This is a genomic window from Streptacidiphilus sp. BW17, assembly GCF_041262485.1.
Classification (GTDB): domain Bacteria; phylum Actinomycetota; class Actinomycetes; order Streptomycetales; family Streptomycetaceae; genus Streptacidiphilus.
In genome coordinates, this window is record NZ_JBGCCR010000044.1 from 1 (window position 1) to 49,866 (window position 49,866).

Annotated in this window: 46 protein-coding genes, 2 tRNA genes and 2 pseudogenes; 26 read left to right on the forward strand and 24 right to left on the reverse strand. The window is 71.9% G+C overall.

From position 1 onward, the window contains the following. The coding region (locus ABH940_RS33655) for a hypothetical protein (RefSeq protein WP_370107009.1) at positions 1–185 on the reverse strand (185 nt) is incomplete at its 3' end. Positions 186–516: 331 nt separating this feature from the next. On the opposite strand from ABH940_RS33655, the gene ABH940_RS33660 reads away from it, so the two are divergent. Further along, positions 517–1,830 (forward strand): tetratricopeptide repeat protein, encoded by a 1,314-nt coding sequence (locus tag ABH940_RS33660; RefSeq protein WP_370067636.1) that lies wholly within the window; start codon positions 517–519, stop codon positions 1,828–1,830. A gap of 125 nt (positions 1,831–1,955) precedes the next feature. Here ABH940_RS33660 and ABH940_RS33665 read toward each other — a convergent pair whose 3' ends face one another. Continuing rightward, positions 1,956–3,101, reverse strand: a complete 1,146-nt coding sequence (locus ABH940_RS33665) for an ROK family transcriptional regulator (RefSeq protein WP_370107010.1) — start codon at positions 3,099–3,101, stop codon at positions 1,956–1,958. A gap of 57 nt (positions 3,102–3,158) precedes the next feature. Here ABH940_RS33665 and ABH940_RS33670 point away from each other — a divergent pair, with 57 nt between their 5' ends. Both ABH940_RS33670 and ABH940_RS33675 read left to right on the forward strand, forming a co-directional pair. Beyond that, entirely contained in the window at positions 3,159–4,229 is a 1,071-nt protein-coding gene (locus ABH940_RS33670) for a Gfo/Idh/MocA family oxidoreductase (protein ID WP_370107011.1), read from the forward strand. Then, a complete protein-coding gene (locus ABH940_RS33675; RefSeq protein ID WP_370107012.1) occupies positions 4,226–4,684 on the forward strand; it encodes a heme-degrading domain-containing protein in 459 nt (152 codons plus the stop codon). The genes ABH940_RS33670 and ABH940_RS33675 overlap by 4 nt, the downstream gene beginning before the upstream one ends. A gap of 36 nt (positions 4,685–4,720) precedes the next feature. On the opposite strand, the gene ABH940_RS33680 is transcribed toward ABH940_RS33675, so the two are convergent. Both ABH940_RS33680 and ABH940_RS33685 read right to left on the reverse strand, forming a co-directional pair. Next, complete coding sequence (locus ABH940_RS33680) at positions 4,721–5,359, reverse strand: histidine phosphatase family protein (RefSeq protein WP_370067644.1); 639 nt, start codon at positions 5,357–5,359, stop codon at positions 4,721–4,723. Between the two features lie 193 nt (positions 5,360–5,552). Then, positions 5,553–6,284, reverse strand: a complete 732-nt coding sequence (locus ABH940_RS33685; RefSeq protein WP_370067646.1) for a TetR/AcrR family transcriptional regulator — start codon at positions 6,282–6,284, stop codon at positions 5,553–5,555. Positions 6,285–6,464: 180 nt separating this feature from the next. On the opposite strand from ABH940_RS33685, the gene ABH940_RS33690 reads away from it, so the two are divergent. The 6 genes from ABH940_RS33690 to ABH940_RS33715 all read left to right on the forward strand — a co-directional run bounded on the left by ABH940_RS33690 (position 6,465) and on the right by ABH940_RS33715 (position 12,682). Next, complete coding sequence (locus ABH940_RS33690; RefSeq protein ID WP_370067648.1) at positions 6,465–7,091, forward strand: phosphatase PAP2 family protein; 627 nt, start codon at positions 6,465–6,467, stop codon at positions 7,089–7,091. 70 nt (positions 7,092–7,161) lie between these two features. Further along, positions 7,162–8,388 carry a hypothetical protein gene (locus tag ABH940_RS33695; protein ID WP_370107013.1) on the forward strand — a complete coding sequence of 409 codons (1,227 nt, stop codon included), beginning with the start codon at positions 7,162–7,164 and terminating at the stop codon, positions 8,386–8,388. Next, the gene (locus ABH940_RS33700) at positions 8,385–9,974 is read left to right on the forward strand and encodes a hypothetical protein (protein WP_370107014.1); all 1,590 of its coding nucleotides are present in this window, start codon (positions 8,385–8,387) and stop codon (positions 9,972–9,974) included. Before ABH940_RS33695 ends, ABH940_RS33700 begins: the two co-directional genes overlap by 4 nt. Continuing rightward, positions 9,971–11,386, forward strand: a complete 1,416-nt coding sequence (locus ABH940_RS33705) for an AAA domain-containing protein (RefSeq protein WP_370107015.1) — start codon at positions 9,971–9,973, stop codon at positions 11,384–11,386. Before ABH940_RS33700 ends, ABH940_RS33705 begins: the two co-directional genes overlap by 4 nt. A gap of 199 nt (positions 11,387–11,585) precedes the next feature. Then, complete coding sequence (locus tag ABH940_RS33710) at positions 11,586–11,936, forward strand: hypothetical protein (protein ID WP_370067656.1); 351 nt, start codon at positions 11,586–11,588, stop codon at positions 11,934–11,936. A 143-nt stretch (positions 11,937–12,079) separates the two neighbouring features. Further along, on the forward strand, positions 12,080–12,682 hold the full coding sequence (locus ABH940_RS33715; protein WP_370067944.1) for a bifunctional DNA primase/polymerase: 603 nt from the start codon (positions 12,080–12,082) through the stop codon (positions 12,680–12,682). 89 nt (positions 12,683–12,771) lie between these two features. On the opposite strand, the pseudogene ABH940_RS33720 reads toward ABH940_RS33715, so the two are convergent. Continuing rightward, positions 12,772–13,633: pseudogene (locus ABH940_RS33720) on the reverse strand (PhzF family phenazine biosynthesis isomerase). 171 nt (positions 13,634–13,804) lie between these two features. Between ABH940_RS33720 and ABH940_RS33725 the strand changes: the two are divergent. The 4 genes from ABH940_RS33725 (at position 13,805) to ABH940_RS33740 (ending at position 17,210) form a co-directional block, all read left to right on the forward strand. Further along, positions 13,805–13,878: transfer RNA gene (locus ABH940_RS33725), tRNA-Lys, on the forward strand. A gap of 84 nt (positions 13,879–13,962) precedes the next feature. Beyond that, positions 13,963–14,610, forward strand: a complete 648-nt coding sequence (locus ABH940_RS33730) for a nucleoside/nucleotide kinase family protein (RefSeq protein WP_370067660.1) — start codon at positions 13,963–13,965, stop codon at positions 14,608–14,610. Between the two features lie 393 nt (positions 14,611–15,003). Continuing rightward, complete coding sequence (locus tag ABH940_RS33735) at positions 15,004–16,233, forward strand: phosphodiester glycosidase family protein (protein WP_370107016.1); 1,230 nt, start codon at positions 15,004–15,006, stop codon at positions 16,231–16,233. Further along, positions 16,230–17,210, forward strand: coding sequence for a decaprenyl-phosphate phosphoribosyltransferase (locus ABH940_RS33740; protein ID WP_370067664.1), 981 nt, complete (start codon positions 16,230–16,232; stop codon positions 17,208–17,210). The genes ABH940_RS33735 and ABH940_RS33740 overlap by 4 nt, the downstream gene beginning before the upstream one ends. A 90-nt stretch (positions 17,211–17,300) precedes the next feature. Here the strand turns inward: ABH940_RS33740 and ABH940_RS33745 are convergent, their stop codons facing one another. From ABH940_RS33745 to ABH940_RS33760, 4 genes are all read right to left on the reverse strand, one after another. Then, complete coding sequence (locus ABH940_RS33745; protein WP_370067666.1) at positions 17,301–18,260, reverse strand: cation diffusion facilitator family transporter; 960 nt, start codon at positions 18,258–18,260, stop codon at positions 17,301–17,303. Positions 18,261–18,339: 79 nt separating this feature from the next. Continuing rightward, the gene (locus ABH940_RS33750) at positions 18,340–18,891 is read right to left on the reverse strand and encodes a universal stress protein (protein WP_370067668.1); all 552 of its coding nucleotides are present in this window, start codon (positions 18,889–18,891) and stop codon (positions 18,340–18,342) included. A 92-nt stretch (positions 18,892–18,983) separates the two neighbouring features. After that, positions 18,984–19,793: an alpha/beta fold hydrolase gene (locus ABH940_RS33755; RefSeq protein ID WP_370107017.1), complete on the reverse strand. Its 810-nt coding sequence runs from the start codon at positions 19,791–19,793 to the stop codon at positions 18,984–18,986. Positions 19,794–19,851: 58 nt separating this feature from the next. Next, complete coding sequence (locus ABH940_RS33760; protein WP_370067672.1) at positions 19,852–20,163, reverse strand: chorismate mutase; 312 nt, start codon at positions 20,161–20,163, stop codon at positions 19,852–19,854. A gap of 132 nt (positions 20,164–20,295) precedes the next feature. Here ABH940_RS33760 and ABH940_RS33765 point away from each other — a divergent pair. Both ABH940_RS33765 and ABH940_RS33770 read left to right on the forward strand, forming a co-directional pair. After that, a tRNA-Lys gene (locus ABH940_RS33765) sits at positions 20,296–20,369 on the forward strand. Positions 20,370–20,615: 246 nt separating this feature from the next. Continuing rightward, complete coding sequence (locus ABH940_RS33770) at positions 20,616–21,488, forward strand: putative protein N(5)-glutamine methyltransferase (protein ID WP_370067674.1); 873 nt, start codon at positions 20,616–20,618, stop codon at positions 21,486–21,488. A 91-nt stretch (positions 21,489–21,579) separates the two neighbouring features. On the opposite strand, the gene ABH940_RS33775 is transcribed toward ABH940_RS33770, so the two are convergent. Then, entirely contained in the window at positions 21,580–22,827 is a 1,248-nt protein-coding gene (locus tag ABH940_RS33775) for an MFS transporter (protein WP_370067676.1), read from the reverse strand. 423 nt (positions 22,828–23,250) lie between these two features. Here ABH940_RS33775 and ABH940_RS33780 point away from each other — a divergent pair, with 423 nt between their 5' ends. The 6 genes from ABH940_RS33780 (at position 23,251) to ABH940_RS33805 (ending at position 31,223) form a co-directional block, all read left to right on the forward strand. After that, complete coding sequence (locus ABH940_RS33780; RefSeq protein ID WP_370067678.1) at positions 23,251–24,045, forward strand: VOC family protein; 795 nt, start codon at positions 23,251–23,253, stop codon at positions 24,043–24,045. Between the two features lie 95 nt (positions 24,046–24,140). Then, positions 24,141–24,566, forward strand: a complete 426-nt coding sequence (locus tag ABH940_RS33785) for an OsmC family protein (protein ID WP_370067680.1) — start codon at positions 24,141–24,143, stop codon at positions 24,564–24,566. 262 nt (positions 24,567–24,828) lie between these two features. Next, positions 24,829–26,682: a putative bifunctional diguanylate cyclase/phosphodiesterase gene (locus ABH940_RS33790; protein ID WP_370107022.1), complete on the forward strand. Its 1,854-nt coding sequence runs from the start codon at positions 24,829–24,831 to the stop codon at positions 26,680–26,682. A 95-nt stretch (positions 26,683–26,777) separates the two neighbouring features. Next, the gene (locus tag ABH940_RS33795) at positions 26,778–28,157 is read left to right on the forward strand and encodes a glycoside hydrolase family 26 protein (RefSeq protein ID WP_370107018.1); all 1,380 of its coding nucleotides are present in this window, start codon (positions 26,778–26,780) and stop codon (positions 28,155–28,157) included. Between the two features lie 507 nt (positions 28,158–28,664). Beyond that, the gene (locus ABH940_RS33800; RefSeq protein WP_370107019.1) at positions 28,665–30,401 is read left to right on the forward strand and encodes a cholesterol oxidase substrate-binding domain-containing protein; all 1,737 of its coding nucleotides are present in this window, start codon (positions 28,665–28,667) and stop codon (positions 30,399–30,401) included. Positions 30,402–30,449: 48 nt separating this feature from the next. Next, positions 30,450–31,223, forward strand: coding sequence for a crotonase/enoyl-CoA hydratase family protein (locus ABH940_RS33805; protein ID WP_370107020.1), 774 nt, complete (start codon positions 30,450–30,452; stop codon positions 31,221–31,223). Positions 31,224–31,283: 60 nt separating this feature from the next. Here the strand turns inward: ABH940_RS33805 and ABH940_RS33810 are convergent, their stop codons facing one another. The 3 genes from ABH940_RS33810 to ABH940_RS33820 all read right to left on the reverse strand — a co-directional run bounded on the left by ABH940_RS33810 (position 31,284) and on the right by ABH940_RS33820 (position 33,656). Continuing rightward, positions 31,284–31,778 carry an N-acetyltransferase family protein gene (locus tag ABH940_RS33810; RefSeq protein ID WP_370067689.1) on the reverse strand — a complete coding sequence of 165 codons (495 nt, stop codon included), beginning with the start codon at positions 31,776–31,778 and terminating at the stop codon, positions 31,284–31,286. A gap of 70 nt (positions 31,779–31,848) precedes the next feature. Then, positions 31,849–32,472: an FMN reductase gene (locus ABH940_RS33815; RefSeq protein WP_370067691.1), complete on the reverse strand. Its 624-nt coding sequence runs from the start codon at positions 32,470–32,472 to the stop codon at positions 31,849–31,851. Between the two features lie 65 nt (positions 32,473–32,537). Further along, positions 32,538–33,656 (reverse strand): LLM class flavin-dependent oxidoreductase, encoded by a 1,119-nt coding sequence (locus ABH940_RS33820; protein WP_370107023.1) that lies wholly within the window; start codon positions 33,654–33,656, stop codon positions 32,538–32,540. A 194-nt stretch (positions 33,657–33,850) separates the two neighbouring features. On the opposite strand from ABH940_RS33820, the gene ABH940_RS33825 reads away from it, so the two are divergent. Beyond that, positions 33,851–34,414 (forward strand): macro domain-containing protein, encoded by a 564-nt coding sequence (locus tag ABH940_RS33825; RefSeq protein WP_370107024.1) that lies wholly within the window; start codon positions 33,851–33,853, stop codon positions 34,412–34,414. 32 nt (positions 34,415–34,446) lie between these two features. Here ABH940_RS33825 and ABH940_RS33830 read toward each other — a convergent pair whose 3' ends face one another. Both ABH940_RS33830 and ABH940_RS33835 read right to left on the reverse strand, forming a co-directional pair. Next, complete coding sequence (locus tag ABH940_RS33830) at positions 34,447–34,953, reverse strand: DUF6508 domain-containing protein (RefSeq protein WP_370107025.1); 507 nt, start codon at positions 34,951–34,953, stop codon at positions 34,447–34,449. Beyond that, positions 34,936–35,424: pseudogene (locus ABH940_RS33835) on the reverse strand (HD domain-containing protein); the annotation flags it as partial. The gene ABH940_RS33830 and the pseudogene ABH940_RS33835, both read right to left, overlap by 18 nt. A gap of 193 nt (positions 35,425–35,617) precedes the next feature. On the opposite strand from ABH940_RS33835, the gene ABH940_RS33840 reads away from it, so the two are divergent. Next, on the forward strand, positions 35,618–36,718 hold the full coding sequence (locus ABH940_RS33840; protein ID WP_370067693.1) for an MBL fold metallo-hydrolase: 1,101 nt from the start codon (positions 35,618–35,620) through the stop codon (positions 36,716–36,718). 109 nt (positions 36,719–36,827) lie between these two features. On the opposite strand, the gene ABH940_RS33845 is transcribed toward ABH940_RS33840, so the two are convergent. Together ABH940_RS33845 and ABH940_RS33850 are read right to left on the reverse strand one after the other, a co-directional pair. Beyond that, the gene (locus tag ABH940_RS33845) at positions 36,828–37,889 is read right to left on the reverse strand and encodes an ADP-ribosylglycohydrolase family protein (RefSeq protein WP_370067695.1); all 1,062 of its coding nucleotides are present in this window, start codon (positions 37,887–37,889) and stop codon (positions 36,828–36,830) included. A 4-nt stretch (positions 37,890–37,893) separates the two neighbouring features. Further along, entirely contained in the window at positions 37,894–38,937 is a 1,044-nt protein-coding gene (locus ABH940_RS33850; protein WP_370067697.1) for a winged helix-turn-helix domain-containing protein, read from the reverse strand. Between the two features lie 144 nt (positions 38,938–39,081). Here ABH940_RS33850 and ABH940_RS33855 point away from each other — a divergent pair, with 144 nt between their 5' ends. Then, positions 39,082–40,359: an MFS transporter gene (locus ABH940_RS33855; protein ID WP_370067699.1), complete on the forward strand. Its 1,278-nt coding sequence runs from the start codon at positions 39,082–39,084 to the stop codon at positions 40,357–40,359. Here the strand turns inward: ABH940_RS33855 and ABH940_RS33860 are convergent. From ABH940_RS33860 to ABH940_RS33870, 3 genes are all read right to left on the reverse strand, one after another. Next, positions 40,317–42,032 (reverse strand): LCP family protein, encoded by a 1,716-nt coding sequence (locus ABH940_RS33860; RefSeq protein ID WP_370067701.1) that lies wholly within the window; start codon positions 42,030–42,032, stop codon positions 40,317–40,319. The genes ABH940_RS33855 and ABH940_RS33860 overlap by 43 nt on opposite strands. Positions 42,033–42,288: 256 nt before the next feature. Next, positions 42,289–43,056, reverse strand: coding sequence for a DUF2993 domain-containing protein (locus ABH940_RS33865; protein WP_370067703.1), 768 nt, complete (start codon positions 43,054–43,056; stop codon positions 42,289–42,291). 233 nt (positions 43,057–43,289) lie between these two features. Next, entirely contained in the window at positions 43,290–43,814 is a 525-nt protein-coding gene (locus tag ABH940_RS33870; protein ID WP_370067705.1) for a pyridoxamine 5'-phosphate oxidase family protein, read from the reverse strand. Positions 43,815–44,013: 199 nt separating this feature from the next. Here ABH940_RS33870 and ABH940_RS33875 point away from each other — a divergent pair, with 199 nt between their 5' ends. Together ABH940_RS33875 and ABH940_RS33880 are read left to right on the forward strand one after the other, a co-directional pair. Beyond that, positions 44,014–44,193, forward strand: a complete 180-nt coding sequence (locus ABH940_RS33875) for a hypothetical protein (protein ID WP_370067707.1) — start codon at positions 44,014–44,016, stop codon at positions 44,191–44,193. Further along, entirely contained in the window at positions 44,190–45,998 is a 1,809-nt protein-coding gene (locus ABH940_RS33880; protein ID WP_370107021.1) for a hypothetical protein, read from the forward strand. The genes ABH940_RS33875 and ABH940_RS33880 overlap by 4 nt, the downstream gene beginning before the upstream one ends. 145 nt (positions 45,999–46,143) lie before the next feature. Here the strand turns inward: ABH940_RS33880 and ABH940_RS33885 are convergent, their stop codons facing one another. The 4 genes from ABH940_RS33885 to ABH940_RS33900 are packed head-to-tail and all read right to left on the reverse strand — an operon-like array spanning position 46,144 to position 49,664. After that, positions 46,144–47,097: a hypothetical protein gene (locus ABH940_RS33885; RefSeq protein WP_370067710.1), complete on the reverse strand. Its 954-nt coding sequence runs from the start codon at positions 47,095–47,097 to the stop codon at positions 46,144–46,146. Then, the gene (locus ABH940_RS33890) at positions 47,094–47,528 is read right to left on the reverse strand and encodes a hypothetical protein (RefSeq protein WP_370067711.1); all 435 of its coding nucleotides are present in this window, start codon (positions 47,526–47,528) and stop codon (positions 47,094–47,096) included. Before ABH940_RS33890 ends, ABH940_RS33885 begins: the two co-directional genes overlap by 4 nt. Beyond that, complete coding sequence (locus ABH940_RS33895) at positions 47,521–49,005, reverse strand: hypothetical protein (RefSeq protein ID WP_370067713.1); 1,485 nt, start codon at positions 49,003–49,005, stop codon at positions 47,521–47,523. The genes ABH940_RS33890 and ABH940_RS33895 overlap by 8 nt, the downstream gene beginning before the upstream one ends. Then, positions 49,005–49,664, reverse strand: a complete 660-nt coding sequence (locus tag ABH940_RS33900) for a hypothetical protein (protein ID WP_370067716.1) — start codon at positions 49,662–49,664, stop codon at positions 49,005–49,007. The genes ABH940_RS33895 and ABH940_RS33900 overlap by 1 nt, the downstream gene beginning before the upstream one ends. Positions 49,665–49,866 lie beyond the last annotated feature (202 nt).

Sequence of the window (49,866 nt, forward strand, 5' to 3'; positions counted from 1 at the left end):
TCAGGGACCGTCACCAGGTCGACCATGCCACGCGCCCTGTCCTCCCATCCGTCGACCCGGTCAACCCGGTCGCACTGGTCGGCGGCCTCGACCAGTGCGACCCGGTCAACCCGGTCGCACTGGTCGGCGGCCTCGACCAGCCTGCGCGCACGGCACTCGGCCGCCGCCTGACGTCCCGTATCCACCTGCACAGGTGCCTCCTTGGCCGTGCCGGGTCGCACCCGGGCCTCCCTGATCCGGCAGGATCACGCAATCACGCCTGGTCGAACGCGGTCCTGCCGCGCCGCGAACGACCCTGCGGTACCAGGTACAACGCGACAGCCGATCACGGGCCACGGGTGTAGGCAGGGCAGGCCATGGCATTTCATAGCAGATCGAAGCGAGCACGTCCGATTTGTCACAGAACCCTGCGTGTTCGAATTTTTGCGGAGAGTAACCTCACCACTGCTGTTCCGTACCAGGGGGTGCCGCATGGCTCACGACTCTCTCCGTTCGCAACCCTCTCCCAACCTGCGGATGCGCGATCTCCGCGGGGATCTCTCGCCGCGCGAGTTCGCCGCCTCGGTGCGCCGCGCGGCGCGCGAGATCGGGGAGCACGTCTCCTGCGACGCGCGCTACGTCGGCCGGGTGGAGTCGGGCGAGATCCGGTGCCCCAACTACGCCTACGAGCGGGTGTTCCGGCACATGTTCCCGGGCGCCGGACTGGCCGAGCTGGGCTTCACACCCCGCGAGGAGGCCCGGTGCAGACCCGCCTCCGCGGCACCACTCGATGAGGAGAAAGACGACGTGCAGCGACGCACGTTCCTGACCGGCGGCCCACTGGCCGTGGCCACCGCTCTGAGCTGGGACGTCCCGACTCAGGCCGCGGCCGCCGGGGCGGCGGGAGGCACCGCCGCCCCGGCCGAGCCGGTCGTGGGCACCAAGGTCGGCGCCCGAGAGGTCCGCGAGGTCGAGTCGGCGGTCCGTCAGATCCGACTGCTGGACGACGTCCACGGCGCGGACACCCTGTTCGAGCGGGCCGGTGACACCCTGCGCTCGGCCTACCAACTGCTCAACTGTGGCTCCTACACGGCCAAGGTCGAGCAGCAACTCCAAGCCTGGGCAGGCGAGCTGGCGATCTCGGTCGGCTGGCTCGCCCACGACTCGGGCCGGCTCGGCGAGGCCCGCTCGCTCTACGCCGAGGCCCTCGCCACCGCGCGGATGGCCGGCGACCCCGCTCTGGAGGCGCACGCATTCTGCAACGCCGCCTTCCTCGCGCGTGATGCGGGACGCCCCCGCGAGTCGGTCCGGGCCGCGCAGGCCGCGCGCACGGCAGCGGCCGAGCTCGGTTCGCCGCGCCTGCTGGCACTGCTCTCGCTGCGCGAGGCGGGCGGCTGGGCACTGCTGCGCGATCGCGGAGCCTGCGCCCGCGCCCTGGGCGAGGCCCGAGGCCACTTCGAAGCCGGCACCTCGGAGGCGGATCCCGAGTGGATGTCCTTCTTCAACGAGGGCGAGTTGGCGGGGTTGACCGCCCAATGCTGGGCCGCCCTGGGCGAGTTCGACTCGGCCGCGCGCTGGGCCGAACAGGCCATAACGCTGCAGCCCACCCACTTCGTACGCAACCGCGCCTTGTACACCGCCGAGTTGGCGCACGACGAGCTCGGCCGCGGCTCGGTCGTCGAGGCAGCCTGCACCGGTTCCGACGCGGTCGCCCTGCTCACCTCGGTGCGCTCGACGCGGATCAGGGGCATGGTCTCCGCGACTGCGGAGCGGATGCGCAGCCGCGGGCTCAGCCGCGTCCCCGAGGTGGCTGAGTTCCTGGAGCGGTACCAGCTGGCGCTGGCAAGCTGAGCCGCCGACCGAGGGCGGGGCCCCGCGCCTCGGGCCTCTTGGCTGCGGTCCGACGCCTGAGGGCCGTCGGCTACGGCCCCGCGCCTGAGGGCCCTTGGCTGCGGCCCCGTCCGACTGGGCGTGCCTCAGCCGAACACGCGCGTCAGCACCAACCCGGCGGCGCCCAGGGCCACGGCATCCCGCCCAGCCGGGGCGACGGCGAGGGAGACACGCTGCCAGGACGGGTCGGGGAGCCTGGCGTCGAGGACCTCCCGCACCGCCGCGAGGTAGGCCTCGGGGGCGTCGGCCACCTCACGACCGCCGAGGACGACCTCGTCCAGGTCCAGCAGCCGGACCAGGTTGGCGACACCCTCGCCGAGAAGCCGTGCCGCCTGCTCCGGCGTGGCTGCCGCCTGCCAGAGCGCTTCCAGACAGCCGCGGTTGCCGCAACGGCAGCGCGGGCCCGCGGGGTCGAGGACCTGATGCCCGAACTCTCCGGCATTGGTGCGCGCTCCACGTTGGACCGCACCACCGAGGACGAGACCAGCGCCGAGACCGTGGTCGAGGTGGATGAACGCCCGGTTCGGGGAACCCAGGACGCTGAGCACTCCGGCCGTGCTGTCCTTCTCGATCTCGGTGGGCAGCCCGAGGCGGTCCGCGACGGCATCGCGCAGCGCCATTCGGTTCCAGGCAGGAGCTCCGGTGACCTCGTGCAGCACGCCGGCCTGCTGGTCCAGCGGCCCCGGCGAGGCAACGCCCACCCCGAGGACCCGTTCGCGCTCGACGGCGGTCAGTTGCCGGTTCACCTCCTCGGCCAGCAGGTCGAGCACCGGGCCGGGCCCCCACTCCGCCAGGTCGATGGGCAGGTGACGGGTGTCCGCGACCCGTCCGGCGAGGTCGGCTCGGAGGACCGTGAGGGCGTCGCGCCCCAACTGAACGCCGAGCGCCCAACGCGCCTCGGGAACAAGGGCCAGCAGGGTCCGAGGCTTCCCGCCGGTCGAGGCCCCGCGCCCGGACTCCCCGACGAGGCCGTCCTCCAGCAGCCTCTGGACGATCTTGCTGATCGCCTGGGCAGTCAGCCCAGAGCCCCGCGCCAGCTCGACGCGACTGACCCCGCCCGCCCCGGCGGCACGGACCAGGCTCAGCACGGCCGCCGCATTGTGGTCGCGCAGCGCGGTGAGATTCGCACCCGCCCGGGCGGTCGACGCGCTCGCGGCACCGGCGGAACCCGTGGAACCAGTGGAATCGGCGAGGTCAGCGGGTTCAGTGGAACGGGACGAGAGGGAGGCCACGAATTGATTATGCGGCTTGCTTGCCACTTAATCCACACTGTTGTTTAACTGGGGGGCATGGCTGCGAACCGCACAGAGAACAACGCCGCCCCGCTGCGCGTAGGCCTGATCGGCTACGGCGTCGCGGGTGCGGTCTTCCACGCACCGCTGATCGCGAACACCCCGGGACTGCACCTGGACGCGGTCGTCACCTCGAACCCGGAGCGCAGGGACCAGGCCGCCGCCCGGTACCCGGAAGCCCGACTCCTGGCCGACGCCGCCGAACTCTGGCCGCTCGGGCTGGACCTGGTCGTGGTGGCCTCCCCCAACCGGACCCACGTCGCGCTCGCGACCGCCGCACTGGAGGCCGGGGTCCCGGTCGTCGTCGACAAGCCCCTGGCCGCAACCGCCGCCGAGGGCCGGGCCCTCGCCGAGCTCGCGGAGGCGCGTGGCGTGTTGCTGAGTGTGTTTCAGAACCGGCGCTGGGACGGCGACTTCCGTACGGTGAGCGAGCTGATCCGCTCGGGTCGGCTCGGCACGGTGCACCACTTCGAGTCGCGCTTCGAACGCTGGCGCCCCAACCTCAAGGGCGGCTGGCGCGAGTTGGGCGACCCGGCCGAGGCCGGCGGCGTCCTGTACGACCTGGGCAGCCACCTGGTCGACCAGGCGCTCACCCTCTTCGGACCCGCCGTCCGCGTCTACGCGGAGCTGGATGTCCGTCGACGCGGCGCGCAGGCCGACGACGACTCCTTCGTGGCGCTGACCCACGCCGACGGCACCCGCTCCCACCTGTGGACGAGCGCGGTGGCCGCCGATCTCGGCCCGCGCTTCCGGGTGTTGGGCAGCGAGGCCTCCTACGTCGGCTACGGGCTGGACGGCCAGGAGGATGCGCTGCGCGCCGGACGCACCCCCGCCGACGAGGGCTGGGGCGAGACTCCCCCGGAGCGCTATGGACGGCTCGGCACCGTCGACGACTCGGTCGCCCACCCGACCCTCCCCGGCGCGTACCAGGACTTCTACGCCCGGCTCGTGGAGGCTCTCCACGGGCGCGCGCCCGCGCCGGTCGCCGCGCGCGACGCGATCAACACGCTGACCGTGCTGGAGGCCGCGCGTCTCTCCTCCGCCGAGGGCCGGACGGTGGCACTGTGACGACGACCGCCGAACTGGTCGAGCAGGAGCGGCGGTTGCAGTTCTCCCGCTTCACCAACGAGGACGCCTGGCGTCTGGGCTGTCTGCTCGCCGAGCTGGCCGGGGAGCGCGGGCTGCCGATCACCGTCGACATCCGCCGCGGCGAACAGCAGTTGTTCCACTACGCCCTCCCCGGTACCTGCGCGGACAACGACGCATGGATCGAGCGGAAGATCCGTGTGGTGCGACGCTACGGTGCCAGTTCCTACCTGGTCGGGCAGCGCTTCCGCGAGAAGGGCAGCAGCTTCGAGGAGAAGTCGCGGCTCTGCCCGGACCGCTATGCGGCGCACGGCGGCGCGTTCCCGGTGGTCGTCACCGATGTCGGCCTGGTCGGAACGGTCGCCGTGTCGGGGCTGGCGCAGGTGGACGACCACAAGCTGGTGGTCGAGGCGCTGGAGCGGTTCCTGGAGGGCTGATCCCAGCGTGATCCCGACCTGATCCGGAAGACAGCCCTACGCCAGATGCGCGGCGTCGTTCCAACGTTCGACGGCACGGGCGCCGTACTCCCAGGTCAGCACTGACAGCGTGGCCGGGCCGAGCTTGAAGCGCTGCGCCTGTTCCGGCGGCAGGCCCAGCCAGCGCGCGGTGAGGATGCGGAGCAGGTGCCCGTGGGCGAAGACCACGAGGTCGCGGTCGGCGCTGTGCATCACGGTGGTGTCCGGGTCCGGCACGCCCGCACGGGCGTCGATGTCGGCGAGGAACGCGTCCACCCGGGCACTGACCTCGCCGATCTTCTCGCCCGCGGGGACGCCGTCGCGCCAGATCAGCCAGCCCGGCTGCGCCCCGGCGCGGATCTCGGGGCCGGTCAGGCCCTCGTAGCTGCCGTAGTCCCATTCGAGCAGCCGGTCGTCGAGGGCCAGGCGCTCACCGAAGCCCGCCAGTTCGGCGGTCTCCCTGGCGCGGGAGAGCGGGCTGCTCAGGATCTCCGCGTCCACCAGGCCGTGCCATGGCGCGGCGGCGAACCGCTCACCCAGGCGACGGCCCATCGTGCGGCCCTCGTCGGTGAGGGGGATGTCCGTCCGCCCGGTGTGGCGACCAGTCGCCGACCAGTCGGTCTCACCGTGCCGAACCAGCAGCAGCCGCGCGGGCATGAACGTTCCTCCAGGGGCGTGCGGGGCGCGCAAGGCGCGCAGGACATCTCCCATGATCCCCCGACTGCCGACCCGAACGACGCCGACCCGGCCCGGCCTCACATCCCGCCCCGCCTCACCCCACCCGGATCGCGACCCGGATCCGGATCGCACCCCGCCCCGACCCGAGCCGGTCAGCCACGATCCCGGCTGGTCAGGCCTGCGACGCGGGTGCCTCGGCCGCCTGCCGGGCACGCTCGCGGATGCCGCAGAGGATCAGGTCCAGCCCGTAGGCGTACTGGCCCGCGCCGTCGCCCGCACAGGCGAGCATCTCGGGCGCGAGATCGGCCAGGTTCGGAAAGCGGTCCTGCGGAAGCGCTGCCAGGCGGCTGCGGAAGCGTTCGACTGCCTCCGGGCGGGCGCAGACACGGATCTCGCGGAGCGCGGAGCCGATGGTGAAGCGTGAGAGCGTGCCATAGGCGCGCGTCACGTCCTCGCGCCCCAGTCCCGCCTCGCGCAACAGCATGAGCATCCGCTCCATCGCCGACGTGGCCGCGTCGAGGAAGTCGTCGTGGCCGGTGGACTCGGCGAGCAGGCGCAGCACGGCCGGACGGCCGGTGAAGAGGTCGTGCACCGCGATGCAGGCGGCCCGCAGCTGCTGGTCCCAACTGCCCTCGGTGCTGGGCGGGACGTAGGTGTCGAGCACCCGGTCCCTGGCCGCACGGAACAGCTCGTCCTTGCCGCGGAAGTAGGTGTACAGGGCCATCGTGCCGACGCCCAGGTCCTCGGCCAGGGCGCGCATCGAGAAGGCGTCCAGGCCCTTGTCGTCCAGCAGGCGGAGGGCCCGCTCGATGATCAGCTCGGCGCTCAACGATCCCCGCGGCGCACGCGACCGCCGCGTCGGCCTGGGCCTGGCAACGGTGCCGGCGGACTGCTCGGAGGGCATGCCAGGAGCGTACACAGGTGAGGTAACGGCCGGTAAAAGGCACCACAACGGGTGTGTTCGACCGGGTTCGCGGGCCACTCGCACCGAGACCGGGGGCGGTTGCGACAAGACCTGGCGTACGGCGTACGGTACTGCGTACGGTTTCCATGCCGAATCGTCCCGTCGCGCCCGGAGCCCGCCATGTCATCGACCGCCACCACACCGGGGCACAGGAACGTCGCACCACACGACGCACTCGGCGCATCGGTGCGGGAGCTGTTGCTCGTCGTGGTGATCTACCTCGCCTACGACGGGAGCAGCCTCCTGGTCCGCGGCGGCATCAACAGCACCCACCGCGGCGCGACCCGTCTGCTCGACCTCGGCATACCTGCCGACTTCGCCTACGCGACGCTGCACTACCTGGCCACCCCGGCCGTGCTGATCTGGCTGTGGCGACGGCACCGCCACGCCTACCGTCGCGCCCGGACCTGGCTCGGGATCACCACCGTGCTCGCTCTGACCGGCTTCGCCTGCCTCCCCGCTGCGCCACCCCGCGCGCTGCCCGCCATGCCGAGTCTCCATGTGGGCTGGGCGCTCTGGTGCGGCGTGATGCTGGTCCGGTTCGCGCGGGACCGGACGGTCCGGACGCTGGGGCTGCTCTACCCGGTGATCATCGCGTTGGTGGTGACGGGGACCGGCAGCCACTACCTGTTCGACATCCTGGCAGGCGCCGCCGTGGTCGTCCTCGGCGGCCTCCTGGCCGGCCCGGTCCAGCGAGCGAACCCGAGAGCCCTCAGCCGACGCCCGACGTCCATGTCTCCCCCGTGACGCACGTCTGACGCACGTCCCCGAAGGACATCCCGAATTGTCAGTGGAAGGTGCCACACTGGCGGGCACCATGAACCACTCGACGCACATGCGGGTCGACCCGCCGCTCACCCCGCTCGAATCGCGGCTCGCCGCGCTCCGCGGTCGTGCCGCCGCGCGGAGCATGGACGCGCGGACACTGGCCGCGCTCGCCGCCAATCCGGGGTGCGGACGACGGGCTGTGCTGGACGCCGCCGGGGTCGACAAGGCCGCGCTGGCCGAACGGCTCGGCGCTCCGGGGGCGATGGGCCAGTCACCGTTCGCGATAGCGCGCGGCCTGGTCTTCGAGCGACGGCTGCGCGCCGATGGCTGCGCCGAGTTGGTCGCCCTGCTGCGTCGGACGCTGCTGCCCGAGGGCGACGAGCAGACTCCGGTCGAGGTGCCGGACCTGCTGGTCAAGGACGGTGCCGCGGTCCGGGCCGCGCGTACCCGGTCGGTGCTGGCCGAGGCTTCGGCGCGGCCCGGCGTGTGGACGGTGCTGGACCATCCGCTACTGCGGCTCGAGGTCGCCGGGTCCACGGTCTCGCTGGAGCCCGATGCCGTCGTCGTCCGGCCGGACGGGCGCTGGACGGTGCTGGAGATCAAGTCCTTCCCGATCCTGGACGGAGCCGCCGATCCGGCCAAGGTGGGCGCGGCAGCCCGCCAGGCCGCCGTCTACGTGCTGGCGCTGCGTGCGACCGCTGCTGCGCTGGAGGGCACGACGCTGCCCGCCTCCCCATACGCCGAGCCGGAGGGTCTGGCCGCGGCTCCGAGCACGACGGGCCTGCTGGTCTGCCCGCGCGACTTCAGCAACGCGCCTACCGCCGCGTCGGTGGACCTGCGCAAGCAGATCGCCGTGACCAGGCGTCAGCTCGCCCGGCTCACCCGGGTGGAACAGCTGCTCGACGTGCTCCCGCCCAGGGCAAGCCTGGAGGACGCGCCGCACTCCGTCGACGCGCTCCCCCATGCCTACGCACCTGACTGCCTGGCCGCCTGCGAGTTGGCGTTCCACTGCAGGTCACAGGCGCGCGCCGCCGGGTCGGTGGAGACGCTCGGTCGTGGCGTCCGTGGCGAACTCGGCAGCCTGACCACGGTCGACGAGGCCCTCGCCGCCACCACACCCGGCGGCGCACTGGCACGAGCGGCCGAGCTCCGCCGCGAGGCGCTGGCCACGGCCACTGCCACGCCCGCTGCGGCAGCGACAGCAACGGCGACAGCGACAGCGACAGCGACAGCGACAGCGACGATGTCCGCACGCGACATGGCGGTCGTGCGGTGAGCCTGCTGTCCACCCTGGCCCGACTGGAGGCGGTACGGTCGGGCCGAGCCCAACCGCTGGCCACGGTCCGCCACCGGCATCTGGCCGAACGGCCTTTCGTCCTGGTGCCGTTGACCGCTGCCGGCGAGACGGGCGCGCCACTCGCGGCCCTGCTCGGGTGCGACCGCGAGCGGCCGGTACTGCTCACCGTGCCACAGCCGCTCGACCGCGACCTGCGGTTCGCCTTCCTGGCCCGGTTGGCCGACGAGTTGCTGCCGTATCTGGAGGGTTTCGGCGAGTCCGTCGAACTCATCGAACGCACCGGCAAGGACGCCGACTCGGGTGAGCGCACCACAGAGGTCCGCGAACTCTACTCCGACGCACCACAGTTGATCGTTCCCAACCAGGGCGGCGTCGAGCTGCTCGGCCTGCTCGGCCGGTCGATGCGGTTCCGGCGCACGGCCGAGGACGCCGACCCGGGTCCGTTCCCGGCTCCGCCCTGGGTGCCGCTGTTGGGGCGCTGGCTCACCCACCTCGCCGAGCGCGCACAGGTGCCGGGCTCGTCCCTGCTGCTGCCGCTGACGGGGGTGCTGGCGCGCCACTGGGCGACGGGGCAGAGCTCACTGGAGGACGCGCATCTGGGCGCGTTGCTCGGCTGGATCGCCCCACCCGAGGGCGAACGCGGCGAGCGGGCGGCGCTGCGGGCGGAGAACGAACGGGACGTGCAGGGCCAACTCCTCTGCCCTCCGGCCGGTCCGGCCACCGACCCCGATTTCGACCGTGCCGTGCTTGGTCCCGCGATCACCCGCCACGACGCCGCTCGCGACGCCGCTCGGGATGCCGCCCGCGCCACCGCGGACCGAACCGTCACCGAAGCGGCAGACGGTGGAGTCGGCGACGACGAGCAGGCCGCGCACGTGGTCGCGGCACGCGCGGCCGAGATCGACGCGCTGCTGGAGGCAGTGCTGCTCCCGGTCTGGCAGCAGGTGTGGCAGGGCATCGACCTGCTGCGCACGCTGCCGCCCGGCGCGCATGTGGCCGAGCGGTGGGAGGGCGACCGCTGGTCGTACACCGGCCACCGCGACCGACTGGCCGCGGGCGAGCCGCCGCAGCCGGTGCGTGACGACGCCGTGACCGCCGCGCGCAAACTCGCCCAGCGCGAACGCGAACTGACCCGCCTCGACCTGCAGGAGGCGCTGGACGACCCGCTGGCCATGGCCGAGCACCGGCTTGCCGGACAGGCCTTCGCCGGCGAGGTCGTGTCCGTCGAACCCGCCTACGACACCAGCGGCCGCAGCCCGAAGCCGCGCCCGCTGGTGACCGTCCGCACCGCCGACCGCCCCCACGTCGAGGCCGGTTCGGAGCTGCACCGGGCCAACGGTCCGTCCGCCCAGAAGGCCGAGCTGACCGGGATCGACGAGGCGGCCGGGTTGCTGACGGTACGTCTGCTGAGCGGCATGGGCCGCAAGAAGGAGCCGGAGCAGGGCAGCGTCCCCGAGCCCGGCGAACAGGTCTGCTTCACCCTGTTCGAACTGTCGGCACGTCAGTCCGCGCCATTGCCGGAGCCCGAGGACACCCCCTGGACCCACGGAGGCCCGCCGCAGTGAGCAGCACCACCGACCCGTACGGGGCATCCGAGGCGTCGGGGACGTCCGCCGCCCCGCCGTCCCCGGGCGAGCAGGCCGACGCCGCGGTCGCGGCGATCCTGCGGGCCGCGGTGCACGGCAGCGAGCGCGGCACCGTCGTGGACTCGCCTCCGGGCGCAGGCAAGTCGACGCTCGTGGTCCGGGCCGCCCGCGAGCTCGCGGGTGCGGGCGAGCGGCTGATGATCGTCGCGCAGACCAACAGCCAGGTGGACGACCTGGTCGACCGGCTCGCCGAGAAGGACCCCGGGCTGGCCATCGGCCGTCTCCACGGCAGCGACGCGACCCCGGCCGGGCACGCCCTGCGCCACCCGGGTGTCGTAGCCTCGACCAAGGTCTCCGACCTGCGCGAACTGCCGGTCGTGGTGGCCACGGCGGCGAAGTGGCAGTGGGTGAAGGACGTCGATCCGTGGCGTCACGCGATCGTCGACGAGGCGTACCAGATGCGCTCGGACGCGCTGCTCGCCGTGGCGCGGCTGTTCGAGCGGGCGCTTTTCGTCGGCGATCCGGGCCAGTTGGACCCGTTCAGCATCGTCGATGCGGACGCCTGGGCGGGGCTCAGCTACGACCCCTCGCAGAGTGCGGTCGTCACGCTGCTCGCGCACAACCCCGGCATCGTTCCGCACCGGCTTCCCGTCTCCTGGCGCTTGCCGGCCTCCGCCGCGCCGCTGATCTCCGACGCGTTCTACCCGTTCACCCCGTTCCGCGCCGGGACCGAACCCGGCGACCGCCGACTGCTGCTGGGCGCACCCGCGCCCCTGACCACTCCCACGCTCCCGGGCACTCTCACACGGCGCCTGGCGGCCGCGGCGGACGAGGTCCTCGACGTGGCCGCGGCCTCCGGCTGGGGTCTGCTGGAGCTTCCGCCTCGGCACACCGTCCGCACCGATCCGGAGGCGGTCGCCGCGGTCGCGGCCGTGGTCGCCCGACTGCTGGCCCGCGGCGGGAGCACGCTCTCGGAGCGGGGCGAGGAGCAACTCACCGCCGACCGGGTCGCTGTCGGCACCGCCCATCGCGACCAGGCCTCGGCGGTTCGCGCGGCACTTGCGGCGCTCGGCGCCGGCGGTGTGACCGTCGACACGGCCAACCGCTTGCAGGGGCGCGAGTACGACGTCACCGTGGTGCTCCACCCGCTGTCCGGGCGTCCGGACGCCACCGCTTTCCATCTGGAGACCGGCCGCCTCTGCGTGCTGACGTCCCGTCACCGCCACGCGTGCGTCGTGGTCGCCAGGGCGGGGATCCCGGAGCTGCTCGACGAACACCCCTCGGCCGAACCGGTCCAGCTGGGCGTGACGTTGAAGTTCCCGGACGGTTGGGAGGCCAACCAGGCCGTGCTGGAGCACCTCGGCCCCCACCGGGTCCGCTGCCGGCCCTGAGCCGGCGCCTGTGGTTCCACTCGCGGCCCGCAGACCGCCCACAGACAGCCCGCAGGCGCGGTGAAGCGCGGGAAAACAGGCCGAATCCCGCTGCGCCGTCACGGGAATAACCAGGTGGAGAGGCCCTGTTCCTCACCCGGCAGCTTCGGACCGACAATGGACTGCCGGCAGCTCGTCCGCACGCATCAGGAGGTGTCCGATGTCCGACTCCACGCCCGATCGCTCGTCGCAGAGGAGGCTCCGCCCTGCCCCGCTGCTCTTCGAGCCCGGATTGGCGGAGCCGGAGACCGAGCACTTCTTCGACCTGGAGTCGATCGAGGACCCGCGCGAGCTGCTCGGCCGCGCAACCGAGCTGACGCTCGCGTTCCGCGCGGCTGCGGAGCGCGCCTCCGAGTTCCAGGCGATAGCGGCGGCCCAACTCGCCGACCCGCGCCGGTTCGACAACCTCACTCTCGAGGAGATCGCGGCCCGCGCCGACTGGACTCCGGACTATGCCGCCAAGATGGTCGAGCACGGGCGTGGCCTGATGAGAAGCCGGCCGCTTGCGTAGGGACCGGCCCCGCACCGCCGTTCCTACCCCCCTGGCATATGCCAAAGGCAGCAGATGTTACTCCGATTCACCCCTACGTGTCCGGCTTTCCCAGGTTCCGGTGCGGCCGTCTTCCGCGTCCCGATACAGCTTGGACCGTGGACATGTGGACCTACGACTCCGTCGAGTACGTGACCGTCGCCGGCGAGGCCTGGCTGGCCTCCGCGAGCGAGTACCCGCGCAGCATGCGTGCGCTCTGGGAGACGCGCCCGTGGGCCGCCACGGTCCTGCCCTGCGGCCGCGTCTTCGATGTGATCAACCTGCCCGGACTCTTCGGCCGCAGGGTGCTCGACGAGCTCTGGGCGAGCGGGCCGGGTTGCGGGCCGGTGGCCACCCTCCGCGGCCGGATCCTGATCTTCGCCGAGCCCGGCACCGCCGCGCGCCTCCGCCCGCTGCTGGTCTGGGAGGAGTGGGCACGCGACGTCCCGCCCCTGCTCTGCCACGGCCAGGGCGACGCGATCACCGTTCCGCCGCTGCAGCGACCCCTGGACGCGCCGGAGGCCCAGGGGCGCTGGATCGTCGCGCCCGACGGCCCCGAGCCCTGGCTCCCCGGCGCTTCCACCCTGTTGTGGGCCTGTGTCCGCGCCTCCCGCGACCTGCCCGGCGGTGCGGCCCGCGCGGAGGCCGCCAAGCTGGCGGCGGCTACGTCCGGTGCGCCCTCCCCCGCACCGGACGTGGCCCCGCCCGATTTCGTCCCGGCGGGCTGAGGTTCCGCGCCTGAGGGCTGCAAGGTCACGCCGAAGGACTGACGGGCTGACGGGCTGACGGCCGTGCCGAAACCGGAACGGCGCGGGACTCAGCCGATGGGCACCGCCGTGCCGGAGACCCGCACCCGCTCGTCGTCCGGCGAGGCGGCGACGACCAGGGTGCTCGGGCGGCCCATGTCCTCGCCCTGGCGGATGGTGAAGGCGCCCGACGCCGGGAGTGCGCCCAGGTCGCGCAGGTAACCTCCGAACGCCGCAGCAGCCGCGCCGGTGGCCGGGTCCTCGACCACGCCGCCGATCGGGAACGGGTCGCGCGCGTGGTAGAGCTCCGGGCTCTCGCGCCACACCAGCTGCAGCGTCGTCCAACCTTGACGGCCCATCAGTTCGGCCAGTCCGTCGAAGTCGTAGTCCAGCGCCGCCAGCCGCGCACGGGAGCGAACAGCGAGCACCAGGTGCTCCACCCCGCCGAACGCGACGCGCGGCGGCAGTTCGCCGTCCAGATCCTCCGGGGCCCAGCGCAGTCAGCGCCTCGGCGAGCACCGCGGCGTCCACGGACCGCGAGTGGGTCGGCACGCTGGTCAGCGTGGCGCGGATCACACCGCCCTCGCCCTTGGCGGCCTCCAGGGCGATCTCGCCCGCCCCCGTGTCGAAGAGCAACGAGCCCTCCCCCAGCCGCTCGGCCAGGGCCACCGCGGTGGCGACCGTGGCGTGCCCGCAGAAGGCGACCTCGACCAGCGGGCTGAAGTAGCGCACCCGGAAGCGTCGGCGTTCCTCGTCGCGTTCGGTGACGAAGGCGCTCTCGGAGTACCCCACCTGAGCCGCTACCGCGAGCATGTCGGCGTCCGGGACGCCGCGGGCATCCAGCACGACGCCGGCGGGGTTGCCGCCCGCGGGATCGGTCGAGAACGCCGTGTAGCGCAGGACATCACTGGGGAGACGCACGGGTCCGGGCATGCGTCCAAGATCCCACGCGGGTCCGACAAGATCAACGAACGATTCGAGGAGGCAGAACGGCAGCAGGGCGATCCGGGGACGAGGCATTTGCCGGTCGGCGGCCAGGTGGTGGCCGGGCGGAACGGATTCGGCATTCGGTCGCCGTTCATGTAAAGTCTTCCACGTCAGCAGGCGCCGCTAGCTCAGTTGGTTAGAGCAGCTGACTCTTAATCAGCGGGTCCGGGGTTCGAGTCCCTGGCGGCGCACAGACAGCGAAGGGCCTCCTTGTTATCGCAAGGAGGCCCTTCGGCGTTGGCGCGGCAGACGTCCGGCCGAGGACAGGTGGAGCCATGAAGGCACAGGAGCTGGTCGACGCCGCCGCCGAGCTGGTCCCCGCGCCGGGCGGGCGCGCGCTCCTCGGGATCGCGGGCGCTCCGGGTGCGGGCAAGTCCACGCTGGCCCGCCGCCTGGTGACGGAGCTCTGCGACCGGCTCGGCCCGGACGCCGCGGCCTACGTCCCGATGGACGGCTTCCACCTCTCCAACATCCAGCTCGCCCGCCTCGGCCTGACCGACCGGAAGGGCTCGGCGCCCAGCTTCGACGTCTGGGGCTACCTCGCGCTGCTGCGGCGACTGCGCAGCCTCCCGGGGGCGGAGCCGGTGTACGTGCCGGACTACGACCGGACCCTGCACGAGCCGATCGCCGCCCGCCACCTGGTCCGGCCCGCGACCCGGCTGGTCGTTACCGAGGGCAACTACCTCGCCGCAGGTGACGCGGCCGGCCCCGGCTGGTCGGAGGTGCACGCGGCGCTGGACGTCGTCTGGTTCCTGGCCACCGCCGACGAGGTTCGCGACGCCCGGCTGATCGCCCGACAGCACGCAGGCGGCCGTGACGCCCACGCGGCCCGCGCCTGGGTCGACACCAACGACCGCCCCAACGGTGACCTGGTCGACGCCCACCGCGCCCCGGGCGTCCGGGTGATCACCGTCGAGCCGTGATCTTCATTCGGCAGTCGTAACCCTCCGTCACCTTCACCCTCGTCAGCTCCGTCACCGCGGCTCTCGCCCGCCGGGGCCGGACCGGCGCCCAGGCCAGTGCCCAGGCCGGCGCCCGCGCCCGTCGGACGCTCAAGATCAGCGTGCCGAAGGCCGTTTGAGCTCCGCTCCCGTGCCGTTCAGGGAGCCGACGCGGCCCGCGACCGCGCCACCTGCCGCGCCGTCGGGGCCGTAACCCGTCCTGCCTACTCGAACAGGCGGCTCCGGTTCCGCCTACCTAGCGTGAGAGACCTGGCGACCAGACATGACCGCCGTCATCACGGGGGCATCGACGGCGCCGTCGTTCCCGTGCCCGATGCGCGCCATCGCGCGCGCCCCGGCAGGAGGTAGATCCGCGTGGGTATACCAGCGCCGCCCGAGTCCGTCTCCGAGAACCCCGCCGAGGAGCCTGAGAGCCCTGGCAGCCCGTCCTCGGCGCACAAGCACAAGCGGTTCCGACGAATACGCCGACTGCTCGGCCTGCGCACCACACGCGTCGTGCTCGCCCTGATCGCAGTGGTGTTCGTCTGGCTCTGCTGGTCCGTGGGCCAGGCGCTGACCGCGCCGGGCGACGACAGCGTGGCCGCCCGGATCGCCGAGTGGGGGCGCGACCACCACCTCGGCCCGCTGGTCACCTTCCTCGAGGACCAGCAGTACAAGGCGCATCCGCCCAAGGTCGGCGGCACGCCGACGATGGCACTCACGCCGGACGGAGCCCCGGTGCAGAACAGCGGCACCTCCTCGATGAAACCGATCGTCCCGACCCGGCTGGTCTCCCCCGCCGGACCGCCGCTCCCCGGCGAAGGGACCTGGCAGACGCTCGGCAGCGTCCACGGCACCCCTGCCGTTCTCGGCGCCTTCCTTCGGCCGGACAACCAGCACACCTCCTACGTCGCGGCGGTCGTGTCGATGGACCAGCGGTTGCTCCGCTTTCAGCTCCACCCCGGCGAGTCCGACCCGGGCACCGCCGACTGGGGTGTCCCGCCCTCCGTTCCGCCCGGTCAGCGCACCGGACTGCTGGCGACGTTCAACGGCGGCTTCAAGGTCAACGACTCCGAGGCCGGGGGCGGCTTCTTCCTCAACGGCATCACCCGCGGCACCCTGACCGACGGCACCGCCTCCCTGGTCTTCACCAAGGACGGCAAGGTGACGGTCGCCCAGTGGGGCCGTGACGCGACGATGACGCCGAACGTCACCGGCGTCCGCCAGAACCTCAAGCTGATCGTCGATCACGGCGCGGTGCCGGCCAGCGTCGACCAGAACGTCGAATACGGCTGGGGCCTCACCATCGCCGGCAAGTACTTCGTCTGGCGCTCCGGCCTGGGCGTCACCTCGGACGGACGGCTCGTCTTCGCCTACGGCCCGGCCCTGTCCGTGCGGACCCTGGCCGACCTGCTCGCGAGCGCGGGCTGCGTGCGGGCCATGCAGCTCGACATCAACCCGGCGTGGATGTCGTTCATGTACTACCAGCCGAAGTCGAACCCGGCCGACCCGACACCGGTCAAGCTGCTTCCCGACCAGGAGCGTCCCGCCGACCGCTACTACGAGTCGACGAGCCGTGACTTCACGGCGGTGTACGCGCGATGACCACCCCTCAGCCGGTGCGACCCGCGCAGCCGCCGACCCCGGCGACCCCCTTCGTCGACGGCCGCCGCGCCGGGTGGGCCCGCTGGCCCTCGGCCGTACTGCGCACCGCGCGTCCGCGGCAGTGGGTGAAGAACCTGCTGGTCTTCGCGGCGCCGCTGACCGGGTCCGAACTGACCGCGCGCCACTTCGAGGCGCGGGGCGGCAGCGCGCTGGGCGGTGCCGCGGTGGCCTTCGTGGTCTTCACCCTGGCGTCCTGCGCGGTCTACTTCGTCAACGACACGGTGGACGCGGAACGGGACCGGCAGCATCCGCGCAAGTGCCTGCGCCCGATCGCCTCCGGCGAGCTGAGCGAGGGCACGGCGATGGTCGTCGCCGGGCTGCTGCTGGCCGCCGCACTGTCGCTCAGCCTGACCGCGCCCGGCTACGGGCTGACCATGGCGGTCAGCGCGTACCTGGTGTCCTCGTTCCTCTACAGCCTCGGACTCAAGCATCTCGCGGTGCTTGAACTCACCCTGGTGGCTTCGGGGTTCGTGCTGCGCGCGCTGGGCGGCGCGGCCTCCTCGCAGGTGCCGCCGTCGGGCTGGTTCGTGCTGGTCTGCAGCCTCGGCGCGCTGCTCGTGGCAACCGCCAAACGGCACACCGAGCTGGCCGGTCTCGGCGCACCGGCGGCAGCGCACCGGCCGTCGCTGCGGCACTACACGACCGGCGGTCTCCGGGTCGCCCAGCGGGTGATCGCGTTGGCCATGGTGGCCGCCTACCTGGCCTGGGCGCTGATGGAGCCCGACCATGCGGTCCGCTCGTGGCATGTGGCGACGGTGGTGCCGCTGGTCGGCGCGCTGGTCAGGTTCGACCGGCTGACCTCGCGCGGGACGACCAGCCATATCGAGGACCTGCTCATCAAGGACACCTTGATGATCTTCATGGAGCTGAGCTGGCTGCTCCTCTTCGCCCTCGGATTCGCCGCTCCGGAGATGTGAGGCAGGGACCGCGCGTCCAGTGACGTCCGGCAAGTCCGGTGGGTCAGGTGAATCACGTGACGGCCCGGCAGGCAGCGGCCTGTCGGGCCGTCACCGTCCTCCGGGCGTCGCGTCAGGGTCGGGCCCGGCGGCTGCCTCCGCCTCGCTGTAGAGGTCGGGTTCGAGGTAGATGACCCGCGCGATGGGCTCCGCCGCCCGGATCCGGGCCTCCGCGGCGTTGATCGTCGCCGTGATCTCCGCCGCACCGGCGTCCGGGCGTACGGCGATCTTCGCGGCGACCAACAGCTCGTCCGGGCCGAGGTGGAGGGTGCGCATATGGATGACCCGCTCCACGTCGGGGCCGGCCAGCAGCGCGTCCCGGACGCGGGCCGCGGCCGCCGGGCTCGCACCCTCTCCGAGCAGCAGCGACTTCGTCTCCGCGGCCAGGACCAACGCGATCCCGACAAGCAGCGCACCGATGCACAGCGTGCCGACGCCGTCCCAGACACCGTCGCCGGTCAGCACCGCGAGCCCGACGCCGGCGAGCGCCAACGCGAGACCGATCAGCGCGCCGAAGTCCTCCAGCAGCACGACGGGTAGCTCAGGGGCCTTCGCCGTGCGGATGAACCGGGCCCAGGACTGCGCCCCCTTGAGCGGCCGGGCCTCCGCCACCGCGGTGCGGAAGGAGAAACCCTCGGCCACGATCGCGAAGAGCAGCACGCCCACCGGCCAGTACCAGTGGTCGACGGCGTGCGGGTGACGGACCTTCTCCCAGCCCTCGTAGAGCGCGAAGACGCCGCCGATGGTGAAGAGCACGACGGAGACCAGGAAGCCGTAGACGTACCGCTCCCGCCCGTAGCCGAACGGGTGCGACTCGTCCGCCGCGCGCCGGGCCTTGCGCCCGCCGATCAGCAGCAACACCTGGTTGCCGGAGTCGGCCATCGAGTGCACGCCCTCGGCGAGCATGGAGGACGAGCCGCTGAAGGCGAAGGCGACGAACTTGGCGGCGGCGATGGCAAGGTTGGCGCCCAGCGCCGCGACCACCGCCCGGGTACCCCCGGAGGCGCTCATGCCCGCTCACCCCGCACTCCGCACTCGCCTTCTCGCGTTCCCCGCCTGCTCGCGTTTCCCGTGGTTACGTTTCCCGTGGTTACGGAACGACCGTGACCGGCCAGCGGCCGGACTTCACCAGGCGGACGCCGACCGAGCCGACCAGCCGGTGCCCGGCCTTCTGCGACGCGCCGATGACCACCCCGTCCGCCTTGAGCTGGTCGGCGAGATCGACCAGGCCCTGGTACGGGTCGCCGGGCGAGGTGTAGAACTCCCAGCGCAGATGCTGTCGTTCGGGCATACGCTCGGCCGCCTGGCGGATCTCAGCCAGCAACGCGTCGGCGACCTCCTGCTCCGCCTGCATCACCGCCGCGCCGACGTCGGCGCCACCCATCGCGCTGATCGGCTGCACGTAGACGAGCGCCAGCTTGGCCCCCTGTCGCCGCGCCAGCCCCGCGGCGTAGGCGGCCGCCCGCATCGAGGAGTCGGATCCGTCGATACCGACCACCAGCACCGACGGACCGTCGGTGCCCAACTCGAAGGCGTGCGCGGAGTACGCGGCAGACTGCGGGGTGCCTGCGGCCTCCGCGTCACCAGCGTTGCGCGCGCGCTCGGCGTTGCCCGTGCTTCCCGGCTCGTCCTCGTTGGCCATCGTCCTCTTCCCCTCCGGTTCCCCGACGTTGTTGACGTCGTCCTGACCCTACGCCCCACCAGGCGTCCCTCCCGGGCGGCACAGCGGGAGGGTCAGGCGGCGGCGCCGAACTTCGCGTCGAGGAAGTCCAGCAGCAGGCGGGTGGTCTGGTCGGGGCGCTCCATGGTGGGCAGGTGCCCGGCCCAGGGCAGTCCGACCCGGCGTGGGTCGGGAAGCTCGGCGGCGAGCCGTGCGGCAGAGTCGCGGAAGTCCTGGAAGTCGTGCGCTCCCGAGACGACCAGGGTCGGCACCTCGATCTTCGACAGGTCCCGCTCGACCGGGGCGGCGGCGAAGTCCTCGGTCAATCCGGACTGCACCTCGAACGCGCGGCGCTGCATGGTCCGCAGGGACGCCTTCGCGGCGTCGTCGGCCTCGGGGCCGAGCCAGGTGACCACGTTGAGCTCCGTCGCCGCGTCCAGGTCGCCCGCGTCGAGCAGCGCGTCCTCGCGCTCGCCGAAAGCGAGCAGCTCGGGCTGCCACTGCTGGCCCGGGACGGGAGCGCAGAACAGCGCCAGCCCGCCGACCCGGTCCGGCCGGTCCAGGGCCACGTCCTGGGCGACCCTGCCGCCGTTCGACGAGCCGACCAGAACCGCACGCTCGATCCCGAGCCCGTCCATCAGGGCGAGGACGTCGTCAGCCTCCCGGTACGGGCCGTCCGCAGGCGGCGTCGTGCCGAAGCCGCGGAAGTCGCAGCGCACCACCCGGCGACCGGTGCGGACCAGCGCCGCCCACTGCGGATCCCACATCCGGCTGTCACCGACACCGGCGTGCAACAGCACCAACGGGAGCGCGTCACCACCGGCAGCGGCCCCACGCGTCCCGGCCTTCTGGACCGGCCCCGTCACCTCATGAGAGATCGTCATTCCCCCGACCCTGACCCGGTCTTCGTCAGGGGTCAAGCGGATTCCTCCGACACGGCGGTCAGGAACCGGCGATCTGCTCGTGGTGGCGGATGACCTCGGCGATGATGAAGTTGAGGAACTTCTCGGCGAACGCCGGGTCCAGACGGGCGTCGCTCGCGAGCTCGCGCAGCCGGGCGATCTGCTCACGCTCCCGGGACTGGTCGGCGGGCGGCAGCCGGTACTGCGCCTTGAGGCGGCCCACCTCCTGCGTGCACTTGAACCGCTCGGCCAACATGTGCACGATCGCGGCGTCGATGTTGTCGATGCTGCCGCGGAGGCGGTCCAGCTCCGCCTTCGCGTGCGGGTCGACTTCGGCGTGGCTCTCGGACATGCGCTCCCCTGGTGTCTGTGGCGTGGCTGCGGCGCACCGGCTGCCCGGTCGACGCCACGGCCCTCGTCGAGGGGCCAGGATACCGATTCGGCATTTGCTGCCCAGGTCATGTAATGTCTTCCCCGTCAGCAGGCGCCGCTAGCTCAGTTGGTTAGAGCAGCTGACTCTTAATCAGCGGGTCCGGGGTTCGAGTCCCTGGCGGCGCACAGACAGCGAAGGGCCTCCTTGTTACGGCAGGGAGGCCCTTCGGCATTCGCTGCGATAGGGTCGGGACGACCGTCGTCATGACCGGTCATGACCGGCGCCGACCGAGGAGGTGAGACCCATCAACGCTCGTGCCGCGTGGATGCTCCCCTCGAACGGCCGCCGCTGACGAGTCCGCCAAGGACCGTCACTGGGCCGAGCCGGACCGGGGAGTCCCGTTCAGCCTCCCGAAAGGCCCGTTGGACCAGATGTCTCCGACTCCTCCCCCTCTTTCTCCCGCCAGCTCCCCCGCTTCACCCGCTTCCCCCGCTTCCCCTGGCGCCCGCGACGCCGTCGTGGCCCGGCTGCGCGCCGCCGGATGCGTCTTCGCTGAGGACGAGGCCGACCTGCTGGTCGCCCAGGCGAGCAGTCCGGCGGAACTCGAGGCCATGACCACCCGACGCGTGGACGGCCTGCCGCTGGAGCACGTGCTCGGCTGGGCCGAGTTCTGCGGTCTGCGTGTTCACGTGGACCACGGTGTCTTCGTCCCCCGCCCTCGCACCGAGTTCCTGGTCCAGCAGGCCCTGCTGACCGAGGCGGCCACCCGCCAGGACCTGAAGGACCTGGTCGTGGTGGACCTCTGCTGCGGCTCGGGGGCGCTCGGGGCCGCCGTGTCCGACCGGTTGCGCACCTCGGGCCGCTCGGTCTCGCTGCACGCGGCAGACATCGACCCGGCTGCGGTCGAGTGCGCCCGGCGCAACATCGCTCCCTACGGCGGCCACGCCTACGCCGGCGACCTCTTCGACGCCCTGCCGGCTGCGTTGCGCGGCCGGATCGACGTGCTGCTGGCCAACGTCCCCTACGTACCGACCGAGGACGTGGCCCTGCTGCCGGCCGAGGCGCGTGACTACGAGGCCCTGGTCGCCCTGGACGGCGGCGCGGACGGCCTCGCCGTCCTGCGCAGGGCCGTCGCCGGGGCCGCGCACTGGCTGGCCCCGGGCGGCGTCGTGCTCGTCGAGACCAGCGAGCGGCAGGAGGACGCGGCCATGTCCGCTTTCGCGGCCTCCCGGCTCACCGCCCGGGTGGCGACCTCCGAGGAGTACTGGGCCACGGTCGTGATCGGCGAGCGTCCGGCGGCGTAGACCCTGCCCGTCCGGGCCTGGGCCCTGCCCGTCCGGGCCTGGGCCCTGCCCGTCGGGGTGTGGGCCCTGACCGTCGGAATGACCGTGCTGCTCAGGCGCGGACCGGCTCCGGCCGCCGGGAGCCGGTGATCTGGCGCGAGGCGGCAGGGGCCGCGGGGGTCAGCTGGTTACGCAGCGCGACCAGCGCGATCAGGCCGAGGCCCGCGCCGACGGCCGGGACCAGGAAACCCGCATGAGCGCCGTGGGAGTCGATCAACCGGCCCGCCGCAGTCGAGCCGAGAGCCAACCCGAGGCCGATCGCACCGGTCAGCCAGGTGAACGCCTCGGTCTTGGCGCCCGTCTCGACCAGGGTCTCGACCAGGGTGTAGGCGGAGATCAGTGTCGGCGCGATGGCCAGACCGCAGCAGAAGGCGGCGATGCCCAACGCGAACAGGTTGGGCATCGCCCACAGCGTCGAGCAGCCGATCACCAGCGCGGAGTAGGTCACCAGCAGGCGGAACCGTGGCGAACGCTTCCACTGGACCGCGCCGAACGCCGTACCGGCGATCACGCTGCCACCGGCGAAGAGTCCGTACACCAGGCCGCTCAGTCCGGCCTGGCCCGCCGCCTCGCTGGCAGCGGTGACGGAGACCTGCATCGCGCCGAAGACCGTGCCGACGCCCAGCAGGGCGACGACCAGCAGCCGGACGCCCGGCTTGCCCAGGGCGGAGCCGCCGGTCCGCCCCACCGTCGTGCGGACCGGCGGGGCGGTGCGGCGCTGCGCCGCGAAGGCCAGTCCGCCGACCACCGTCAGGGCCACCTCGGCGACCAGTCCGGCGGCCGGGGCCACCGTGGTGCAGAGGGTGGTCGCCAGGACCGGGCCGAGTACGAAGGTCAACTCGTCCGTCACGGACTCGAACGCGAACGCCGAGGACAGCGCCTCGGGACGCCCGTCCAGGGCGTGCAGCCAACGGGCCCGGACCAGCGCGCCGATCTGCGGCAACGACGCCCCGGCCAGCCCGGCGGCGAGGAACAGGCTCCAGATCGGCGCACCGGCCAGGGCCAGCACGACCAGGGCCACGACCGAGCCGGCATGCACGGTCAGGCAGGGCAGGAGCACCACGGCCTGACCGCGACGGTCGGCGAGTCGGCCGGTCAGGGGAGCGCCGACGACCTGGGTGATCGAGGCGACAGCCGCGACCGCGCCGGCGGTGGTGTAGGAGTGGGTGGTGTCGAACACCAGGAGTACGGTGCCCAGCCCGAGCATCGCGTAGGGCATGCGCGCGACGAATGCGGGGAGCAGGAAGGTCCAGGCGCCGGGGGTACGCAGCAGCGCACCGTAGCCGAACGAGCGGGCCATCGGGGAGGCTCTCTCTGCTGCCTGGTAGCGCTGGGAGCTATGGGTGTGCCCCGCGCGCCGAGGGTCGTCCTCTGTGCGTCGACCGGGGTAGATACCGCAGGTTCCGCCGGATAGGCGCGTCCTGCAGCCGCCGAGCGGTCTAGCCGACTCTGCATCAGGCAGATGTAGCTGGTCTCGGTAGATCTACGGTCATCTTATCCGGTGAGCGCTCACAGCCGGACCGTCCCGGACGTGAGTCCGCCCACCATTCGCCCGACCTTAACCTCGGTTCACTCCCGTTCATTCCGCCGCACCACTCGCGGGGCGCCCGTCACCGTACGGACGCGTGCGGTTGCGGTGCGTGCGGCACGGGGCAATCGTGGCTCTCGACCCGACCCACGCGGGCTCTCACCGACCCGTGTCACTCAGCCCCCGGAGGGCCAGATGCCCGACCGCAGCTCCTACCCCGACGGCGCGCCTTGCTGGGCCGACCTGAACGCTCCCGACCTGGAGTCCGCACGCCGCTTCTACGGCGCCGCCCTCGGCTGGGAATTCCAGGACGAAGGCCCCGAGTACGGCCACTACACGATGTGCCTGTGGAAGGGGAAGCCGGTCGCCGGACTGATGCCGCCTCCCCCGAGCGCGGACTCCCTGGCCCCGGCCTGGAACGTGTACCTCAGCACCGGCGACATCGAGCGGACCCTGGCCGCCGTCGAGGCCGGTGGCGGGAAGATCGCCATGGGGCCGCACGACATCCCGGACTCGGGACGGCTGGCGTTCGCCTTCGACCCGCAGGGTGCCTCCTTCGGGCTGTGGCAGCCGGGCGTCCACGCGGGCGCCGGCCTCTACGGCGAGCCCGGCGCGATGGCCTGGAACGAGATCTACACGACCGCCGGCGGCGCGGCGGACGCCTTCTACGCGGGGCTCTTCCCCTATCGGCAGCGCCAGATCGGCGACGAGGTCAACTTCGACTACACCACCTGGACCCCCGAGGGCGCCGACCGCGAGGTCTGCGGTCGGCTGCGCGTCACCGATCCGGCACACGACCTGGCCGCCGGTGGCGGCTCGCCGTTCTGGTCGGTCTACTTCGCCGTCGCCGACGTGGACGAGACGGCCAAGCAGGTGGCCGCGCTGGGCGGCTCCGTCCTGCAGAGCCCGTTCGACTCACCGTACGGTCGGCTCTGTGTGGTGAAGGACCCCTCCGGTGCGGCCTTCACCGTCATCACCCTGGCGTCCTGACCTGGCCAGGCCGCACTTCGGCCCACCCCTGACGTGACTCACCTCTGACCTGAGTGACGACGAGTCACTCCTTGTCCCCACTTTGGAGGCCCGACGTGGCAACCACCCGTATCGCGCGCACGAACTGGCAGGGCAGCCTGCTCGACGGCAAGGGCGTCGTCGCCATGGAGTCGTCCGGCATCGGCGAGTTCCCGGTGACCTGGGCCTCGCGGTCCGAGCAGCCCAACGGCAGGACCAGCCCCGAGGAGCTGATCGCCGCCGCGCACAGCAGCTGCTTCTCGATGGCGCTCTCGCACGGGCTGGCGGGTGCAGGCACGCCGCCCACCTCACTGGAGACCACCGCAGAGGTGACCTTCCAGCCGGGGACCGGCATCACCGGCATCCACCTGACCGTGGTGGGCACCGTTCCCGGCCTCGACGAACCCGGTTTCGTCAAGGCTGCGGAGGACGCCAAGGCGAACTGCCCGGTCAGCCAGGCACTGACCGGAACGACGATCACGCTGAGTGCCTCTCTGGCGTAAGGTACCGCCGCCTCGCGAGCGGTCCAGCGAATCCGGACTCACGTCACGGAAATGAGTGAACGGGGGCGCACGCTGCATGCCCGCGACCCCCACGACGGAGTGAATCAGCCCCGGAATGCTTGGCAGGCCTCCGGGGCCTGCACCTAGGATCCTTACCGTGCGTAGCGGCCCTCCCGGTCACCCCGGCTCCTCCGAGGACATCGACGTCCTCGGCGCTCTCCGCGAGCCCGGAGCGATGACCGTCACGGCCGACGCCGAGTCAATGAGCGCAGTGGATGCAGTGAGTGCCGTGAGTGCAGTGAGCACAGCGAGTGCGGTGAGTCCGGCGGATCGGCGCAGCCTTGAGGACGCGCTGCGGGCCAGCGAGAACCGTTTCCGGGCCGCGTTCGTCGATGCCGGCATCGGTATGGCGTTGATCGACCGGAGCGACCGGATCATCGAGGCGAATCCGGCGCTGGCCGAGATGCTGGGGCGAACCGTCCCGGAGTTGATGCGACTGCACATCCACGCGGTGATGGACATCGAGGAGAGTTCGCGGCAGGTCTACCGCGAGCTGGTCCGCGGTGAACGGGACCGGATCCGCCTGGAGAAACGGCTGAAACACCGTCAGGGACATGCGGTGTGGACCAACATCACCATCTCCCTGATCCGCGACTCCAACGGCGAGCCGCTCTACACGCTGGCGATGGTGGAGGACGTCTCCGAGGCGAGGCGACTCGGAGACCGGCTCCACTACCAGGCCATGCACGATCCGCTCACCCAGCTGCCGAACCGCTCCCTCTTCTTCGAGCGGCTGGCCGGCGCCTTCGCCGAGGCGGATCAGCGGATCGGCCTGTGCTACCTGGATCTGGACGGATTCCAGGCGGTCAACGACACGCTCGGCCACCACATCGGCGACGAGCTGCTCGTCGCGGTTGCCCGCCGGCTGGAGCAGCGGTTCACGGCGCGGGGGCATCTGGTGGCCCGGATGGGCGGCGACGAGTTCGCCGTGCTGGTGCCGCGCAGCGCGGGCGCGGAGGAACTGACCGCGTTGGCAGCCGAGGTGGTGGAGGTGGTCGGCGCCCCCTACGACCTGAGCGGTCAGCGGGTCGCCGCCACCGCGAGCGTCGGCGTGGTCGAACGGCCCGTGCCCGGCACCACGCCGACCGAGCTGGTCCGAGACGCGGACGCGACGCTGTGCTGGGCGAAGACGGACGGGCGGTCCCGCTGGGCGCTCTACGACCCGGAGCGGATCGCGTACCAGACGACGCGTCAGGTGCTCGCCACGACCATACGGCCCGCACTGGAGCGGGGCGAGTTCCTGCTCGAGTACCAGCCGCTGGTCGACCTCAGCGGCGGTCGGCTGTGCGGCGTGGAGGCGCTGGTCCGCTGGCGGCATCCGGACTTCGGCCGCCTCGCGCCGGATCGTTTCATTCAGATCGCCGAGGAGACCGGGGCGATCGTCCCGCTGGGCCACTGGGTGCTGGAGACCGCCTGCGCCCAGGCGCGCAGCTGGCTGGACCGCTTCCCCGAGGCGCAGCTCTTCGTCAGCGTCAATCTCGCAGCACGTCAGTTCTCTGACTCGGACATGGTTGCGGATGTGGCCGAGATCCTTGGTTCGACCAAGCTGCCCGCGCGGCTGCTCCAGTTGGAGCTGACCGAGAGCGCGGTGCTGGGCCCGGTCGGTCGACCGGTCGAGGCGCTGCACGCGCTGTCCGCGATGGGAGTGCGGATCGCCATCGACGACTTCGGCACGGGCTACTCGAACCTGTCCTACCTGAGTCGGCTGCCGGTCCACGTCCTCAAGCTGGACGGCTCGTTCGTCGAGGGCTTCCGGGAGCCCCGCGAGAACCGTGTGAACGGCGAGAGCGGCGAGAACGGCCAGAACCGCCCGCACGGCGCGAACGGCTCGGTCGCGCGGGGCGCGGCGGACGAGAAGATCGTCGCCGCCCTGGTCCGGCTCTCGCACGTGCTCGGGCTGACCGTCACGGCCGAGGGCGTCGAGAGCGCGACCCAGGCCGACCGGCTCCGGGCGACGGGCTGCGACACCGCCCAGGGCTGGCACTTCGGCCGGGCCGTGCCGGCTACGGAGATCGACCACCTGCTTGGCGCGCGCCGCCGTGCCGCCACTCGCTGAGCCGCCCCGCCGCAAGTCCCCCGAAGGGGTGAGGAGTGTCCACCCTGCCGCGCGCCCTGCATCCTGACGGTTCATCAGTCCATACGCTCGGCCGTATGCCACAGCGTCGCCTGCTCACAGTCCTGGCTCTCGCCATGGGCGCGCTGCTGCTCGTCTTCGCGGCCGGGGCCGATCTGCTCGCGCCCAAGAACCCGCACCAGTTCGGCCCGCTCCAGGCGCAGAGCGGGGACGCCCTGCTCGCAGACGGGCAGCCGTGGCAGGACAACACCGTGCTGCCTGCCCACACGGTCCCGTTCGGGGCCTTCCTCGGGTCGGACTTCGCCGACTCGGCGCAGAGCCAGATGTCCGTCTGGCTGCACAACGCGGACCTGCAGGTCGGCCACACCTACCTCCCCGGCGAGAACTGGTCTGACATCGAAGGGAGCCCGGGGCTGCTGGCGCCCTGGGCGCAGTGGCGGCTGTCCCGTCCCGACCGGATCTTCGTCCTGGCAGTGCCGATGCAGGCGCAGAACGAGGACAACCTGAGCGACGACGAGGTCGCATCCCTGCTGCAGCAGGCGGCAACAGGCGCGAACGACGGTCACTTCCTGACACTGGCCCGACGGCTGGTCGCGCTGGGCATCCCGGACACGATGATCACGCTGGGCTGGGAGATGAACGGCATCACCTACACCAGCCGCTGCGGCCCGGACCCGACGGACTGGAAGACCTACTGGCGGCGCATCGTCCACGTCATGCGCAACGTCCCCGGCCAGAGGTTCCGGTTCGACTTCACCCCGAACCGGGGGCCGGACGACCACCCGTGGACGGACTGCTACCCGGGCGACGACGTCACGGACGTCATCGGCATGGACAACTACGACCAGGGGCCCGGCGAGACCTTCGCCGACTACGTGACCGAGCAGTACGGGCTGCTGGACCAGGTGCGCTTCGCCGCTGCACACCACAAGCCGGTCTCCTACCCGGAGTGGGGCATGTTCCGCCACGGCGACGACCCGACCTTCATGCGGGACATGATCGACTGGATGGAGACCCACGACACGCTCTACCAGACCATCACCGACTACTGTCCGCACGGCGTGCTGAACTGCGACGAGAACCCCCAGTCGAGCGCGGTCTACCAGCAGATGATGTCCGATCAGCCACCGCCGCTCCCCAGCCCGTCGCCGACGCCGTCTCCCACGCCGACGCGGAGCACCGGGCCGAGCCCGACGTCCAGCGCGACGCCGACGCCCTCCGCGCAGCCGTCGCCGAGTCCGAGTCCGACGCCCACCGCCACGCCGACACCGACGATGCCGCCCACCACGGGCTCGACCACGCCGCCCGCGGTCCCGCTGCCGAGCCCGACCTGCCACCGCCGACGGGACTCCGGCCCCTGCCCGAGCCCGGCCGGACAGCCGCTCCCGTCCCCGGTGGCGTCGAGCCCGACGCCACTCCCGGACAGCACGCACATCAAGCTGCCCGGCCGCTCCTGAGGAGCACCACCCTTCTGCCGGGAACCTTCTGCGGAGCACCTTCTGAGCACCGCGCCTCAAAGCTCCACGCCTCAGAGTTCCACGCCTCCGAACAGCGGTAGGGCAGCGGCTTTCCGCAACCGGCCCTATCGGTTGCGGCATCGGTCCGGGCATCGGTCTCGGCATCGGCATTGACTTCTCCGGCGCGCGGTCCGACCCTCTCCCTCACCCGGACAGCACCCGGGCCACCGGTACGACTGTCATCCCGCCGAGCCCGCACCGCCGGCGAGGACCTCTGCGCGGGACCGCACCGCCCGACGCGTCTCCACCACCCTTCACCGCCGCGCGTCGGCGTTCGGCCGGACGGCCGCGACCTCACGTCGCCCCTGCCCGCACGCCCCGAAGCCGCGCACGGCCGCGCTCCCCACCCACCGAGCGACGTGCGAGCGACCGACCGGCACCCCCGCGCACAGGACGGCGGAGGCGCTGCGCTCGCGCGCCGCTCGCAGAGCCGACCGGAGGACAGTCATGGATCAGCACGACCGCGCACGCCTGTCGAGACGCGCCTTCCTGGGCGCGACCGCGGCCGGTGCCGCGCTCGGGGTAGCCCAGTGGACGCCCGCCTTCAGGGTGTCCGCAGCCGAGGCGGCCACCTCGGCACCGCCGAACTTCCCCAGCACCATCTCCGTCTACCAGCAGGCGTTCACCAACTGGTCCGGCGAGATCAAACTCAACCCGACCTGGACCTGCGCCCCGAGCAGCCCGAACGACGTGGTCACCCTCGCCAACTGGGCCTACGCCAACGGCTGGAAGCTGCGTCCGAAGGGCATGGGCCACGGCTGGTCGCCGTTCCTGGAGCCGAGCGGGGCCTCGGGCAACATCCTGTTGGTCGACACCACCGTCAACCTCACCGCCGTCACGGTCAACTCCGGCTCCCCCGCCTCGGTCACCGCGCAGACCGGGGTCACCATGCTCAACCTGCTGACCTCACTGGAGAACGCGGGCTACGGCCTCACCAACACCCCGGCTCCCGGCGACCTGACGCTCGGCGGCGTGCTGGCCATCGACGGCCACGGCACCTCCGTCCCGGCCGGCGGCGAGTCGCTCGTCGCCGGACACACCTACGGCTCCGTCAGCAACCTGGTCACCTCGCTGACCGCGGTGGTCTGGGACTCCGGCAGCAGCGCCTACGTGCTGAAGACCTTCCAGCGCAGCGACCCCGACATCGGCGCCTTCCTGGTGAACCTGGGCCGCGCCTTCGTCACCGAGGCGACCTTGCGCGTCGGGGCCAACCAGCGGCTGCGCTGTCAGAGCACCTATACGACCCAGGTCACCGACCTGTTCGCGCCGCCCGCGTCGGCCGGGTCCAGTTCGTTCGCGTCGCTGGTGAACAAGTACGGGCGGGTGGAGAGCATCTGGTTCCCGTTCACCACCGTGCCCTGGCTCAAGGTGTGGTCGGTGACGCCAAGCAAGCCGTGGCTGTCGAAGGAGGTGGACAGCCCGTTCAACTACTCGTTCTCGGACTCGATCACCACGCAGGAGTCCGGCTACGTCGCCGACATCCTCTCCGGCGACGTCGGGATCACACCGACCTTCGAGAACCTGGAGATGAGCATCGTCGGCTCCGGGCTGATCACCACCGGCACCTGGGACATCTGGGGCTGGGCCAAGAACCTCCTGCTCTACGTGCGCCCGACCACGCTGCAGGTGACCGCCAACGGCTACGCCATCCTCTGCGCACGCAGCGACATCCAGCAGGTGGTCAGCGACTTCTACACGTACCTGCAAGGGCAGTTGACCACCTACCAGAACGCGGGCCAGTACCCGATGAACGGCCCGTGGGAGGTCCGGGTCACCGGCCTGGACAACCCCGCCGACTGCGGCGTCCCCGGCGCGGTCCAGCCGTTGCTCAGCGCGGTCCGGCCCCGGCCCGACCAGCCGCAGTGGGACACCGCGGTCTGGATGGACCTGCTGACGGTCCCCGGCACTCAGCAGTCCGAGCAGCTCTACCGCCAGACCGAGCAGTGGGCGCTGTCCCACTACACGGGCAGCTATGCGGCGGTGCGGGCCGAGTGGTCCAAGGGCTGGGCCTACTCCGGCACCGCGGCCTGGGCGGACCCGACCGTGCTCGGCACCACCATCCCCAACTCCTTCCGCACCGGCCAACCGACGGACGCCAACTGGGACACCGCGCTGGCCACGCTGGACAAGTACGACCCCGGACGCATCTACTCCACCGCGTTCACGGATACGCTGCTGCCCTGACCTTGTCCTCTTGCTCGTCTTGTCACGGCAGTAGTGGTGGTGGCCCAGGTGACCGACGTACCCACAGCGCATGGCGTTCCTGCGGTGCGGATCGAACGCGACGGGCCGGTGTGGACGGTCGTCCTCGCTCGCCCCGGGCGCCGCAACTCCGTCGACGGACCCACGGCGAACGCGCTGTTCCGCGCGTTCGCCGAGTTCGACGCGGACGAGACGGCGTCGGTGGCCGTGCTGTGGGGCGAGGGCGGCACGTTCTGCGCCGGGGCCGATCTCAAGGAGGCCGACGGCCCCAACGGCAACGTGCTCACCACCGACGGTCCCGGGCCGATGGGCCCCAGCCGGATGCGCCTGTCCAAACCCGTCATCGCCGCCGTCTCAGGCCACGCGGTGGCGGGCGGGCTGGAGTTGGCGATCTGGTGCGACCTGCGCGTCGCTGCGGAGGACGCTGTCTTCGGCGTCTTCTGCCGCCGCTGGGGCGTTCCGCTGATCGACGGCGGAACGGTCCGCCTGCCGCGTCTGATCGGCGCGGGCCGCGCAATGGACCTGATCCTGACGGGTCGTGAGGTTCTTGCCCCCGAGGCGCTGGCCATCGGTCTCGCCGACCGCGTCGTCCCCGTCGGGACCGAGCGCACCGCCGCGGAGGCGCTGGCACGCCGGATCGCGGGCTTCCCACAGACCTGCATGCGCGAGGACCGCCTCTCGGCGCGGGAGGCGGAGGGCCTGACGGAGGAGGCCGCGCTGGCCAACGAGTTCCAGCACGGCCTCGCCACCCTCAAGGCCGAGGGCCTCGCGGGCGCGGAGAAGTTCCGCGCGCGGGAGCGGTAGTCGCGTCGCCTGCGGCCCGAGCAGGGCACTGCGCGGGCGGCAGACGCCGCAGGCCGACGCTCACGTCAGCGGCTTCGCCATGACCCGCTCGTGCCCGCTGCCGTCGGGGAGGGCGTCGCCCACCTCGCCCGTGTCGACGAAGCCGTGCCGGGCGTAGAGGGCGGTGGCGTTGGTGTTGTCCGGTCGGACGGAGAGACGCAGGGTACGGGCGCCTCGGACGACCGCCCAGCGGGCGATCGCGTCGATCAGGCCGTCCGCGACGCCGTGGCCCCGCGCAGCCGGACCGACCCACAGCGAGATCAACTCGACGGTCGAGGCGTCGCCCTCGACCGGGACACCACTGCCCATTCCGACCGGGCGGCCGTCCAGGACCGCGACCAGGTCGTGCGCGCCCGGGATGGACAGACGACCGCGCCAACGGTCCTCGCGGTCGCCGTCGCCCTGCCACTCGGCCAGGGTCGAGCCGAAGGCGTAGGGCGCCTCGGCCAGGGCCGCCAGGCGGAGTTCGCGCCAGAGCGGCCAGTCGTGCGAGGTGAGCGTGCGTAGTTCGAGCATGTCCCGACCCTGCCTTCGGCTCGCCACCGGAGGCAACCGAATTCCGTCGGCCGTGTCGGCACCGCACCCGCTACGCGGGCCGCAGCGCGGCGAGTTGCTCGGCGAACGGGACCACGTCGGCGAACGGGTCGCTGCGCCGTGCGGCCGCCGGGCGGCCCCGCAGGACGGACGCCAACTCGTCGGCGGCGCGGTCGATCCGCTGCCGCAGACCATTCTCGTCGGCGCTGCCCCAGTCCTCCGATGCGGCGAAGACCGCGGTCGGCTGCACCACCGCGCGCAGATAGGCGAAGAGGGGGCGCATGGCGTGGTCGAGGGCCAGCGAGTGGCGCGCGGTGCCGCCGGTCGCGCCCAGCAGGGTGGGCTTTCCGGCCAGCGCGCCCTGCTCCAGGACGTCGAAGAAGGACTTGAACAGGCCGCTGTAGGACGCGGAGAAGATCGGCGTCACCGCGATCAGCGCGTCCGCCTCGGTGACGCTGTCGATCGCGTGACGCAGCGCCTCGCCCGGGAAGCCGGTCACCAGGTTGTCGGCGATCGGGTGGGCGAGCTCACGGAGTTCGACGTGGTCGACCACGACCTCGCGTCCGTCCGCGGCAAGCCGGCTGCGGACCGCCTCGGTCAGCCGGTCGGCCAGCAGCCGGGTCGAGGAGGGCTGGCTCAGCCCGGCCGAGACGACGGTCAGCGTGATGGGGTCCATCGGTGGGGTACTCCTTCTCTCCGTCAGTGGCTTCGGTTCCTGCAGTTCCTTCAGTTGCAGTCGCGTCAGTTGCGCCCTGCCGTCTCCGGCTGCGGCTCCGTCTGCTGTGCCTCCTCCGCCGCCGCGCGGAGCGAGGCGTGGGTCGGGGCGGCCGGGACCCCGGCCGAGCGGCGCTTGGCGAACTCCTCGCGCAGCACCGGGACGACCTCCTCACCGAGCAGGTCGATCTGCTCCAGCACCGTCTTCAGCGGCAGGCCCGCGTGGTCGACCAGGAACAGCTGGCGCTGGTAGTCGCCCGCGTAGTCGCGGAAGGACAGGGTCTTCTCGATGACCTGCTCCGGCGAGCCGACGGTCAGCGGCGTCTCGGTGCTGAAGTCCTCAAGCGACGGGCCGTGCCCGTAGACCGGAGCGTTGTCGAAGTACGGGCGGAACTCGCGCACCGCGTCCTGGGAGTTGCGGCGCATGAAGACCTGCCCGCCCAGACCGACGATCGCCTGCTCAGGCGTGCCGTGGCCGTAATGGGCGTAGCGCTCGCGGTAGAGCTCCACCATCCGCCGGGTGTGCTCCTTGGGCCAGAAGATGTTGTTGTGGAAGAACCCGTCGCCGTAGAAGGCAGCCTGCTCAGCGATCTCGGGCGAGCGGATCGAACCGTGCCAGACGAACGGCGCGACGCCGTCGAGCGGGCGCGGGGTCGAGGTGAAGGACTGCAGCGGGGTGCGGAAACGGCCCTCCCAGTCCACCGCTTCCTCGCGCCAGAGCTGGTGCAGCAGTGCGTAGTTCTCGATGGCGAGCTGGATGCCCTGGCGGATGTCCTTGCCGAACCAGGGGTAGACCGGGCCGGTGTTGCCGCGTCCCATCATCACGTCGACCCGGCCGTTGGCGATGTGCTGGAGCATCGCGAAGTCCTCGGCGATCTTCACCGGGTCGTTGGTGGTGATCAGCGTGGTCGAGGTCGAGAGGATGATCCGCTCGGTGCGCGCCGCGATCCAGCCGAGCATGGTCGTCGGCGAGGACGGGACGAACGGCGGGTTGTGGTGCTCACCGGTCGCGAAGACGTCGAGGCCGACCTCCTCGGTCTTCTCCGCGATGGCGAGCATGGCCTTGATCCGCTCGTGCTCGCTGGGGGTACGCCCGGTGGTCGGATCCGGAGTCATGTCGCCCACGCTGAAGATGCCGAACTGCATACCGGCGTCGGGCGCGGTCCCCGCGATGGAGTGCGCGGGGGTGACGGGGCGCGTCGCGGGCGTCGTCATGGGGCTCACCTGTCTCTCACTTCGAGATTTCGTTGAACATTCAACCATGTGTCCAACCACTCGGCCAGCCGGTGCATTCCTCGCGTCCTTTGTCAGTGGTGGCCGCTAACGTCGCGTGCATGGTGATGGGGGCACTGAACGTGGTGCGCGGAGATGCGACCGCGCCGCAGGGCAAGGGGCCGAAGGTGATCGCCCACGTCTGCAACGACATGGGCGGCTGGGGCAAGGGGTTCGTGGTCGCGCTCTCCAAGCGCTGGCCGGAGCCGGAGGCGGCCTACCGGCGCTGGCATCGCGAGCGGGCGAAGAACGACTTCGGCCTGGGCGCGGTGCAACTCGTCCGGGTCGGGCTGGGAGCAGATCGCGCGGACGAACCGGAGCGTGATCAGGGACGAGAACGAGATCAGAGCAGGGGCGGCCGTCCGGGCGTCGCGCCGGGGCTCTGGGTGGCGAACATGATCGGCCAGCACGGCACGCGCCGGGGTGGCCGCGGAGTACCGCCGGTTCGGTACGAGGCGATCGGGACCGCGCTGTCCGCCCTGGCCCCGCTGGTGCTGGAGCGGGGCGCGTCGGTCCATATGCCGCGGATCGGCTGCGGGCTCGCGGGCGGGCGCTGGGAGCGGGTCGAGCCGCTGGTCAGGGACGCGCTGGTGAGCCGGGGCGTTTCGGTCACGGTCTACGACCTCGGCTGACCGGACGAGGCCGGGCAGCCGAGGTCGTCGCCTCAGGGCCGCGGGCCGTCGCCCCCGGCATCGGCATCGGCATCGGCATCGGCAGACGGAGGAGACTCGGGCGACACGGCGGACAGGGCGCGGACGACGGCGAAGAGTCGGCCGCTCTTCCAGGCGGTGCCGATCGACCCCTCGCAGAACCGCTCACCGCGCACGATGGCGGTCGCCGCGCGGACGGCGTCGCCGGGCGTGAAGGTACCGCCCGGGGCCAGATCCGGCTCGGTGAAGGATGTCCAGGCGTAAGCGGGGGTCACCGCGCCCACCGCCACCAGCGCCTGGGTGAGGGCGTCGACCCGGGCTCCGTAGGTCGCGCAGCCTCCGGTCCACTCGACGTCCCCGGGTTCGACGGCCCAGCCCGTGGCGTACTCGGCGAGCGCACGCCAGGCCTGGCGTGCGGGCTCCGACTCGCGGTCGAGGCCGGCCAGCAGGGTCGCGTCGTCCGGGTCGCCGTCCGCGCCCGTGCCGAGGGCGGGACGCCGGTCGGAGTCGGGGTGGATCAGGCGCCGGGTCAGGTCGTACTTGGCCGTGAGCCGGGCCCGGAGGGCCGCGTCGGGAAGCAGTGCCAGCCGGTCGGGTGCCGAGTTGGACGACAAGTCCGCGTCCTTGACCGTCACCGCGCCCGGCGTGGCGAGGATGCGCGCCGCGTAGTCCTGGAGCGGCTCGCCGGTGCGCTTGGTCATCGCGACCACGATGTCCTTGGTCCGCTGCGGCAGGGCGGCGGAGGCCAGCCAGTTGAGCGTGAGCGCGTCGTCCTCGATGGCGTCGTGCAGCCAACCCGCTGCCACCTGTGCGTCATCACCGCCGTAGGACGCGGTGCGACTGGCCACGGCCTCCAGATGCTCGACGTACGGGCGGCCCGCCTTGTCCACCTGCTGAGCGTGCGCGTTCCGGGCGATCGCTTCCACCTCGGCCAGGGAGAGCCACGGCCCTGCCTCACCCGCCTCACCCGCCTCGTGCGGCTTCTCGGTCACCTGAGTCTCCCTCGTTCGTCGTCTTCGGACCGGTCCCGGACGCCGGTGCCTCGCCCACCGCCAGGACCGTGCCGCACCTCCATCATGCGCAGGCGGTCCCGGTGTGTCGCCAGGCTCCGCCGGGCCGACACGCCGTCCAGGGATATGGACCGGCGTCGCGCCCGACGGTCATTCCATCGCACAATCTGCATCCATGAGCTCTTCCGTCCCGCTCGGACCCGCTGATCCCCTGCCCCCTCACGCCTCCTCCACCTCTGCCGCACGGCTGTTCCCCGTGGCCGACGGCGTCCATGTCTGGCGTCCCACGCCGGGGCACGGCTGGGGGCTGGCCAACTGCGGTCTGGTGACCGGTTCCTCCGCCGCCGCCTGGATCGACTCCCCCTACGACCGCACGCTGGCCGACGAGTTCCGTGACCGGTGCGCACCGGTGCTCCCCGCCGGCGCCGAGTTGGAGTGGCTCTTCGTGACCCACGGCAACGGCGACCATCTCTGGGGCTGGGAGGCGGTCCCGCAAGCGCGCATCGTCTACACCCGGGAGACGGCCGGGCACATCGCGCACGAGCCCGACCCGTGCGACCTGCACGGCCTGGTCCACCACGGCGACCGGGAGACGCTCGTCGGCTGGTACCTGCACCGCCACTTCGGTCGCTACCTGTGGCCGCAGACAACGTTGCCCACACCGACGTTGACGTTCAGCGGCGTGCTGGAGGCGATGGTCGGCGACACGCCGGTCCGGATGATCCAGATCCCGTCGGCACACACCCGCGGCGACGCGATCGCCTACCTGCCGCGCCAGCAGGTCTGCTTCGCCGGTGACGTCCTCTTCACCGCGAGCGAGGACGAGCCAGGGGACCATCCGGTGCACTGGGCCGGACCGCTGGAGAACGTCATCGCCGGCTGCGACGAAGTGCTGGCCACCGGCGCGACCGTCGTCGTCCCGGGTCACGGCCCGGTGGTGGACCGCGCCGGGGTCCACACCCACCGGGACTACCTCTGCTGGCTGCGGGACGGCGTCCACCGGCTGCACGGGCTCGGAGTCCCCGCGGCGGAGGCCGCGCGGCGGCTGCTCCAGGAGAACCGCGACCCCGCGCTGCATCTCCCGGAGCGCCTGGCGATCACGGTCCCGATGCAGTACCGGCACCTCGACGGCACGCCCGAGGTGCCGATGCTGGAGCAGGTGCGCGGACTGGCCCAACTCGCCTGGGAGCTGGAGCATCCCGACACGCCGTTCCCCGGCCCGCGTACACCTGCGTCCGACGCCGCTCCGGCGTCCGACCTGGCCGAGGTCCGCTGACGGAGCGGGGGTCGGAACGGCAGTCGGAGCGGCGGTCGGTTCGCCGTGCAGAAACGGCGGACGATCCCGAGCGACAGAGCGACAGAGCGGCCCGAGCGACAGGTGGCGGTCAGGCGAGGCGCAGCGCGCCGAGCAGGTCGGCGCTCCGGAGGAGGGTGGGAACGCCCTCCACCCCGGCAGCCCAGTCCTGCGGCAGCGCGGACAGCCCGTGGGCCGCACCGAGCAGGTTGCCGCAGACCGCGCCGGTCGAGTCGCTGTCCCCGGAGTGGGTGACGGACAGCGTCAGCGCCCGGCGCGGATCGGCCGGGGCGGCGAGCACGCAGTGGACCGCGATGGCCAGGCACTCCTCGGCGATCCAGCCTAGGCCGACGCGCTCGACGGTGTCGAAACCGGCGTTGCCCTCGGCCGCCAGCCGAACGGCGCGCTCCAGCGCCTCGACGGTCTCCGTGCCCGCGCCGAGCGGCGCGGACGCCGCCTGCTGGATGGTCTCGGCCACCGCGGCCGACGGCTCCTCGCCACTCACCAGGCGGTCGACCAGGGCCGCGAAGGCCCCGGCCGCGACGTAACCGGTGGGGTGGCCGTGGGTGAGCTGCGCCGCCTCGGCGGAGAGGCGGAACGCCTCCTCCGGCCCCACCCCGACCAGCCCGAACGGCGCCGAACGCATCACCGTGCCACAGCCCTTGGAGTTCGAGTTGACCACCCCCACCCGCCCGAACGGAGCCACCTCCGGCAGCTCCGGATGGTCCCGCAGGCCGGACATGCAGGCGTTGCCCGGCGCCCGTGAGGCGTAGAGCCAGGGCTCGCCGAGGAGGCCGACGTTCTGCTCGCCCTCCGGGCCGGACAACCGCTGGGTTCGCAGCCATCGCTGGTAGGCGGCGTGCGCAGCGGCGCGGACCTCGCTGCGTCGGCCGCCGGTCCACAGCAACGCCTCCGCCGTGAAGAGGGTCATCTGGGTGTCGTCGGTGACCTCGGCGAGCCGGTCGCTGCCGGCCCTGCCGGCACGGCGGGGCAGTTCGGTCACGCCGTCCTGGCCGTGGGCGGCGAGGATCGCCTCGAGGCCCTGGAACTCCACCGGCCAGCCGAGCGCGTCCCCGGTCGCGCCGCCCACCAGGCAGCCACGAACCCGCTCCGACCTCGCCAGATAGGCTGCCATGGTGGTGTTCTGATCCATCTGATCAATCGTCATGCGCGTTCCCCTGTTGTTTCCGTTCCCCGGCCCCGGCCGACAGCGTCCCCTCCGCGAGCAGGTCGCCGAGCTCCGTGCGCCGGTACACGACGCGTCGGCCGACGCGTGTGCCCACCACCAGCTCTGCTTCGCGCAGCACGGCCAGGTGTCCGCCGATGGTACCCAGCGACTGATCCAGCTGAGCGGCGAGTTCGCTGCTGGTCGCGGGGTGCTCCAACTCCCGCAGGATCGCCGCGCGTCCGGCGCCGATCAGGCGCGCGAGCGCGCCAACCACCCGCCGGGACGCCGGAGTCGGGTCCGCTCCGCCCGCAGCCCCGCTGCCGCGTGCCGGATAGACGAGGGCGTACGGTGCGTCAGGTGCCTCACAGAGCCAGCTACTGCTCGGCTTCACGATCGGGACGAAGAGCATGCCGTCCGGCCCGACCACCCGGTCCGGTCCCGCACGGTCGCTGAAGCGGATGGCGTCGACGCCCACCCACGCGCTGCGCCTGCTCATCTGGTCCAGAGCGCTCGGCCACCCGTAGGCGGCGAGCAGCCCTGCCCGGTAGGTCACGTCACGCTCCAGCACCAGGCGTTGCCTCGGCCAGTCGGCGGCGAGCCGCTCGGCCCACACCTCGCGGACGAAGGCCGCCGTCCGGGCCGCCCAGGAGTGACCCGTGAGCCAGGACAGGTCGCGGTCCTCCCAGCTGTGCGCCAGCGTGCGCTCCAGGCTGCGGCGGACCTGGTCGTCGGGCACCTTGGCGACCTCCGCGAGCTCGGAGTCGAGCGTGGTGCCCATGCCGCCCCTCGGGGGCAGGGTGACGTGGTCCGGGAGGTACTTGGTCGAGCTGACCAGCATCACCAGCCCACGCGCGAACGGGTCGGCGTCGAGCCGGGCCCGGAAGGCGGTGTGATGGCGCCCGTGCCAGTCGGCGAGCCAAGGGTGCACGCACGGGCGGCACAGCAGCATCATCGACGCCAGCGCCTGCGCGAAGGGCGAGAGCGCGAAGCGGGAGCGGGACAGGGCCAGCGAGTCCAGCCGTAGCAGCACCATCGACGTCGCCCTCTCCTCGTCCCGCCGCTCCTCAGCCCCCGGCCCTCGGCCCACCGCCCGAAGTAAGGGCACAGCGGCGGATCCGAACTTTCGCCTGGTGCCGAAAGAATAGTGCCCGCCACCGACCGGTCGCAGACTCGACCGGTGCTCCCACCTCTCCTCCTGCGGCGATCAGGTTTCCGCTGGTTCTTCTCCGGCCAACTCGTCTCCCTTCTCGGCAGCTCGATGGCGCCGGTCGCCCTGGCCTTCGCCGTGCTGAACGCGTCCGGCCGCCCGGACGACCTCGGCGTCGTGCTGGCCGCGCACATGGTGCCGCTGCTCGCGTTCCTGCTGATCGGCGGCGCGACCGCGGACCGGCTCCCACGCCGGACCGTGCTCGTCGCGGCCAACCTCGGCTCCGGGCTGACCCAGGGCGCGGTGGCGGTGCTGCTGCTCACCGGCAACTACTCCCTGCCCGCCGTCGCCACACTGGAGTTCTTCAACGGCCTGCTCGCCGCGTTCACCACACCGGCGCTGCGCGGGCTGCTGCCGGAGCTGGTGGCCACCGAGGAGCTCCAGCGGGCCAACTCGCTGCTCTCGTCGGTCAAGAACGGCACCCGGGTGTTCGGGCCCAGCGTGTCGGGTCTGCTGGTCGTCGCGGTCGGCGGCGGACCCGCGATCGCCTGCGACGCGCTGAGCTACCTCGTCGCCGCCGCCTGCCTGACCCGGCTCCCCCCGCCCGCGACCCCGCCGACCTCGACCACGCGCGCCGCCACCGCGCGCGGAACGCTCCGGCGCGATCTGCGCGAGGGGTGGACCGTGTTCCGCGGGACGCCGTGGGTCTGGACGGTCACCACGGCGTTCTGCGTGACCAACCTGGTGCAGACCGGCACCTGGCAGATCCTCGGGCCCCAACTCACCAAGCAGCTCAGCTCCGAGGCGACCTGGGGGTTCCTGCTCAGTGCGCGCGCCGTCGGGATGCTGCTGATGAGCGCGCTGATGTACCGGCTCGTGCTGCGCCACCTGCTGCGGTTCGGCCAACTGGCCTGCTTGCTGGGTGCGTTGCCGCTGCTGGCCATCGGCGCGGAGCTGCGGACGCCGTGGCTGATCACGGCGGCGTTCGTCGGCGGCCTCGGCTCGTCGCTTGCCGGAACCGCCTGGGACACCTCGCTGCAGGAGCACATCCCGGCGCAGGTGCTGTCCCGCGTCGCCGCCTACGACGACCTGCTCTCCTACATCGCCATCCCGATCGGCCAACTCGCGGTCGGGCCGCTGGCGCAGCGATTCGGCGGCTTCCACGTGATGACGGCCGCCGGGCTCTGCTACGCCGCCGTGGTGCTGCTCCCGCTTGCCTCACCCGCCGTCCGCGCGCTGCCGCACGTCCCTGCCGGCCCGCCCGGTCAGTTGCTCGGCGGGGTCGAGCCGACCCAGCTGTACTCGTAGTGCGTCTGCCCCGGCGCGAACGACGTGTACGGCGCGGGGTTGACGTCCATGCAGTCGCTGGTGTCGCTCGCCGCGTTCTGGGAGACCGCCGTGGTCGGCAGCGCCCCGGCGGAGGGAAGCGGGTTGGCGGCAAGGTAGTCGGCGCCGGCGGTCCAGTCGGTCCCGATGACCAGCTTGAGGCCGGTTCCAGATCCGGAACCGGAACCGGAGGCCGAGCCGGACGCCGTCAGCGCCTTGGTCGGCAGGCCGAGCGCGGACGCGACCGCTTCCGCCTGGGCCTTCTCGGCGCTCGGGTAGGTGAGCGTGGTGGCCGATGCCTGACCCGAGTTGGTGTCCAGCGTGGCCTGGGAGAAGCCGTGGGCGGCGAGGTAGTCGGTCATCATCCGGCCCCGGCCCGTCTGCTGGCTGTCGTTCTGGACGGTCACCGACACCGTCGCCTTGTCGACGGGCTGGGTCGGCGCGGGGGTGGGGGTCGACTGGGTGCCGGTGGTCGACGGACCGTTCTTGTCCAACGGGATGTCGTTCACGAGCATGTTGAAGATGGTGAAGGCATCCTGAGTGGGTATCAGATGCGCGGTGGGATCCGCCGGGTCAGGCGCCCAGGGCATGGTCAGCGTGGTGATCCGGTTGGTGGCCACCTTGTTGAGCTCCAGCGCCAGGTCGGCCAGCGCGTTGACGCTGCCCAGACCGGTGTCCACGGAAAGCGACTTGGTGGCGGCGACCGCCAACTTGTTGACCGTGAGCGGGTCGAGCAGGGTGTTCAGCGACTTCATGGAGCGGACCATGGAGTTGAGGTAGAGGTGCTGCGCCTTGGTCCGGCCGATGTCGGAGCCGTCACCCCAGGCGTGCCGGGTGCGCAACCACTCCAACGCCTGGTCGCCGGTGATGACATGGGTGCCCGCGGACAGCTCCAGGTGGGAGCCGATGTCGTGCTGCACACCCGAGGAGTCGGTGTAGACCTCGGTGTCGCGGACGTTCTCCTTGGTGCAGACCGAGACCCCGCCGATGGCGTCCGCCATCTGCACCACACCCGAGAAGTCGATCATCATGTAGTGGTCGATGTGGATGTGGGTCAGGTCTTCCCAGGTGTCGACCGTGCAGCCGGGGCCGTAGTTGAGGCTGTCCGTGATGATGTCGCGGTGGGCGGGGTGCAGGACGCCGCTGGAGTCCGTGCAGGCGGAGATCTGCACAGCGGTGTCGCGCGGGATCGACAGCACGGACGCGTTGGTGCGGTCCGCGGACAGGTGGACCAGCATCTCCACGTCGGCATGCGGCAGGCTGTTGTCGCAGGCGCCGCCGAGACCGCAGTCCGAGGCGCTGTTCCGCCCGTCGGACCCGATCAGCAGGATGTTCAACGGTGTGCGCCCGAACCGGTCCGGCTTCGGAGGCGCAGCGTGGACCACGGCGCCGTTGTTCAGGGCGCCTTTCTGGATGTTGCCGTTGAGTTTCTGGACATAGAAGTACAGACCGCCCGCAGCCACCAGAATCAGGAACGCCAGAGTTCCGGACGTCCACAGGAGTATTCGCTTCCAGCGGCCCTTCTTTGAACGGGAAGCGCGACGCGCGGCACGGCGCGAGGCCCGGTGCGAGTGCGCCGCAACATGCTCCCCGGACGCCCCGGCCCCCTGGCCGTCACTCAACTCCCCGCCGGAGGACGGCTTCTGCTGCACCACGTGGACTCCCCTTCACGCGGTCGGCACGGTCAGCGGAAGACCGGGCGACGACACCCGCGCGCAACCTGCTCGCGACTGTCGCGCGACAATACCCTCACAAGACCCTCACGCGGAACCTTCCTCAGCTCTGAAGGATCGCTGACAAACCATCTGTAGCCGAGCCGCCACAATGCGCCACCGAACTGCGGCTTCCAAGCCTCCGAGCAGCGCAATTATGGGCGCGGACACGTCATATTCGTGTGGGGTGTCGCCCCCCTCAGCCGGCAGTCGCATAGGCGCCGAGCACGACCTGGTGGCCGATGACCGAGAGATCGATGCCGGTCGGCGTCGCAGTCGCGGCACTGAAGGTCGCATTGACCGGCAGTTGGACTCCCCAGACGTAGGTGCCGGGGCCGGTGGTCTCCGTACTGGAACTGGAGCCCGAGCTGGATCCGCCGCTCGATCCGACGCCGGGGACCGAGATGTCGATCTCCGCACCCTGCGCCAGCAGGCTTCCGATGGTGTCCACTTGCCGGCCGCCCCAGGTGCCCGTCACCCGGAACCGCGCCTGCTGCCCGTCGGAGCCGGGCGCGGGACCGACGGTGAGCTGACCGCCGTTGCTCATGAGACGGGTGATCACGCCCGAAAGGGCCTGGTAGGTGAGCGTCAGATCACCGGTGACCAGATCGACCTGGGCGCTCCGGGCGGTCAACGACGTCACCGTCACGCCGTGCAGGTCCAGGTCCAGCTTCTGCACGTCGAGGTAGTCGCCCTGCGCATTCGCACGGGAGTTGAGGACCAGGTTCCCGGCCGACAACGTGACGTCGTCCAGCCGCCCGGACAACACCTGCGTCAGGAAAGGGAAACCGTTGATCGAGACGTTCAGGTAGCCGTCGGTCGTGTCGGTCCCGTACCCGTACTTCTGCCGCGCCAGCGTGGCCGCCTCCTGGTTCGCGTAGTGCACGGCGACCCGGTCGGCCGTCACGCCCAGCACCGCCAGGACCACCACCACGATCGTCAGCACCTTGACCCAGCGCCGCTTCATCCTTGCCCCCCTGTCGCCACGCGTTCGCCGTCGGCCCTTCTCCCCCGCCGACGACCGTCGGCCCGTCGGCCGAAGTTCGTGAGCACACTAGTGCGTGTGCGTCGCGCGCGACAGGGGTGACAGGTGTGAGCGCTCACGGCGTGCGCGAGCTGCGCAGCCGTATCGTGCTGCGCGAGGTCGAGCTCGACCCGACACGCGCGCTGGCCTGAGCCTGCGTCTCCGGCGCCCCTGCGTCAGCCGGCGAAGCGCCAGCGGGTCGCACCGTAGGGCTCGACCAGGGCGACACCGAAGACTGCACTGATCCGCAGCCGGTACGGGTGCCACGGTGGCGGGCCGGCGCTCGGGGCGTTGAAGGGCGCGGTGAAGGCGTCGCCGAAGACCTCGGCAGGCCAGCCCGCGGCCTGGTAGACGGCCGCGAGCCTGCCGAGCGTTCCCCCGTCGGTCACGCGCTCCGCCTCGCCCTCGACCACGAGGTCGATGCCGTCGAGCCTGGTCGAGAGCGTACATGCGGGGTTTCCCGCGAGATTGCGGGCCTTACGCGCTTCGGGGCTGCTGGTGAAGTAGAGGTCACCGTCGAGCCAGGCCGCCCCGACGCCCGCCGCCGAGGGACGGCCGTCCGGGCGCACGGTGCCGAGGAAGGACGTGACGGCCGGGCCCGGGACACTACTGCTGAGCGCCTTGTCGGCCCGACTCCACTCCAGCGGGGGATTGCCGTAGCGGTCGAGGTTGGTCACCTCGACGGGGACCCTTCCAGTCATCGTCCATCACCCCTTCGCACGTCGCGGCGGCGGCCGTCCCCGGGCCGTGGTCGCCTCGTCTTCCAGACTCCCACCGAACCCCCGAAGGGGCTCCCCGACTCGCTCGGGTGCCGACCGTCGGCGCGATCCGACACATGTGCCCTGCTATGCCACCAACGGTATGGACTAGCCTCAACTGGTCACCGAAGGAGCATGAACGATGACCGAACCGGGGCTGGAACAGCACAGTCGTGACCACGTCGCCGAGCGTGGCCTGCGTCCTGTCGGCGCGCCGTCGCGCTCCTTCGTGGTCGACCCATGCCTCCGGACGGCGGCCACCGGCCACCCGGCGGCGCCCGGTGGCCACGGCTCTGCCACCGTGCGGGAGGGCGCACTGTGACGCAGATACAGCTCGAAATGGACATCAACACCGCCAGCAGTCTGGATAGTTCCGACATCCTGCTCAACTGGGCCGCCGGAACCAGCATCGGTACCGGGCCAGGAGCAGGGGCGGGCACAGAGGCACGCACAGGCGCCGACATCGACACCGGCGCTGGACCGGAGAGCCCACGGCTGCTGCGCCTGATCGGCGGTCCCGGCAGCGGGAAGAGCAGGCTGCTCGCGACGCTGCGTCGGCACTCCGACACCGGGCCGAACGGCCGGACCGCGCAGGCGCGAGTCGACGCCTCTGTCCCCGCCGCCGGGCAGACCGCCGCCACCGTGGCTTGGGAGTTGGGGCGCCAGCTGGGCTACGGCCCGCTGGATCCACGGGAGTTGGTCGCGCGTATCGCCGACGATGCGCATCCGGTCACGATCGTCGTCCCCGACCTCCACCGCGCGGGTGTCGGCCTCCTCGGAGGCGCGGACGTGCCGTCGGAACGCGTCTCCGCTGCTGCGGAGATCGCCGCGCAGGTCCTCGCTCCGCTGCTTGAGCTCCCGCACGTCAGGATCGCGGCGGAGACGGGCACGACGGGACTGCTGTCGGACATCGCGGACACCCTCGACATCGACCTCGGGTTCGATCCGGAAACCGGTCCGGAAGAGGCAACGCCGCCCGCCGACGAGGCAGCGGCGCCGCCGCTCGGCCCCGGAAGCGACTGGACCGCCGTCGACCTACACGAACGCGACCGCGCGCTGACCACGGCCGCTGTCGAGGAGCGCGGGCGCCTGCTCGCCGATCCCGGCTACCTGGTCCACGGCTCCCCCGTCGCCGTGACTGCCGCGCTGGCCGACCCGGAAACGCGGGCGCCCGGTCGCCTGCGTCGTGTCTGGGCGGCTGCCGCCCCGGCGGTCACCACCCCCGGCATCGACGCCGTCGAGCGCGCCGCGCTGCTCCACGCCGCTGCGCTCGGAGCGGACAAGGCCCTGGCCACCTACCTCCGCCCGCTCGCCGCCACCCACGCGTGGTGCGCCCGCTGGTCCCAACCCCTGGACGGCGCAGTCGCCCTGACGGCCATGGCGGGCGGGCTCGCCCTTGTCGACGCCGAGGGCCAGGTCCGCCTCTTCGACGCCGACACCGGCGAGCAGGACGACGTGATCCCCGCCGATCCCGACATCCGACCCGGGTCGCTCACCGCCGCAGCAGAACGGTTGCTGATCGGCACCGGCTCCGACGGCACCGTCCACATCCTCGGCCCCAACGCCCCGTCACCCGCCGCCGTCGCGGTCGCCGCACGCCACAACCTGCGGACGCTCGCGGACGAACAGGCGCGTCCCCTCGCACTCGACGGCGGCGCGGGCATCCCGGTCGCCGTGGCCTGCGCGGACGGCCGGGTGCACCTGTGGCCGCTCGACGGCGCCCCCATGCGCCCGACGACCTACCAGGCCCACGGCCTGCCGATCACCGGCGTGGCCGTGGTCCAGCCGAGCGACGGTCCGTTGCTCGTCGCGACCGGATCGCTCGACGGCACCGTCCGTCTGTGGGACGGGCATTCCGTGAGCGTGATGCAGGTCCCCTCCGCGCGCCGGGGCACCCTCCCGTCCGCTCTGGCCGCCACCGACAGCGCATCCGGGCCGATCCTGGCCGCCGCCTGGTCCGACCAGCGGATCTGCCTCTGGCACCTGGCGTCCGGCCGTGTGTCCGTCGTCCCCTGGCTGGGGCCGGTCAAGGCCCTCGCCTGCCACATGGACGGCGGCGTCCCGACCCTCTCCGTCGCGACGGAGGCCACGCTGACCGCGATCACCCTCCAGCCGCTGCCCTGGTGATCCACCCTTTGCCCGTCAGTTCACGGGCGGGGTCGGCCGGTTGTCAGCGTTGTCGTCGTCCGTGTTGTGGCGGAGACCACTCCGGCCGCCGAACGCAACCCGGAGTGGCTGACCCGGTGACCCTGCGGATCGGCCGGAGTCCGACTCAGCCGAACTGAGGCTGCACGCCGATGGTCCGGGTCTCCTCGGTCAGTTCACCGAGCTGGGCCTTCGGCGCCTGTGCCCTCCAGGCGTGGCGACCGGCGGCGTCGAGCCCGAGCCGCGTCGCCTCCTCCGCGTTGCCGCTGGTGAGGACGAGTGTCGCCGTCTCCGCCCCGAGCGCCAACACCTCGAACGGTGCGCCGCGCCACGTGGTCAGCAGGCGGCGGTGGAACACCTGCTCGCACTGGCCGTCCGTCAGGCGACGAGCCGTCACCGAACCGTCGCCGGACGTGCGGTAGGCGGTGAGTTCACCGGCGTTCGGCCCGAAGTCGGCGGGCCAGGTGCCGCCCTCATCGACCACCCCCACGCCGCGCGCCACGCTGCCCGCCGAAGCCTCCGGGACGCCGCCCGGCGTCAGTCCTCGCTCCTCCGCGGCGGGGTAGGAGCGCCACCCGGAGTAGCGACCCGCAAATCTCGCCAGACCCTTCTCGTAGCCCTCCCCGCCGACTTCTGCCAGGTGCCAGATCTCCGCGCCGATCGGCGCCTCGGAGAGCTCCATCCAGAACTCGGGCACGGCAGCGGGCGCGTACGCGGTGTACCCGGTCCCGAGGAACGGCTCGGGCAGCACCAGGGACGAACCCAGCCGCGCGGCGTCCTCGGTGGTCCGTGCGCCGAACGACGCCCGGAACAGCCCCGGCCAGCTCGCCAGGAACCGGATCACGAACATCCCGTCGCCCTCCGGGAAGTCGTCGCCGGCCCCGGCCAGGCCGTGGACCGCGCGCGCCTCGGCCCCGGAGTCAACCCTGGCCACATCCACCATCCGCGAGCAGAGTCCCCACATCCGGAAGGGTTCGAACAGCCCAGGCACGACCCTGTTGCCGACGTACTGCTCCGCGAGTGCGCGGGTGATCGGCAACTGGATGATCGTCCGCGGGGAGAGGCCCGGGGTGGTGGTCATCGCTGGTGCTGTTCCTTCCATTCCGCCAGCAGGTCGGTGCGGTGCTCGGTGAGGTCGGTGACCTCGTCGAGGGGGAACGTCCCCAGGTAGGCGCTGGCTTCGATCCGTTGCAGGTGGTCGGCGACGCGTCCCAACCGCCGCCCGGCGTACCAGCCGGTGATCCTCCCACCCGAGGAACCCTCGGCGTCGAAGGCCTCGCCGTGCCAACGGAAGGTCCACCGGGTGCGGTACCAGGCCTCGAGCTGCCCGGGGTCGGCGAGGAAGACCCGGGTGGGGTCCTGCGCGTCCGGCTGCAGACCTGCGGGCATCGGGTCGTCCTCCTCGTCACGGACCAGCGAGACCTGGACGGAGGTGTTGTCGCCGAAAGCGCGGTAGACGTCGCCCCGGTACACCGCGAAGTTCCCGGCCCGATGCCGCATTCTCTCAGCCATCCACGTCATCCACCCTTACGCCGTCCGCCCCTGCTCCGTCGTCCGCTCTTGCCCCGCCGTCCGACCTCGGATCGTCCGCCCTCGGGTCGTCCACCCTGGTCCAGACTCCTTGGTTGTAGTAGCCCACCATGGTCTCCCGACCGTCCCGGGTCATCTTCCACATCTCGGCACGCCTCGGAAGCGGCGTGCCGCGCGGAAGCAGCCATTCGGGTACGCCGGCCGCGGTGTACCCGGTCCCGGTGAACGGATCCTCCATGACCGAACCTCGCGCTCCGCGCCGCCCGGTCGCGATCCTGGCGACGGAGTCCGCCCGGTCCTGGAGCGAGGGGTCGGCTTCCGCGTCACCGACCGCTCCGTAACTGGGCTCGGCGCTGGCACCCAGCCCCTTGGGTGCCGGGAAGCGGAGCTGGTACGCCTCCTCGGCGTCCTCCGCGACGGGGGTCCAGCCGTGGCCTCTGTCGTCCAGGGAGAGACCGTCACGCAACTGCGCGGGCGTGGCGAGATCGGCGATGTCGGTACCCCGGGCAATGGAGTTGCCGAAGGTGGTCGGGTCGAAGTTGCCGCCGAACAGCTCGTGGTCATTGGCCAGGTATCCGTCGGCCACCTCCCGGTCGACGACCTTGGTGACGATCTGACCGTCCTGGATCCCGATCGCGTTGCGGACCCCGGCGACCTGCTGGATCTGCTCCACCGTCAGTTCGTGGGTGGGGGTGAGCCGCAGTCCGTCGTACTCCTCGCGACTGAGGCCGGTTCCCTCCAGCGCCTGGTCGATCTGGTCGTCGAAGTTCGGCGAGTCGCGCAGCGCGGCGCTGCCGAACTGCGGCGTGGAGAGGTCCGCCGCGGCTGTTGCGTCGCCCGTTCCGCCACTGGTTACGCCGCCGGTTCCGCCGCCCGTCGGGTCACCTGTTGCGTAGCCTGTTCCGCCGCCCGCGGTGTCCCCGGTTCCGTCCCCCGTTGCATCGTCCTGCCCAAGGGCCCGCTCGATCCTGGTGCCGTGGATCGCGGACTCCGGCGTCATCGTGGACTCAGCCGTCCCGATGGGCGACGCCGACGCCGCCGCCGACGCCGTTTCCGATGCCGTTTCCGGCGCCGCGTCCGGCACTTCCGGCGTCGTGACGGCAGTCCCTCCGGGCGTCGTGAGCGCAGTCGTGAGGGTCTGGGGCTGTCGGAGGGCCCCGGGCTGCCCGGGGCCCTCCGGGCCGCTTACGCCCCCCAGGGTGCTCAGCGGTGTGCGCGGCTCGTCCGTGGGCATTCGGGAGCGGAAATCCTCGGCGATCTGCGCCTCGTTCGCCGCATGGTCGGCGAGGTTCCTGGAGCCCTTGTCCGCTGCGTCCTCGACCACGTGGGCGTGCTGCTCGGCGATCTTCGGCAGTGCCTGGTGAACGTCGTCCCTCAAGGCGGCGAAGAGCGCCTTCTCCTCACCGCCCGCTGCAGCGCCCGCCTCGCCGCCCATTTCGCCGCCTGAAGCCGGAGCCATCAGAACGCCAGCCCTTCCAGGCCACCTCGCAGTGTCTCCGCATGGCCCCGGAAGGTCTCCGCGTGGCCACGCAGGAGCTCCAGATGTGCGGCGGCCACCCCGTGGTCGATGGTGAACCCTGCGGCGTCGCTCCCCGCGGCACCCCCGTCACCGCCACCGGAGGTCTGGGACCAGTCGAGGCCGGACATGGCCTGCTCGATCCTCGCGAACAGCGGCTTGGCCGCCGCCTCGATGATCTCGTCGGTGACGTGACGCACGATCTGCTGCTGCAGCGCCGCGATCCGTGCCCTGCCCGCCTCGGCCTCGAACGTGGCCGCCAGGACGACCAGTTCGGCGATCGCCGCCACTTTCTGCGCGACGATGACATCCGCGCCGACGTCCAGCGCTTCGGCGAGGACCCGGCAGCCCTCCACCAACTCCTCCGCATGCCGCGCGGAGAGCTGCCCCCAACCCGACTGCATCCGCTGGGTGGCGGTACCCTGGTACGCCTGCGCGAACTTCGAGAGCACCACCGTCGCGTCCTGGTGGGTCTGCTCCACGGACTGGCCGAACACGCGCACCATCGCCGCGAATTGACGTATGTCGCCCTCGTTCAGATACGGCCAGGGAACGCCGATCGCATCCAGGAACGTCAGCACCGGCCCCGGAAGGTCGTCCACCGCCAAGACAGTCCCCCGTGGTCGGTCGTCGCCGTCGCGCCGCATCCTACCGAGCGAACGCGAGGGCGATTCCTCCGCTCCGCCGACTTCGGCCCACGGTCACCCGCTCGGGAGGGTGGTCCCCTGTACGGCCTGGATGTCGAGTTCCACGCGGAGTGTGGTGCCGATGGCCGCGATGCCCACCTGGACCACCTGGTTGTAG

Excerpts from the sequence above, each read along its gene's own strand:
- ABH940_RS33810 (WP_370067689.1), bottom strand. The coding sequence starts at position 31,778 with ATGCTCGAACTACGCACGCTCACCTCGCACGACTGGCCGCTCTGGCGC.
- ABH940_RS33695 (WP_370107013.1), top strand. The coding sequence starts at position 7,162 with ATGAACCACTCGACGCACATGCGGGTCGACCCGCCGCTCACCCCGCTC.
- ABH940_RS33730 (WP_370067660.1), top strand. The coding sequence starts at position 13,963 with ATGAAGGCACAGGAGCTGGTCGACGCCGCCGCCGAGCTGGTCCCCGCG.
- ABH940_RS33715 (WP_370067944.1), top strand. The coding sequence starts at position 12,080 with ATGTGGACCTACGACTCCGTCGAGTACGTGACCGTCGCCGGCGAGGCC.
- ABH940_RS33800 (WP_370107019.1), top strand. The coding sequence starts at position 28,665 with ATGGATCAGCACGACCGCGCACGCCTGTCGAGACGCGCCTTCCTGGGC.
- ABH940_RS33680 (WP_370067644.1), bottom strand. The coding sequence starts at position 5,359 with ATGCCCGCGCGGCTGCTGCTGGTTCGGCACGGTGAGACCGACTGGTCG.
- ABH940_RS33820 (WP_370107023.1), bottom strand. The coding sequence starts at position 33,656 with ATGCAGTTCGGCATCTTCAGCGTGGGCGACATGACTCCGGATCCGACC.
- ABH940_RS33875 (WP_370067707.1), top strand. The coding sequence starts at position 44,014 with ATGACCGAACCGGGGCTGGAACAGCACAGTCGTGACCACGTCGCCGAG.
- ABH940_RS33670 (WP_370107011.1), top strand. The coding sequence starts at position 3,159 with ATGGCTGCGAACCGCACAGAGAACAACGCCGCCCCGCTGCGCGTAGGC.
- ABH940_RS33895 (WP_370067713.1), bottom strand. The coding sequence starts at position 49,005 with ATGGCTCCGGCTTCAGGCGGCGAAATGGGCGGCGAGGCGGGCGCTGCA.
- ABH940_RS33790 (WP_370107022.1), top strand. The coding sequence starts at position 24,829 with ATGAGCGCAGTGGATGCAGTGAGTGCCGTGAGTGCAGTGAGCACAGCG.
- ABH940_RS33890 (WP_370067711.1), bottom strand. The coding sequence starts at position 47,528 with ATGGCTGAGAGAATGCGGCATCGGGCCGGGAACTTCGCGGTGTACCGG.
- ABH940_RS33815 (WP_370067691.1), bottom strand. The coding sequence starts at position 32,472 with ATGGACCCCATCACGCTGACCGTCGTCTCGGCCGGGCTGAGCCAGCCC.
- ABH940_RS33770 (WP_370067674.1), top strand. The coding sequence starts at position 20,616 with ATGTCTCCGACTCCTCCCCCTCTTTCTCCCGCCAGCTCCCCCGCTTCA.
- ABH940_RS33870 (WP_370067705.1), bottom strand. The coding sequence starts at position 43,814 with ATGACTGGAAGGGTCCCCGTCGAGGTGACCAACCTCGACCGCTACGGC.
- ABH940_RS33840 (WP_370067693.1), top strand. The coding sequence starts at position 35,618 with ATGAGCTCTTCCGTCCCGCTCGGACCCGCTGATCCCCTGCCCCCTCAC.
- ABH940_RS33710 (WP_370067656.1), top strand. The coding sequence starts at position 11,586 with ATGTCCGACTCCACGCCCGATCGCTCGTCGCAGAGGAGGCTCCGCCCT.
- ABH940_RS33750 (WP_370067668.1), bottom strand. The coding sequence starts at position 18,891 with ATGGCCAACGAGGACGAGCCGGGAAGCACGGGCAACGCCGAGCGCGCG.
- ABH940_RS33795 (WP_370107018.1), top strand. The coding sequence starts at position 26,778 with ATGCCACAGCGTCGCCTGCTCACAGTCCTGGCTCTCGCCATGGGCGCG.
- ABH940_RS33755 (WP_370107017.1), bottom strand. The coding sequence starts at position 19,793 with ATGACGATCTCTCATGAGGTGACGGGGCCGGTCCAGAAGGCCGGGACG.
- ABH940_RS33845 (WP_370067695.1), bottom strand. The coding sequence starts at position 37,889 with ATGGATCAGAACACCACCATGGCAGCCTATCTGGCGAGGTCGGAGCGG.
- ABH940_RS33825 (WP_370107024.1), top strand. The coding sequence starts at position 33,851 with ATGGGGGCACTGAACGTGGTGCGCGGAGATGCGACCGCGCCGCAGGGC.
- ABH940_RS33775 (WP_370067676.1), bottom strand. The coding sequence starts at position 22,827 with ATGGCCCGCTCGTTCGGCTACGGTGCGCTGCTGCGTACCCCCGGCGCC.
- ABH940_RS33690 (WP_370067648.1), top strand. The coding sequence starts at position 6,465 with ATGTCATCGACCGCCACCACACCGGGGCACAGGAACGTCGCACCACAC.
- ABH940_RS33760 (WP_370067672.1), bottom strand. The coding sequence starts at position 20,163 with ATGTCCGAGAGCCACGCCGAAGTCGACCCGCACGCGAAGGCGGAGCTG.
- ABH940_RS33685 (WP_370067646.1), bottom strand. The coding sequence starts at position 6,284 with ATGCCCTCCGAGCAGTCCGCCGGCACCGTTGCCAGGCCCAGGCCGACG.
- ABH940_RS33885 (WP_370067710.1), bottom strand. The coding sequence starts at position 47,097 with ATGACCACCACCCCGGGCCTCTCCCCGCGGACGATCATCCAGTTGCCG.
- ABH940_RS33745 (WP_370067666.1), bottom strand. The coding sequence starts at position 18,260 with ATGAGCGCCTCCGGGGGTACCCGGGCGGTGGTCGCGGCGCTGGGCGCC.
- ABH940_RS33660 (WP_370067636.1), top strand. The coding sequence starts at position 517 with ATGCGCGATCTCCGCGGGGATCTCTCGCCGCGCGAGTTCGCCGCCTCG.
- ABH940_RS33780 (WP_370067678.1), top strand. The coding sequence starts at position 23,251 with ATGCCCGACCGCAGCTCCTACCCCGACGGCGCGCCTTGCTGGGCCGAC.
- ABH940_RS33865 (WP_370067703.1), bottom strand. The coding sequence starts at position 43,056 with ATGAAGCGGCGCTGGGTCAAGGTGCTGACGATCGTGGTGGTGGTCCTG.
- ABH940_RS33740 (WP_370067664.1), top strand. The coding sequence starts at position 16,230 with ATGACCACCCCTCAGCCGGTGCGACCCGCGCAGCCGCCGACCCCGGCG.
- ABH940_RS33850 (WP_370067697.1), bottom strand. The coding sequence starts at position 38,937 with ATGGTGCTGCTACGGCTGGACTCGCTGGCCCTGTCCCGCTCCCGCTTC.